This is a genomic window from Stenotrophomonas sp. YJH_SMC_14-1 (genome assembly GCF_059372275.1).
In genome coordinates this window covers 559737-617036 of record NZ_JCAFVK010000002.1, presented here as the reverse complement: position 1 = coordinate 617036, position 57300 = coordinate 559737, and the positions used below count along the sequence as shown (strand labels likewise).

Sequence of the window (57300 nt, the reverse complement as noted above, 5' to 3'; positions counted from 1 at the left end):
TCTCGGTGAACGTGCCGGAGGTCGACGTCGAGTTCCTGCGCGTGCGCGAGAAGGACCTGCCGACCTTCTTCAGCCAGTACCAGCGCGGTGGCCGCCGCGGCAGCTGGGAGCTGAGCAGCGACTACGAGCGCAGCCCGATCAACAAGCTGGCAGAGCCGGTCTACGTCAACCGCTTCATCCTGGGCGGCAAGAAGAACGAGCGGGTGCTGACCTACCTGCCGACCCAGGACATCAAGGAACTGCAGGAGCCGGGCCTGTACTTCGCCCTGCTCAAGCGCACCGGTGACTACGAAGGCGAGTTCGATACCGCGTTCTTCTCGGTCAGCGACATCGGCCTGCATACCCGCGCCTACAAGGACAAGCTGTTCGTCCATACCGCCGGCCTGAAGGACGGCGCGCCGCTGAAGGGCATCGACCTGCGCGTGCTCGATGCCAAGGGCGAGGTGGTGCTGAAGGGCAGCACCGACGGCAATGGCAATGCGCTGCTGAACTACACCCTGGATGCCACCCACGTGCTGGTCGCCAGCACCGGCAAGGACACCAGCTTCCTGCCGTTCAACCAGCCGGCGCTGGACCTGAGCGAATTCGCCGTGGCCGGCCGTGACAATGCCTGGTTCGACGTCTACGCCTGGTCCGGCCGCGACCTGTACCGCCCGGGCGAGACCGTGCGCCTGTCCGCCCTGCTGCGCGACAACGACGGCAAGCCGGTCAAGGCGCAACCGGTATTCCTGCGGCTGAAGCAGCCCGACGGCAAGACCTTCCGCGAGACCCGCCTGCAGCCGGGCGACCAGGGCTACATCAACTTCGAGCAGGTCATTCCCGCCGAGGCGCCGACCGGGCGCTGGCAGGTCGAGTTCCGCACCGACCCGGCCAGCAAGGAAGCGATCCAGGGCATGACCCTGCGCATCGAGGAATTCCTGCCGGAACGCATGAAGCTGGACTTGGACAGCGCGCAGAAGACGCTGAAGCCGGGTGAGGACCTGCGCCTGCAGGCCAATGGTGCCTATCTGTACGGGGCACCGGCCAATGGCAACCGCTTCACGGCACGTATGGCGGTGGCCGCCGAGCAGAAGCCGGTGGAGGGCCTGCCGGGCTATTTCTTCGGTGACCCGACCCTGCAGCTGCCGCGCGAGGCCAAGGACGTGATCGATACCACGCTGCCGGGCAACGGCCAGCTGCGTGAGGACGTCGCGTTGCCGGAAGAGGCAGCCAAGGCCAAGGCGCCGATTGCCGTAGTGCTGTCCGGCAGCCTGTATGAAACCGGTGGCCGCACGGTCACCCGTACCCTGAAGCGGGTGATGTGGCCGGCCAACGCCCTGGTCGGTGTACGCCCGCTGTTCAACCCGGAGGACGGTGCCGATTCCAACGGCAACGCGCGCTTCGAATTGATGCGCGTGGATGCTGCTGGTACGCCGCAGCCGGCCAAGGGCTTGAAGATCACTCTGGTGCGCGAGCTGCGCGACTACCACTGGACCTTCAACGACAACCGCTGGGACTACGATTTCACCCGCCGTTTCGAGAACAAGGAAACCCGCACCGTCGATGCCGGCAGCAGTGCGGTCGCCTTCGATTTCCCGGTGGAGTGGGGCGAGTACCGGGTGGACGTGTTCGACCCGTCCACCGGCCTGACCAGCCGTTACCCGTTCCGCGCCGGCTGGAGCTGGGGTGATGACAACCGCGGCCTGGACGCGCGCCCGGACAAGATCAAGCTGGGCCTGGACAAGACCGGCTACAAGGCAGGCGACACGCTTGAGGTGACGGTGACCCCGCCGCACGCCGGCAAGGGCATCCTGATGGTCGAGACCGACCGCATGCTGTACGTGCAGGACATCGACGCCAAGCCGGGTTCGACCTTCAAGATTCCGGTCACCGCTGACTGGGAGCGCCACGACGTCTACATCACCGCGCTGGTGTTCCGCGGCGGCAGTGCGCCGAGCAAGATCACCCCGGCCCGTGCGGTGGGCGTGGTGCACGTGCCGATGGACCGCAAGGGGCGCACCGTGGCCGTCGGCCTGGCAGCGCCCAAGCAGATGCGACCGGAACAGGACCTGCCGGTGACGGTCAGCGCACCGCAGCTGGCCGGCAAAATGGCGCACGTCACGGTCTCGGCGGTGGACGTGGGCATCCTCAACATCACCCGCTTCCCGGTGCCCGATGCCGGTGCGCACTTCTTCGCCCAGCGTCGCCTCGGCATCGATGCCTACGACATCTACAGCCGGGTGATCGAGAGCTTTGACGGCGGCGCCGGCAAGCTGAAGTTCGGTGGCGACATGGCGCTGCAGGCGTTGCCGCAGGCCAAGCGCCCGACCGCGCGCGTGCAGACCGTGGACCTGTTCTCTGGCCCGGTGCAGCTCGATGCCAAGGGCATCGCCCGCATCCGCCTGAAGGTGCCGGACTTCAACGGTACCCTGCGGGTGTCGGCACTGGTCTACAGCGATGACCAGTACGGCAAGCGCGACGTGGAAACCGTTGTGCGCGCGCCGATCCTGGCTGAAGCCAGCATGCCGCGCGTGCTCGCTCCGGGCGACCGCAGCACCGTGACCCTGGATGTGCAGAACTTCACCGGCAAGCCGGGCCAGTTCAACGTGAAGGTGGAAAGCGAGGGCCCGCTGAACCTGGGCGAAGGCAGCCGCAGCGTGCAGTTGAATGCCGACGCCAAGACCACGTTGAGCTTCCCGCTTTCGGCACGCGAGGGCCACAGCGTGGCCAAGGTGCGGGTGCGGGTGGACGGCAACGGCTTCAAGGCCGATCGCCGTTACGACCTGCCGGTGCGTGCGGCGTGGCCGCAGGTGCTGCGTTCGCAGGTGCGCACGCTTGATCCTTTGGCCGCGGTCAGCCTCGACAACAGCCTGACCGATGGCCTGATGGCCGAGTCGGTGAATGCCCGCCTGCTGGTCAGCCCGCTGCCGCCGATCCCGTTCGCCAGTGCGCTGCAGGGTGCATTGAACTACCCGTATGGCTGTGCCGAGCAGACCACCAGCAAGGGCTACGCCGCGCTGATCCTGGACCAGGCAACATCGTCGATGCTCGGTGCCGACGGGCTGGATGCCAAGACCCGCCGCGAGCGCATGGAAGGTGCGTTTGGCCGCCTGGCGTCGATGCAGGTGGCCAATGGCAACTTCTCGATGTGGGGTGACGACGGCTACGTGAACCCGTGGCTGACCCCGTACATCACCGAGTTCCTGCTCGATGCCAAGGACGCCGGCTTCGCCGTGCCCGACAACGTGCTGCAGAAGGCACTCAACCGCCTCAGCGAGGATCTGCTGTCCGGTGGCAACCAGTTCTATGGCCAGGACGACCGCGAGAAACTGAAGTTCGCCAACCAGGCGTACTCGGGCTACGTGCTGGCCAGGGTCAACCGTGCGCCGCTGGGTACCCTGCGCACGCTGTACGACAACGAGCGCAGCAAGGCGGTCGGCGGCCTGTCGCTGGTCCACCTGGGCGTGGCGCTGTCGTTGCAGGGCGATGCCAAGCGCGGCCAGGCCGCGCTGGCGGCGGCCTTCGCCAAGTCCAGCAGCGAACGCCCGTCGTACTTCGGCGACTACGGCAGTGCGATCCGTGATGACGCGCTGATGATCGCGCTGACCCACGAAAACAAGCTGGCCAAGCCGGCCTGGGATGCACGTGCGGTTGACCTCGGCCGCGGCCTGGATGCGCGCCGCAATGCCGGCTGGATGTGGCTGAGTACGCAGGAACAGGTGGCGATTGCCCGCCTTGGCAAGGCGCTTGCTGCCAACCAGAAGGCGCTGGTGGCCGGTGAACTGGTGATCGGTGGCAACACCGAAGCCATCGGCGAACGCAAGCTGTTCGGCCGCAACTTCAGTGCAAATGAACTCGCCAGCGGCGTGCGCTTCACCCCGCAGGGCCAGCCGCCGATGTTCGCCAGCATCGACGTGGCCGGTATCCCGCGCAGCGCGCCGGCACCGGATAACAGCGTGCTGGGCGTCGAGCGCAGCTACTACGGCACCGATGGCAAGCCGTGGTCGCCGCGGCCGCTGAAGGAAGGCGAAGCCCTGATCGTGCGCGTCACCGTCACCGCTGACACCACGATGCCCGATGCACTGCTGACCGACCTGCTGCCGGCCGGCCTGGAGATCGAGAACTTCAACCTGGGCGATGCCAAGCAGTGGGCCGACGTGGTGGTCGATGGCATCACCATCAGCGACCGGGGTGAAGCCGCCGATACCAAGCACGAGGAATTCCGCGACGACCGCTACGTGGCCGCGCTGAAGCTCTCGCGTGGCAGCAAGGCCAACGTGTTCTACCTGGTGCGCGCGGTGACCCCGGGTACCTACTCGGTGCCGCCGCCGCTGGTGGAGGACATGTACCGGCCGCAGCTGCGCGGCGTCGGCCGCAGCAACCCGACCACGATCACGGTGGTACAGCCGTGACCGCGCGGACGGGCCGCGACGGTGCGGCCCGTCCAGCTGGCAAGCTCCAATGCGGCACGCTGCAATGAAGAACACGATGACGACCCGGCTGGCGACCCTGCGCCGCCGGCTGCAGCCACTGTGGCCGTGGCTGCGCTGGGGTATGGCCGCCACGCTGGCACTGCTGCTGGTGCTGGATTTCGTCTTCCCGCCGCCTCTGCCGAAGCAACGCGATACCAGCACTCTGGTGGTGGCTGCCGATGGCACGCCGCTGCGTGCGTTCGCCGACGCCGAGGGCGTGTGGCGTTATCCGGCATCGACCGACAGCGTCTCGCCGCTGTACCTGCAGGCGCTGCTGACCTACGAAGACCGCTGGTTCTGGCGCCATCCGGGCATCAACCCGCTGGCGATCCTGCGTGCCAGTGGCCAGCTGCTGCGCGGTGGTCGCATCGTGTCCGGTGGCTCGACCTTGACCATGCAGGTCGCACGCATCCTCGATCCGCATACGCGCACGCCCTGGGGCAAGCTCAAGCAGATGCTGCGTGCGGTGCAGTTGGAAGTGCACCTGAGCAAGCAGCAGATCCTGGCCCTGTACCTGGAGCGCGCACCCTACGGCGGCACCATCGAGGGCGTGGAAGCGGCCAGCTGGGCCTACCTGGGCAAGCCGGCGGCGCAGCTGTCGCATGCCGAGGCGGCGTTGCTGGCGGTGCTGCCACAGGCGCCGAGCCGGCTGCGCCCGGACCGCCATCCGGAAGCGGCGCAGAAGGCACGCGACAAGGTGCTGTCACGCATGGCCGAGCTGGGCGCGTGGACAGCGGAAGAAGTGGAAGATGCGCGCATCGAGAACGTGGTCGCACGCTCGCTGCGGCCGCCGCTGCATGCCGCGTTGCTGGCACAGCGCCTGCACTCGGCGCATCCGGGCCAGGCACGCATTCAGAGCAGTATCGACATCGGCCTGCAGCGCACCCTGGAAGAACGCGTGGCCAGCTACTTCTCCACGCTGCCCGAGCGCACCTCGGCGGCCCTGCTGGTGGTCGACAACCAGACCCTGCAGGCGCGTGCCTATGTCGGCACGCTGGCGTTCGGTGACCGCCAGCGGCTCGGCCACGTGGACATGGTGCAGGCCTGGCGCTCGCCTGGGTCCACGCTCAAGCCGTTCCTGTATGCAATGGCGCTGGACGATGGCCTGATCCACTCGGAAAGCCTGCTGGTCGATGCGCCGCAGAGTTTCGGCAGCTACCGCCCCGGCAACTTCGACATGGCCTTCAATGGGCCGATCGGCGCCTCCAGCGCGCTGCGGCTGTCACTCAACGTGCCCTCGGTGGACCTGCTGCAGCGGGTCGGTCCGGCGCGCTTTGCTGCGCGCCTGTCGCACTCCGGCATCCAGCTGCGCTTCCCGCCGGGCAGCACGCCCAACCTGTCGCTGATCCTGGGCGGCACCGGTGCGCGGCTGGAAGATCTGGTCGGTGCGTTCGCCGCGCTCAACCGCAACGGCATCGCCGGGCGCGTGCGCTACACCGATGACGAACCGATGATCGAGCGGCGCCTGGCCTCGCCGGGCGCCAGCTGGATCGTGCGCGAGATGCTGGAATCGAATCCGCGGCCGGGGTATAGCGTCGGGACGTTCGATGTCGGTGGCCGCCCGCGCGTGGCGTGGAAGACCGGCACCAGTTACGGGTACCGCGATGCGTGGGCGATCGGCAGCACCCGCCACTACACCGTGGGCGTGTGGGTGGGTCGGCCGGACGGCACACCCCTACCGGGCCAGTACGGCGCGGTGACCGCGCTGCCGCTGATGTTCGAGGTGGTGGACAGCCTGCCGCGCCAGCGCGGTGACTCGGCCGCTGCGCCGATGCCGGCCAGCGTCAGCCAGGAAGACATCTGCTGGCCGACCGGTGAGCATGCCGAAGGCCTGCCTGCTGCGCTCTGCCAGCGGCTGATGCCAGCCTATCTGCTGGAAGGGGCAGCACCACCGACCTTCCCCGAACGCGAAGCACGGCGCTGGCAACCGGGTCGGCAGCGCTACCTTGCCGATGCGCGTACCGGTCTGCGTGTGTCAGCCGATTGCCGCTTGCCGCACGAAGAAGTCGCGCGCGAGATCGCGCGCTGGCCAGCGTTGCTGTCGCCGTGGCTGTCCAAGGCCACGCGCGAAGCCTCGCAGCTGCCGGCGCTGTCGCCGGACTGCCGTGATGATGGCCGCGAGGCCAGCGTTGCGCTGCACATCGATGGGCTCAACGATGGCGCCACGCTGGCGCGCGCGCCGAATTCGGAACATGGCGTACGCCTGCAGCTGCGCGCGCTGGGCAGCGAGCAGGCGGTGGACTGGTTGCTCGATGGACGCTGGATCGCACAGACGCACGGCGCGCAGCTGATGCAGCGCGAGTTCGCCGGGCCGGGCGCGCACACCTTGACCGCGCTGGCGGCAGATGGCGCGTGGACACAGGTAAGGTTCAACGTCCTGCGGTAGGTGCCAACCTTGGTTGGCACGTGATGAGTGCGCCCACCAGGGTGGGCATCTACCAAGGCGTATGCGGGGCCGCTATTCCCCGATCCACCCATCCAGCAGGTCGGCGAACTCGTCGGCGTGCTCTTCTTCCTGCGCCAGGATCTCTTCAAGGATGCGCTTGGTGGTGGTATCGCGGTCACCGATGAAGTTGATCATCTCGCGATAGCTGTCGATGGCGATGCGCTCGGCCACCAGGTTCTCGCGCACCATGTCGCGCAGGTCGCTGCCTTCCTTGTATTCGGCGTGCGAACGCGCGGTCAGCGTATCCGGGTTGAGATCCGGCTCGCCGCCCAGCTGGACGATGCGCTCGGCCAGCTTGCCGGCATGCGCCTGTTCCTGCTGTGCATGTTCCAGGAACTCGGCCTTGACCGCGTCGGCCAGCATGCCCTTGGCCATGAAGTAGTGCCGGTAGTAGCGCAGAACGCAGACGTACTCGGTGGCCAGTGCGTCGTTGAGCAGCTTGATCACCACCTCGCGGTCAGCGCTGTAGCTGTCTGTGATCGCGCCGTCTTCGAGGTTGCGGCGGGCGCGCTCGCGCAGGGTTGCGCGATCGCTGATGCCAGGAACGTTTGCGGCGGGCTTGCTGGCTTTGGCTGGCTTGCTGGACATGGCTGGCCGTTTCCTTCTGCGGTGGGGAATCAGGTGGGGAGATGCTCCAGCACGTACTCGGCCGAAGACACTTCGAACTGGCCGGGCTGTTCAACCCAGGCCTCTCGAACTACGCCGTCGTCGACGTACAGGGCAAAACGACGCGAGCGGATTCCCATGCCCGACGCGCTCGCATCAAGCTCCAGACCCAGGGCGCGGGTCAGCTCGGCGTTGCCGTCGGACAGCATCAGAAGGCCGTCGGGCACGCTCTGGTCGGCGGCCCAGGCCTTCATCACGAACGGGTCGTTGACGGCCATGCAGTAGACGTCGATGCCGCGCTGGCGGAAGGCCTCGAACTTTTCGACGTAGCCGGGAAGGTGACGTGCCGAGCACGTCGGGGTGAACGCGCCGGGCACGGCGAACAGCACCACCTTGCGCGCATCGAACAACGAATGCGTATCAAGCGTTTCAATGCCCTCGCGGATGCGCTTGAGGGTCACTTCCGGAATGCGGTCGCCGACATGGATGGTCATGGGAACTCCTTGCTGGGGCAGGCTAGTGGGCCGGATGGGACAGGGGCGTCAAGACATTGGAAACCCGGTGTGCAGGCCCCATCTTCCGGCGTTGTGGCAGGGGCTTCCAGCCACAGCGTGGCGCACGGGGATGGCAGCCGCATTGCGCAGGATCAGTCGGCCTCACCGGGGCCGCACGAGGGGCGGCGTAGCCTCGCAGGCGCGTAGAATGAACCCGGGGCGGCGCCACCGGCGCGGCCGAAGCGAATCGAGGTAGCTGGATGGAATTCAAGGATTACTACGCCACCCTGGGGGTGGAACCGAGCGCGGGCGAGGCGGAGATCAAGACCGCCTACCGCCGGCTGGCACGCAAGTACCACCCGGACGTCAGCAAGGAGGCTGGGGCCGAAGACAAGTTCAAGGCGGTCAACGAGGCCTACGAGGCGCTGCGTGATCCGGAAAAGCGCGCGGCCTACGACCAGCTGCGCGCGCAGGGCTATCGCCCGGGCGAGGAGTTCAACGTGCCGCCGAACTACGGCGGCGCCGGTGGTTTCAATTTCGAGGAAGTGTTCGGTGGCGGCGGCCCCAACGGCGGCTTCAGCGACTTCTTCGAAAGCCTGTTCGCGCGCCAGCGCGGTGGAGCGGGCGCGGGGGCCGGTCCGGGCTTCAGCAGCCAGGGCCATGCGCCCAACCGCGATACCCGCGCCAAGCTGTCGGTGCCACTGGAAGCGGCCTACAGCGGCGACAGCCTGCGCATCACCGTCAACGGCAAGCAGCTGGACGTGCGCGTGCCCAAGGGCATCCGCCCGGGCCAGGTGATCCGCCTGGCAGGGCAGGGCAACCATGGCGGCAACCTGCTGCTGGAAGTGGAATACGCCGCCCACCCGCAGTTCGAGGTCGATGGCCGCAACATCCTCTATACGCTGCCGCTCACGCCGTGGCAGGCCGCGCTGGGCACCAGCATCAGCGTGCCGACCCTGGGCGGCGCGGTGGAACTGAAGATTCCGGCCGATTCCGATGCCGGCCGCAAGCTGCGCCTGCGCGGGCGTGGCCTGCCGGGCAACCCGGATGGCGACCAGATCGTCGAGATCGAGATCGTGGCCCCGGCTGCGACCGACGAGGCGCAGAAGAAGGCGTACCGCAATCTGGCCAAGGCGTTCGGCGAGACCATTTGAAGGTACTGCCGGCCGCTGGCCGGCAACTTCATTGCCCTGGACGGTGATGCGTGGTTGCCGGCCAGCGGCCGGCACTACCGCGCGCGTCTCAGCCCTGGCCCGCGAACACGCGCTCCAGCACCTCGGACAGCTCGTCCTCCGAGAACGGCTTGGTGATGTAGGCCTTGGCGCCCTGGCGCATGCCCCACATGCGGTCGGTGTCCTGGTCCTTGGTGGTCACCAGGATCACCGGGATATGCCGGGTCGCCTCGTCGCGGGCGAGGGTACGGGTGGCTTGGAAGCCGTTGAGGTTGGGCATCACCACGTCCATCAGGACCAGGTCGGGCAGCTCGGCCTTGGCGGTTTCGACCCCGGCGGCGCCATCGGTGGCGGTCAGGATCTGGTGCCCGAGCTTCTCGACGATGCGCTGTATCCCCAACAGCTGCGACGGTGAGTCGTCGACGATCAGAATGCGTGCCATGTTGTTCCCCATGTAATGCCCGCAGTGTAGTGCGGGCCCATTACCGGCGGGAGGGCCGCGTCTGCCGTCCGTCGCCTGCCTGCGACGTTCAGTCGATCCGCACCACGGTGCGACCCAGCGAACCGCCCGCCAGCATCCGTTCGAACACGGCAGGAAGGCCATCGAGGCCGACTTCGGCGGTGCAGATGCGGTCCAGGTGCTGCGGCTTCCAGTCACTCCCCAGCCGCGACCACACTTCCTCACGCAGTCCGCGTGGCGCATTGGCCGAGGACACGCCCAGCAGCGAGACACCGCGCAGGATGAACGGCATCACCGTCATGTCCAGCGTCGGACTGGCTGCCAGGCCGGCACTGACCACGCTGCCGTAGGGCACGGTCTGCGCCAGCAGGCTGGCCAGCATGTCGCCTCCGGCATTATCGAGGCCACCCCCGAAGCGGGCCGACTGCAGCGCGCCGGTGTCGGCCAGCGCGTCGCGCGGCAGTACCTCGGTGGCGCCGATGCTGCGCAGGAATCCTGCCTGGTCCGGCTTGCCGCTGACCGCGTGCACGCTGTAGCCGGCACGGCTGAAGATGGACAGCGCCAGCGCACCGACACCGCCGCTGGCACCGGTGACCGCCAGCGGGCCGAGTTCCGGGGTCTGGCGGTTGTCCTGCATGCGCAGCAGGGCCAGCGCCGCAGTGAAGCCGGCGGTGCCCAGCACCATCGCCTCGCGTGGGGTCAGCCCGGCAGGCTGGGCGATCACCGCGCGCGATTCCAGCCGCACGTACTGGCTGTAGCCGCCGTCGCGGGTCTCGCTGAGGCCGCAGCCGGTGGCCAGCACCGCGTCGCCTTCACGCCAGTCCGGGTCGGTGCTGGCGACCACGGTGCCGGCCACATCGATGCCGCCCACCAGCGGGAAGCGGCGCAGGATCTTCCCTTTTCCAGTACCGGCCAGCGCGTCCTTGTAGTTGACCGAGGACCAGTGGGCGCGGATCAGCACCTGGCCGGGGTTGAGGTCGTCGACCCCAAGCCGGACCAGGCCGCTGCGGTAGCCGGCGTCGTCGTTTTCGATGCGGAAGGCGGTGAACGGGGTGGTGGGGGCCATCGGCGTTGCCTGACTTCGAGGAAAACACCACCTTACCCCGTTGCCCCCCTTTCGATCCTGCCGATCCGCCCCATCTTGTATGATCGGTGATGGTTTCACGGCTGGCGGTGCGGGAAGGGCCCGCGCCGCAGCCCAAATCTTGATGGAGCGTGCATGGCCTGGAATACACCCGGCGGCAACAAGGGCGGACAAGGCCCCGAGGACAATCGACGCAGGCCGTTCGGGTCACGCGGCGGTGGCAATGGTGGTGGCTGGGGCGGTTTGCCCGGGCCGCTGAAGGACCTGTTCGACGGCGGCATCGTGCGTTGGGTGGTGGCAGCCGTGGTGCTGCTGGTGCTGTTCTCCAGCTTCCAGCTGATCGGCGAACAGCAGCGTGGCGTGGTGCTGCGCTTCGGCCAGTTCTCGCGCATCCTGCAGCCCGGCCCGAACTTCAAGCTGCCGTGGCCGATCGAATCGGTCACCAAGGTCAACGCCACCGAGATCAAGACCTTCTCGATCCAGGTGCCGGTGCTGACCCGCGACGAGAACATCGTCAACGTCTCGCTGAACGTCCAGTACCGCATCGACGACCCGCAGCAGTACCTGTTCGGCACCGTCGATGCCAACCAGGTGCTGGAGCAGTCGGCGCAGAGCGCCGTACGCGAGGAAGTCGGCCGCGCCGATCTCAACGCCGTGCTGAACAACCGTGGCCCGCTGGCCGTGGCCGCCGAGGAGCGCCTGCAGGCGCTGCTGAAGGCGTTCAAGACCGGCCTGACCGTGACCGGCCTGACCCTGCAGGATGCCCGTCCGCCGGAAGAAGTGAAGCCGGCCTTCGACGAGGTCAACGGTGCCCAGCAGGTCAAGGAACGCCTGATCAACGAAGCCCAGGCCTACGCCGCCAAGGTCGTGCCGGAAGCCCGGGGCCAGGCCTCGCGCGCCCGTACCACCGCTGAAGGCTACAAGCAGGCCGTGGTGTCCAAGGCCGAGGGTGACGCGCAGCGCTTCAGCCTGTTGCAGGCCCAGTACAAGGACGCCCCGGAAGTGACCCGCAAGCGCCTGTGGCTGGAGACCGTGCAGCAGGTACTGAGCGAGAACCGCAAGGTGATCGGTGGCGATGGCCGCCAGCTGATCTACGTGCCGATGACCGGCGATACCCGTCCGAGCACGTCGGCTCCGGCCGCAGTGGCCAACCCGGACGTGGTGATGCCGTCGCTGCCGGGTGCAGCGGCGGAAGCTTCCCGTGATCCGGGCCGGCCGGTGGGCCGCCCGACCGGGCGACCGAGCGGCCGTGAGGAGGGCAGCCGATGAAGAGTCCTATCTGGATCGCCGTGATCGTGACGGTGGTGCTGGGCCTGCTCGGCTCGGTGTACGTGGTCCGTGAGGACCAGACCGCCATGGTGCTGAACCTGGGCAAGGTGGTGCGTTCGGACATCAAGCCGGGCCTGCACTTCAAGGTGCCGGTGGTGGAAACGGTGAAGGTCTTCGACCGCCGCTTCCAGGTGCTCGACACCGCGCCGGCGCGCTACTTCACCGCCGAGCAGAAGGACGTCAGCGTCGACTTCTTCGCCATCGGCTACATCTCCAACGTGGGTGACTACTTCCGTGCCACCGGCGGCGATCCACGCATCGCCAACGCCCGCCTGGCACCGATCATCACCGACTCTCTGCGCAACCAGATCAACTCGCGCACCCTGCAGCAGCTGGTCTCCGGCGACCGCAGCGAGCTGATCGCCGAGCAGCTGAAGGGGATCAACGAAGCGGTGGCCGGCCTGGGCATGCAGATGATCGACCTGCGCATCAAGCAGGTGGACCTGCCGACCGACAGCCAGGTGATCAACGACGTGTACGAGCGCATGCGTGCCCAGCGCAAGCAGGAAGCCGCAAAGCTGCGCGCGGAGGGCGAGGAGCAGTCGCTGACCATTCGCGCCCAGGCCGACCGTGACAGCACCGTGCTGATCGCCGAGGCCGAGCGTGATGCCCAGCGCCTGCGCGGTGAAGGCGATGCCGAGGCGGCCCGCATCTACGGCAAGGCCGGCTCGGCCGATCCGTCGTTCTATGCGTTCTACCGCAGCCTGGAGGCCTACCGTGGCTCCATGACCGACGGCAACGGTGTGATCGTGCTCGACAAGAACGACCCGTTCCTGCAGTACCTGAAGAACGACCGCTGAGGTCGCAGGGCAGTACCCCACGGGGCCCGGCCATATGCCGGGCCCCGTGCTTTTTCCGGAGTCCCCCATGAAAGATCTGTTTGCCGCTGTCTGCCTGGTCGCGGTGCTGGAAGGCCTGTTCCTGTTCGTCGCCCCGTTCGCCTGGAAGCGCATGGCCGAACGTCTGCTGGACCTGCCCAGCCCGGCCCTGCGCAGCTTCGGTGGGCTGGTGCTGCTGGCCGGCCTGAGCCTGCTGTGGTGGGCCCGCCACTGAAAGGGTAGTGCCGGCCGCTGGCCGGCAACCCGGGATTGCCGGCCAGCGGCCGGCACTACCGCCTGCGTTCACATGCATGGCCCGGCTCTGGTGGATGCCAACCTTGGTTGGCGTTGCCGGCCAGCGGCCGGCACTACCGGGCGGGGCGGCTGACCGACCTGCTCCTGCGTGGCCAGGCTCTGGTGGATGCCAACCTTGGTTGGCATTGCCGGCCAGTGGCCGGCACGACCGGGCGGGGCGGCTGACCGGCCGGTAAAGCCACCCGTCGGAAAGGTGGCACCCGACCCCGGAAACCCGGATAATGCACAAAAGCCGGACGGGCCTCCCCGTTCGGCTTTTTCCGTGTCTGGGCCTTCCATCGCCGGCCGCTCCCCGTTTGGAGCCGCCTTGCAGGTGCTGGCCAGCCCGCCACGGTTTACCCGTCCGCGGCCCCGATGGCCGCAACAAATCGAGGAGCCCGTCATGGGTCAGTCTGTCGTAGTGTTGGGTGCCCAGTGGGGCGATGAAGGCAAGGGCAAGATCGTCGATCTGCTCACTGAGGAAATCGGCGCCGTCGTGCGCTTCCAGGGCGGCCACAACGCCGGCCACACCCTGGTCATCAACGGCAAGAAGACCGTCCTGCACCTGATCCCGTCGGGCATCCTGCGTGACGACGCGCTGTGCCTGATCGGCAACGGCGTGGTGATCTCGCCGGCCGCGCTGCAGAAGGAAATCGCCGAGCTGGAAGCCTCCGGCGTGGAAGTGCGGTCGCGCCTGAAGATCTCCCCGGCCGCGCCGCTGATCATGCCGTACCACATCGCCCTGGACCAGGCGCGCGAGCGCGCTGCCGGTGGCAAGGCGATCGGCACCACCGGCCGTGGCATCGGCCCGGCCTACGAAGACAAGGTGGCGCGTCGCGGCATCCGCATCGCCGACCTGCATTACCCGAAGCAGCTGGAAGAACTGCTGCGCACCGCGCTGGATTACCACAACTTCGTGCTGACCAAGTATCTGAACACCGATGCGGTCGACTTCCAGAAGACCTTCGACGAAGCGCTGGCCTTCGGCGAATACGTGCAGCCGATGAAGTCCGACGTGGCCGGCATCCTGCACGACCTGCGCAAGCAGGGTAAGCGCGTGCTGTTCGAAGGCGCGCAGGGCGCGCTGCTGGACATCGACCACGGCACCTACCCGTATGTCACCAGCTCCAACACCACCGTCGGTGGCGCGCTGGCCGGTTCCGGCGTCGGCGCCGATTCGATCGACTACGTGCTGGGCATCGCCAAGGCCTACGCCACCCGCGTCGGCGGTGGACCTTTCCCGACCGAGCTGGACGACGAAGTCGGCCAAGGCATCCGTGACCGCGGCGCCGAGTACGGTGCCTCGACCGGCCGTCCGCGTCGTTGCGGCTGGATGGACATCGTCGCGCTGAAGCGTGCCGTGGCCATCAACGGCATCAGCGGCCTGTGCATCACCAAGCTGGACGTGCTGGACGGCATGGAAAAGCTGAAGGTCTGCATCGCCTACGAATACAACGGCAAGCGCACCGAGTACGCGCCGCTGGACGCGCAGGGCTGGGAAGAGTGCACGCCGGTGTACCTGGAGTTCCCGGGCTGGAGCGAGAACACCCACGGCATCACCAACTGGGACGACCTGCCGCCGGCTGCGCGCGCCTACCTGCGTTCGCTGGAAGAGCTGGCCGGCTGCCCGATCAGCATCGTCTCCACCGGCCCGGACCGCGACCACACCATGGTCCTGCAGGATCCGTTTGCCTGAGGTAACGCCGGGCGCTGCCCGGCGTAGGTGACAGGAAAAGCCCCGCGCAAGCGGGGCTTTTTCGTTACTGTGTCAGCGGGGTCGGCGAGGAAGCAAAGCGATGACCAGGATGTCAGCGTGAAGGGCGAAACGGTCGTGCGGATCACCCTGTGGGTGTTGTGGGGCCTGTGGGGCATCGCCTGCCTGGTACTGGTGCTGGGCGCGGCCGCCAATACCCTGGCTTCGCGCACGCAGACGGTGCCGTTGGTGCTGAGCCCTGGCGCAACCGCCCAGATCACCGTCTACCGCCTCATCGATGATCAACTGCGGCTGCGCCTGCGCTATGCCGCGGACGGTACGGAGGCTGACCCCGAGGTGCTGCTGCGCATCGAAACTCCGACCGATCATGGAGACTTCCGCGCAGGGGAGCGTTCGGGAGTGGCCGGGCAGGGCATCAATCGTGCGCTGGCTTCGGTTGAGTCCAGCGGCCTCATGGCGTCCTACTTCGGCTATGGCCGTGGCGACGCATTGCCACGCGGCCGCTCATGGGTGCGGGTAACCGTGCTGGAGGTGGACCCGGCGCTGGCCGATCGCGCGGCCACCGTCGAGCTGCAGCCGCCACTGGATCTGTTGAAGCTGACTGACCTGGATTATGTCTGGTTGTGGCCGTTCTTCTTCTGGAAAGTGGCGGCACTGCTCCTGTTGATTCCAGGGGCTGCCTTGGCGGTGTTCACGTTCACCTTGCGGCGCTGGCAGCACCGGGCTTCGAAGCAGGCGGATTCAGCAGTGGGTACGGATTGATCGATTCCCCCTTCCACCACTGCTTCTCCGGTCCCAGCACGTGCACCTCGAAATGCAGGTGCGGGGCCTCAGGGCTGGCGTTGCCGGTACTGCCCACGTAACCGATCACCTCCCCGCGTCTGATCACCTGCTTTTCGGTCAGGCCATCGGCATAGCGCTGCAGGTGCGCGTAGTAGTAGCACCAGCGTCCGCTGGGCTCGAACTGGTAGATCGTCAGGCCACCGCGCTCGCTGTCGAACAGTTTTTCCACCGTGCCATCGGCCACTGCCAGCACCGGCGTACCGGCATCGGCCATGATGTCGATGGCATCGTGCACGCGGCCTTCGCTGCGCGCATCGGTGAACGTGTCGCGCAGCTGGGAGGCCAGGACGCCCTGTACCGGCAGCAGCAGACCGGACGGCGCATCCGCAGCCCGCGCGGCTGACGGTGCGGTGGCGGCGGGGGCAGGGGCCGTGTCGAGCGGCGCTAGGGATCCCTTGGCCGGCGCCACAGCTGCTGCCGGTTGTGCTTCCGGCAGCGAGGCGGCTACCGGCTCGCCTGCATCGCGGCGCAGCCACCAGCCGGCCCCCAGTCCCAGCAGAACGCCCACTACGATCAGCTGCGAAAGACGCATCGGCTCACTCCTGCATCACCACGGGGACGGAGGTATCCACCGCATCGGCCACGCGCAGCGCATCCCAGTTGGTCATGCGCACGCAGCCATGTGACTCGGTCTTGCCGACATGGCCGGGCTCGGGCGTGCCATGCAGGCCGTAGTGTGGCTTCGACAGATCGATCCAGACCCGGCCGACTGGATTGTTCGGGCCCGGCGGCAGTGTCGCCTTCTTTTCGCCCTTGCGCGCATCCCAGAACAGCTTGGGGTTGTAGTGAAACGGCGGGTCGCGATACACGCCCAGGATCTTCCATTCGCCGATCGGCAGCGGATCGTGCTGGCTGCCGGAGGAAACCGGCACCTGAGCGATCACCTTGCCCTGCGCATCCAGCAACTGCAGGCTGGAATCGGACTTGTCGACGACCACCTTGGCCGCCTTCGGTAGCGGCGATGGTGCGATATTGGGCACCTGGATGCGGTTGCCCGCCTTGCTCAGATCCACGCCCGGATTGAGCAGCTTCAACAGCTCAGGGGATGCGTGGAAGCGTTCGCCCAGCGACTCTTCGACGTTGTTGAAGCCCAGCGATTTCAGTTTGGCCTGTGCGGCGGGGCCCTTCGGCACCGCCTGGAACGGCCCGGCGACATCCTCGCTGGTCAGCGTGTAGCTGGCCAAGGGGGTGACCGTATCAGCCTGCAGGGCCTGCCAGGTCGCGTCGTCCAGTTCACCGGTGACGGTCAGGCCGTGCGCCGCCTGGAAACCCGACACCGCGCGCCGCTGGTTGCTGCCCACTTCACCGTCGATCTGGCCGGGCGAGAAATTCGCACGGTCCAGCAGCACCTGGGCATGCAGGGCGGAACGTGCTGCGGTGTCCGGTCCGGCCTTCTCGGCGATGGGGGCGGGCAGTCCAGGGGGCGGTGCCTGCGCGAACGCCGGCGATGCCAGTAGCGAGAGAGCGAGCAGGGTGGATCGGTACACGGGTAATGGCATTGGGAACTCCAGCAGATGACGCCACCACCTTGCCTGCAGGCCGCGCCGAGCCACCGTGAAAGAGATCTGACGTCTGCATGAGCAGTCGGGTCGTTGCGCGACCGTCCCCGCGCGGGTGCCGCCGGCCAAGGGCTCACCAAGGTGAATGGTGCCCCACGCCATTGGCGGTTGGCGATCAAGATTGCCTGGCGGGCCGCCGATAACGCCACATCCCCCCGTTTTGGATGTACCGATGAACTACTTGAGGAATGTCAGGGTTGCCTGGCGTCTTGGGCTGGGCTTTGGCCTGTTGCTGCTGTTGGTTGCGGCCGTGGTGGCCACCGGCGCCACCGCCAGTGTCGTGCAGAAGCGCGCGATGCAGCAGGTGGTCGATGTCAGCGTGGCCAAGGTGCGCCTGCTCTCGCAGATGCTCGATGCCAACAACCAGATGATGGTCGTTCGCCGCGAGATGCTGATCCGCCAGGGCGATGACCGTGGCCATGATGAGCAGCGCATCGCCGATCTGGTCAAGCGCTATGAGGCCAGTTGGACGGCCTACCAGGCGCTGCCCAGCGACGCCGAGGGCAAGGCCATTGCCGAGACCATCGCCGCCAAGCGTGCCATCGCGCGTCCGCTCAACAAGCAGACCAGCGAACTGATGGAGCAGGGCGACTACCCGGGCGCCGTGGCGCTGACCCTGGGCCCGGTGCAGGAAGCCGCCAACGGCTGGAACAAGGCGCTGTCCGATGGCGTGGACTTCGAAGAGAAGGAAAGCCGTGAGGCGGCCGCCGAGGCGATCCGCTTGGGCGAGCGCAGCCTGCTGCAGTTGCTGGTGCTGGGCGGCGTTGCACTGCTGGTCGGCATCGCCGCCTCGGTGATGATCGGCCGCAGCCTGACCGGCCCGCTGGCCCGCGCGGTGAACCTGGCCGAGCGCCTGTCCAGGGGCCAGCTGGATCAGGAGTTCCGCCTCGGCGGCCGTGACGAACTGACCCAGTTGGGCGAGGCGATGGCCAGCGTGCGCCAGAGTGTGCAGGCGGCGATCGGCGCGCAGCTGCAGATGGCCGAACAGCACGAGGCGGGTGCGATCCGTTACCGCATGGACGCCAGCGCCTTCCCCGGTGATTTCGGCCGCATGGTGCAGGCCACCAACAGCCTGGTCGAATCGCACGTGCAGGTGGAACTGCTGATGGCCGAAGTGATGCAGCGCTACGCCATCGGTGACCTCAGCCGCGACCTGCCGGACTACCCGGGCGAGAAGGGTACGCTGACCCGCACCCTGGCCGCAGTGAAGCAGAGCCTGATGGCGATCAACGCGCAGATCGATGCACTGGCCCGGGCCGCGCGCGCCGGTGATTTCAGCATGCGTGGCGATGCCGCTGCGTTCCAGTTCCAGTTCAAGGCGATGGTCGAGCATCTCAACGGCATGATGGCCAGTTCGCAGGCCAGCATTGCTGATGTCTCCGATGTGCTGCGTGCGATCTCGCACGGCGACCTGACTGCACGCATGGACGGCGAGTACGACGGTGTGTTCGCCCGCATGCGTGACGACGCCAACACCACCACCGCGCAGCTGACCGGCATCGTGCGTGGCATCCAGGTGGCCGCCGACAGCATCAACAACGCGGCGCAGGAACTGGCTGCCGGCAACAACGACCTGTCGCGCCGCACCGAGCAGCAGGCCGCCAACCTGGAAGAAGCCGCCGCATCGATGGAGGAACTGACCTCGACTGTGCGCCAGAATGCCGAGCTCGCTCGTCAGGCCGACAGTGAAGCGCACGCCGCCGGTGCCGCCGTACGCGAGACCGAGCAGGCGATGGCGCAGATGGCGTCGGTGATGGGTGAGATCGATCAGTCCTCGGCACGCATCTCGGAAATCTCCACCGTGATCGACGGCATCGCGTTCCAGACCAACATCCTGGCGCTGAATGCTGCGGTTGAAGCCGCGCGTGCAGGTGAGCAGGGCCGTGGTTTTGCCGTGGTCGCCAGCGAGGTACGCACGCTCGCACAGCGTGCCGGTGTCGCCGCCAAGGAGATCAAGGAGCTGATCGAAGACGCTGCTGCCAAGGTGAAGAGCGGCCTGGCGGTGACCGTTGAATCGGAAGCCGCGATCGCCCGCGTGGCCCAGGCCAGCTCGCGCACCACGCAGCTGATGAGCGACATCGCAGCGGCCAGCAAGGAACAGGCCGCCGGTATCGAGCAGGTCAACCAGGTGGTGGTGCAGATGGACCAGGTGACCCAGCAGAACGCTGCGCTGGTGGAAGAAGCCACTGCCGCCAGCCGCGCGCTGGAGGAACAGGCGCATGCGCTGACCACGTCGGTGGCGGTGTTCAAGGTGGAGCAGGGCGCGCGCATGCCCATCGTGCCTGCGCAGGCGGCGTAAGCAACCTGCGACTGGATGTTGGATGACGCCCTGCATGCGATGCCCCGCATGCAGGGCACCGCATGCACGCAACCGGTCGGTGCCGCTGGCTAGCGGCCGCGCGCGGCGCGTTCGATCAGCCAGCCGGCTGCGTACAGCAACAGCAGTGTTGGCGGAACCAGTACTGCATACGCGGTCGACCAGGGTTTGCCGTACAGCAGGCTGCCTGCGCCGATGGCATCGAGTGCAGCAGACTGCAGGGTGATGGGGAGCGACATCAGGATATAGGCCCCCTTCGGGTCCGCATCCGACTGCGCGCCGTGAACCAGCCATGCGGTCAACAGCAGGTAGACCACGCAAAGCGCAAGACCGGTCCAGCTCAGTAATCGCCGCATCTTCATCCGCACGCCTCCGTTCAACGGACGTCGAAGTGAGCCTGCAGAGGCAGGCTCACATTCCGCAGCAGATCCCTGACCACCACCTGCGCAGTCCACGTACCTTTCGGATCACTGGCCTCGGCCACGAACTTCAGGTCCAGGTTGGTCATGTACAACAGGGTTGGCGGGCCGGGCAGGGCAGCGGTGAAACAGGGAACATCGCGTTCGTCGATGCTGGTACTGCCGTCCGGGCGCAGCATGCGCAGATCGCAGTGCACCTTGGGCACGCGGTTCTCATCCAGTTGCGGGTTGGACAGGAATGTCAGCAGGAACAATTCACCGCCCGGGTGGACTTCGTCGGCCTGGGTAAAACCGGGAGTGGACTCTGGTGGGGTTTCCCACTTGGCCCGCCAGTCGGCATCGGAGGTGACCAGCAGCGATGCCGCAAAGCCACCGCTGGATTTCATGGCATCGGTCTCCGGCATCGCCTTGCCTGCCCCGTTTATCCAGCCATCGTTGGCGGAACTGTTCAGTGGCAGCATCATGACCATCATGGCCAGCGCGTAGGTCCATCGCATCAGAGGCTCTCCTTGGCAGCCGCGTCCCGCGGCAGAGCGGGCAGTATCGCTCAACCTTGACTGGCAAAGCAGCAGGAGAGCCGGAGCGAAAGTTCCGCTGCCTGCCGATGTGGGCGATGCTTGCCAGCAAAGGAGGTGACATGAGAATCGGGCGCGAGGAAAAGCCGGGCTGTGATTCAGCATCACCCACGCCGCAGCACGTGCTGATGCTGCCCGGGCTGGATGGCTCCGGCAGACTGTCGATCCCGTTTCTGTCAGCACTCCAGGCTCATGGGCTGACGACGCAGGCGATTACGCTGCCTGCGCAGGGAGGGCAGGATCACGCCACGCTGGCCCAACGGCTGTGGTCGCAGCTGCCCGGCCATCCCTTCATCCTGCTTGCCGAGTCCTTCTCGGGCCCGTTGGCGGTTGAACTGGCCACGCGACAGCCCGCCGGGCTGCGCGGACTGGTGCTTGCCGCGACCTTTGCGCGTCGGCCGTTGCCATTGCCGGCAGCCAGCGCAGCCCTGTTGACGCCGGCCTGGCCTTTGCCTCCCGTGGCGTTGCTGGCGCGCCTGCTGCTGGGGCGGTGGCGCACCCGCGACCACGTATCGATGCTGCGCGATGCGCTGGCCCGGATTCCGGCGGCCACATTGCGGCGACGCGCCGCAGCGACCCTGCGCGTCGACGTACGCGCATTGCTGCCGGCAATCGACGTGCCGACGCTGTGCCTGCACGCGTGCCATGACCGCCTGCTGTGGCCGCCCAGCGTGGCAGAACTTCAGGCCTTTTTGCCGGATGCCCGGCATGTTTCGCTGGAAGGGCCGCATCTGCTGCTGCAGGCACGCGCTGACGCATCCGCGGCCGAAGTTGCAGCGTGGATGAGGACGCTGTCGCCCTGATCGAAGGACTCAGCCGCGCGCGCGGGTACGCGCGGCCTTCTTCGCCGCCACCTTGCGCACGGTCTTCTTCGCCGCCTTCTTCGCTGCAGCACTGCGCGAGGCGGCTGTACCGGCCTTCTTGGCCGCTGTCTTCTTTGCGGTTTTCTTTGTGGCTGTCTTGCGAGCCGGTGCCTTCTTTGCCGCCGCTTTCCTGGCTGTCGTCTTCTTCGCAGGGGCCTTCTTCGCCGCCGTCGTCTTGGTCGTGGCCTTCTTTGTGCCCGACTTTCTGGCAGGCGCCTTCTTGGCAGCCTTCTTGGTGGTCGCCTTCTTCGTACCCTTGCGCGCGCTGCCGCTACGCTTGCCACCACCATCCTGCTTGTTCACGGTCGCCCAGGCAATGCGCTCGGCCGTGCCTTCGCTGGCACCGCGCTCGCGCTCGCTTTCCTCGATGTGCTCGGCCTGGCGCTTCTGTTTATCGGAGTATGCGGATTTGTCACCACGGGGCATGACAGTTCTCCTGTTGCTGTAGTCAGGCCAGCAGGCGCAGCTTGGGTTCGCGCGCCCACTGGCGGGTGGCGGCCGCCGCCAGGAATGCCTTGGCGTCTTCCGCTTCGACGATGCCGGCGTCGTTGCCGACCCTTGCCGCCTTCAGCAGCGTCTGGCCGCCCGCATCGCTGGCGATGGCCTTCAGGTGCGCCCACGCCTGGCTGACGAATTCGATGGCTGCACTCTCTTTCGACAAGGCCTTCGCCGCTTCCGGGCTGAGCACCACGGCTACTGCATCGAACACGGCCGACGGGGTGCCCGCCAGTTGCCCATCCGCCGCCTGCAGCGCGCCATCGCTGAGCGTGGCGCCACCCACTCTGGGGGCGACCAGCTTCACATCCGCACCTGCTTTCCTGGCTGCCTTGCTCAGGCTGGCAATGATCCGGGCATCAGAACCCTCATCGAACAGGATGCCGATGCAGCGCCCTTGCAGGGTGGGTTTGTTGCGACCGATCACCCGTACTTCGGGGGCGGGGGGCATGTCCCGCACTGGAGTAGCGGTCGGCGCCGGGTCGGGCAGTGCAGGCAACGCCAGACCATCGGCCACGCGCTGCGCCAGTGAGTCATCGATGTTGCGCAGGTGACTGACGGTGCGTACCCGCACCTTCAGCGTTTCCACCTTGGACAACTCGAACACCAGCGCCGATGCCAGGTGCGCCTGCTCCGGCTTTTCGAGGCTGCGGAAAAACATGCGGGCCTGGCTGTAGTGGTCGGCGAAACTCTCCGCGCGGGTGCGACCCTTGCGGCCATCGTCGGCGCTGGCATGGCTGCGGAATCCGGCAGGCGTCTCGCGCGGGGTGTCCTCCTGCAGCGAACTGGGATCGTAGGCCACCCGGCCCTTGGGAACCTGCATCTGCATGTGGCCGTCGCGCTGATGATTGGCAAACGGGCACTTGGGCGCATTCACCGGGATCTGGTGGAAGTTCGGGCCGCCCAGGCGCAGCAGCTGGGTGTCCAGGTAGGAGAACAGGCGCCCCTGCAGCAGCGGGTCGTTGCTGAAGTCGATGCCCGGTGGCACGTTGGCCGGGCAGAAAGCCACCTGCTCGGTCTCGGCGAAGAAGTTGTCCGGCCAGCGGTCCAGCACCATGCGCCCGATGACCTGCAACGGCACCAGCGATTCGGGAATGATCTTGGTCGGGTCCAGATGATCGAACGGGAATGCGTCGGCGTCTTCTTCGGTGAACAACTGCACCGCCAGTTCCCATTCCGGGAAGTCGCCGCGCTGGATGGCCTCGAACAGGTCACGGCGATGGAAGTCATTGTCGGCCGACTGCAGCTTCAGCGCTTCGTCCCAGACCGTGGACTGGATACCCAGCTTGGGCCGCCAGTGGAACTTGACGAACGTTGACTCGCCGGCCTCGTTCAGCAGGCGGAAGCTGTGCACACCGAAGCCTTCGATCATCCGCAGCGAACGCGGTATGGCGCGGTCGCTCATCGCCCACATGATCATGTGCATCGATTCGGGCATCAGCGAAATGAAGTCCCAGAACGTGTCATGGGCCGACGCGGCCTGCGGGAAGGCACGGTCCGGTTCCATCTTCACCGCGTGCACCAGGTCCGGGAATTTCATGGCGTCCTGGATGAAGAACACCGGCATGTTGTTGCCGACCAGGTCCCAGTTGCCCTCCCTGGTATAGAACTTCACCGCGAAGCCGCGCACGTCGCGCGGGGTGTCCACTGAACCTGCGCCACCGGCCACGGTCGAGAAGCGGGTGAACACGGGTGTCTTCACGCCAACCTCGGTCAGGATGCGCGCGCGGGTATGCGCCTTCAGTGATCGGGTCAACTCGAAGTAGCCATGCGCAGCGCTGCCGCGGGCGTGCACGATGCGCTCGGGAATGCGCTCATGGTCGAAGTGGGTGATCTTCTCGCGCAGGATGAAGTCCTCCAGCAGCGTAGGCCCCCGAGGTCCCTGCCGCAGGGAGTTCTGGTTGTCTGCCACCGGGATGCCCTGATCGGTGGTCATCGCCGGATGACTGCCCCCGGCCTGCTGGTGCAGTTCATCGCCGCTGCCGCGGTGGTGGTTCTCGGCGTGGGTGGTTGCGCGCTTGCCGGTCGGCTTGCTGGCGGCCATTGACGTTGGCTCCGGATGCTCAAAGAGAACCACGACACTGGAACCGGGCCCGTTAAACCGAGGTCCGGCAAAGGTGAACGTACAGGCAAAAGCAGGCTCGGGTATGCTTGCTCCATGCGAGTCGAGCCCGCCGACATCGAAGCCCTGTTCGACGCCATCCCGGATGTGCTGTTCTTCATCAAGGACCTTCAGGGGCGTTACACCCACGTCAACCAGACCATGCTGCGGCGGCTGGGCCTGCGCGCCCGCAAGGACGTGATCGGGCGTACCGCGGCGGAGATCTACCCGACCGGGCTGAGCGCCGACTACGTGGACCAGGACGCCCGCGTGCTGGCCGGTGAGGTGATCGAGAACCTGATGGAGCTGCACCTGTTCGCCAACCGCGAACCGGGCTGGTGCCTGACCTGCAAGCGTCCGCTGGTGGTCGATGGGGCCATCGAGGGCCTGATCGGCATTTCCCGCGACCTTGGCCAGAAGGACAGTCTGGGTACCCAGTACGAGCAGCTGCGGCTGGCGCTGGCCCACCTCAACGCGCACTACGCCGAGAACGTGCGCATGCAGACCCTGCTGGACATCACCGGTTTTTCGCTGTCCAAGCTGGAGCGCAGCTTCCGCAAGGTGTTCCAGATGACCCCGCAGCAGGTGCTGACCCGGCTGCGGATCCAGATGGCCATGCACCTGCTGCACGGTGACGAGAGCATCGCCAGCATCGGCCAGGCCTGCGGTTTCAGCGACCAGAGCGCCTTTACCCGCAAGTTCAAGGCTGAAACCGGTTTCTCGCCGCGTGCCTACCGCGCCCGTATTGGTGGCAGTGTCGGAGAGCCGGCACTGGCCTGAGCCGCCTGCTGCGCTGTGCCTATCCCCGCGGGCATGGGACAGGGTAAGGTGTCGCCCCTGTAGCCCGCCGCCAGCCCTGCCGATGCCCAACTCGATTCCGACCGCTTCACCGTCCCGCCTCGGACATTCGCTCAAGCCCCGCCAGCTGATCATGATGGGCCTGGGCAGCGCCATCGGCGCCGGCCTGTTCCTCGGCTCGGGCGTGGGTGTGCAGGCGGCCGGTCCGGCGGTCCTGGTGTCGTATCTGGTCGCCGGCGCGCTGGTGATCATCGTGATGAACGCTCTGGGCGAAATGGCGGCGGCCAAACCGACCAGCGGCGCGTTCTCGGTCTATGCCGCCGATGCCATGGGCGCCACCGCCGGTGCCACCGTCGGCTGGTTGTGGTGGGTGCAGCTTGTGATCGTGATCGCCGCCGAGGCGGTGGGAGCGGCCGGTCTGCTGGCCACCGTCTGGCCAGCAGTACCTGTACCGATGGCGGCGCTGGCCTTCATGCTGTTCTTCACCGCGATCAACCTGCTCGGGGTGAAGAACTTCGGCGAGTTCGAATTCTGGTTCGCCATCCTCAAGGTGGCGGCGATCCTGGCCTTCATCGCCATCGGCGTGGCGCTGCTGATGGGCTGGCTGCCGCAGGTGACCTCGCCGGGCCTGAGCAACTTCACCGAGCATGGTGGCTTCGCGCCGAAGGGCCTGGCCGGTATTGGCGCTGCACTGCTGGTTGTCGTTTTTGCCTTCGGTGGCACCGAGATCGTGGCCGTTGCGGCGGCGGAGACCGAAGATCCGGAACGCAGCATCGCCCGTGCCATCCGCACCGTGGCGTGGCGCATCCTGGTGTTCTATATCGGCTCGCTGAGCGTGATCATCGCCGTCGTACCGTGGACCAGCGAAGCGCTGAAGTCGCCGTTTGCCGCCGTGCTGGATATCGCCCGCATCCCGGGCGCGGGCACCGCCATCACCCTGATCGCGGTGATCGCGCTGCTGTCGGCGCTCAATGCCAACCTCTACGGCGCCTCGCGCATGATGTATTCGCTGGCGCAGCGTCGTGAAGCGCCGGCCGTGCTGGGCTGGACCGATCCGCGCCAGGTGCCGGTGATTGCCGTGCTGGCCAGCGTGCTGTTCGGTTTCGCCGCCACGGTGATGGAGCTGCTGTTCCCGGACCGGGTGCTGCCGGTGCTGCTGAACATCGTCGGTTCCACCTGCCTGCTGGTGTGGACGCTGTCGCTGGTGTCGCAGCTGGTGCTGCGCCGCCGCGCGGATCGCCTGGGTACCCGGCTGCCGTTCCGCATGGCCGGCTTCCCGTGGCTGACCTGCTGCGCGCTGGCGATCCTGGCACTGATCTTCGGCCTGCTGCTGAGCGAGTCGCACACCCGCCTGCAGTTCCTGTCGATGGTGGCGCTGACCGCCACCATCGCCGCCGGCAGCGCCATCGCGCGGCGCATGCGCGAGGCGTGACTGAAGCTGCCGGCCAGCGGCCGGCACTACCACGGAGGCTGCACATCCGCCGTGCCATCCTCATCGTGTGGGCCGTCATCGGCCCGTCGACCGGGAGTACCGCATGCTGCGCAGTCGCCCCTTCCTGATGTTTACCGGCCAGGCCGAGGCCGCCCTGGCCCTGTACGCCGAGGCCTTCGCCGATTTCCGCCTGCTGGCAATGCAGCGCCATCCGGACGGCGCCGGTGCCGGCGTGCCCGGGCAGGTCCGACAGGCCATCTTCCTGCTCGGTGGCACCCACTACCTGTGCTTTGACAGCCTGGACGTGCACGATTTCACCTTCAGCCCGTCGATCTCGCTGTTCGTCGAGTGCTCCGGCGCCGAGCAGTTCGAGCGCGCCGCGCGCGTGCTGGGCGAGGGCGGCCACTGGCTGATGCCGGTGGGCGACTATGACTTCAGCAACCGCTACGGCTGGGTGCAGGATCGCTTCGGCGTGTCGTGGCAGTTGAGCCTGGGGCAGATGCCGGACCCGTGATCGGGATTACCGTGGGTGTGGACCCTGGTCTACCCGCCCTCATGAAAACGGCCCGCTTGCGCGGGCCGTTCTCTTTACCGATGCCGCGAGGAATCAAGCCTCGACTTCATCATCCTTGTAGGCATCGACCGGGATGCAGGCGCACATCACGTTCTTGTCGCCGTACACGTTGTCGACGCGCGCCACCGGCGGCCAGTACTTGCTCTGCTTCAGGCTGGCCAGCGGGAAGGCAGCCAGTTCGCGCGGGTAGGCGTGGGTCCACTCGCTGGCGGTCACCGCGGTGGCGGTGTGCGGCGCGTTCTTCAGCGGGTTGTCCTCGCGGTCCAGGCGGCCGTCTTCGATCGCGGTGATCTCCTCGCGGATCTGGATCATCGCGTCGATGAAGCGGTCCAGCTCGTGCAGCGATTCGCTCTCGGTCGGTTCGACCATCAGCGTGCCGGCCACCGGGAAGCTCAGGGTCGGGGCGTGGAAGCCGAAGTCGATCAGGCGCTTGGCGACGTCCTCGGCGCCGATGCCGCTGGTCTTCTCCAGCGGGCGTACGTCGAGGATGCACTCGTGTGCCACCAGGCCGTTGCGGCCGGTGTACAGGGTCTTGAAGTGCGGGGCCAGGCGCTTGGCGATGTAGTTGGCGTTGAGCTGCGCGACCTGGGTGGCCTTGCGCAGGCCTTCGCGGCCCATCATCGCGATGTACATCCAGCTGATCGGCAGGATCGAGGCGCTGCCGAAGCTGGCGGCGCTGACCATGCCGACCGGGCCGTTGTCACCCAGCTTGCCCGGCAGGAACGGGGCCAGGTGTTCCTTGACCGCGCACGGGCCGACGCCCGGGCCGCCGCCGCCGTGCGGGATGCAGAAGGTCTTGTGCAGGTTCAGGTGCGAAACGTCCGAACCCCACTTGCCGGGCTTGGCCACGCCGACCAGGGCGTTCATGTTGGCGCCGTCGGTGTACACCTGGCCGCCGTGCTGGTGGATGATCTCGCAGATCTCGACCACCTCTTCCTCGAACACGCCGTGCGTGGACGGGTAGGTCATCATGATCGCGGCCAGGCGGTCGCTGTACTTCTCGGCGTTGAGGCGGATGTCTTCCACATCGACGTTGCCGTTGGCATCGGTCTTGGTGACCACCACCTTCATGCCGCACATCTGCGCCGAGGCCGGGTTGGTGCCGTGCGCCGAATCCGGGATCAGGCAGATGTCGCGGTGGCCTTCGCCGCGCGAGCGGTGGTATGCCCGGATCGCCAGCAGGCCGGCGTACTCGCCCTGTGCGCCGGAGTTCGGCTGCAGGCTGACCGCGTCGTAGCCGGTGCATTCGACCAGCATCGCTTCCAGCGTGTCGATCAGTTCCTTGTAGCCCAGCGCCTGGTCGGCCGGCACCAGCGGGTGGATCTGCGAGAACTCCGGCCAGGTCACCGGGATCATCTCGGCGGTGGCGTTGAGCTTCATGGTGCACGAACCCAGCGGGATCATCGTGCGGTCCATCGCCAGGTCCTTGTCGGCCAGCGAACGCAGGTAGCGCAGCAGTTCGTGTTCGCTGTGGTGGGTGTTGAACACCGGGTGGGTCAGGAACGCGGACTGGCGCAGCAGGCCGGCCGGCAGCGCGTCGGCGGTGCTGGCATCCAGTGCGTCGACGTCCAGCGAGGCACCGAACACCGCAGCCACGGCGACGATGTCGGCGCGGGTGGTGGTCTCGTCCAGGCTGATGCCGACCGAGTCGCTGTCGATCGCGCGCAGGTTGTAACCGGCGGCGCGTGCCTTGGCATGGATTTCATCGGCATGCACGCCGGTGACGTGCAGGGTGTCGAAGAAGTCGCCACCGACCTGCACGCCGGCATTGCGCAGCGCTGCGGCCAGGATCGAGGCCAGTCGATGGGTGCGGCGGGCAATGCGGGTCAGGCCTTCCGGGCCGTGGTAAACGGCGTACATCGAGGCCATCACCGCCAGCAGCACCTGCGCGGTACAGATGTTGGAGGTGGCCTTCTCGCGGCGGATGTGCTGTTCGCGGGTCTGCAGGGTCAGGCGGTAGGCCGGGTTGCCCTGGGCATCGATCGAAACGCCGATCAGGCGGCCCGGCATCGAGCGCTTGTAGGCGTCACGGCAGGCCATGAAGGCGGCGTGCGGGCCACCGAAGCCGAACGGCACGCCGAAACGCTGGCTGTTGCCGACAACGATGTCCGCGCCCCATTCGCCCGGGGCAGCCAGCAGGGTCAGGGCCAGCAGGTCGGTGGCCACGGCCACCAGGCCGCCGCGTGCGTGCACGGCATCGACCAGCGCCTTGTAGTCGCCGACCTGGCCAAAGGTGTCCGGATACTGCAGCAGCAGGCCGAAGGCTTCTGCTTCCAGCGCTTCGGCCGGGGCGCCGACGCGCAGCACGATGCCCATGGGCTCGGCGCGGGTACGCAGCAGTTCCAGGGTCTGCGGGTGCACGGCGTCGTGCACGAAGAAGGTGTCCGACTTCGACTTGGCCGAACGCTTGGCCAGGGTCATCGCTTCGGCGGCGGCGGTGGCTTCGTCCAGCAGCGAGGCGTTGGCGATTTCCATGCCGGTCAGGTCGGCGCACAGGGTCTGGAAGTTGATCAGCGCTTCCATGCGGCCCTGCGAGATTTCCGCCTGGTACGGGGTGTAGGCGGTGTACCACGCCGGGTTTTCCAGGATGTTGCGCAGGATCACGTTCGGCGTGTGGGTACCGTAGTAACCCTGGCCGATGAAGCTGCGCAGCACGGTGTTCTTGTCGGCGATCGCACGGATCTTCGCCAGTGCCTGCACTTCGGTCATCGACTCCGGCAGTGCCAGCGGTGCCGGCGACTTGATCTTGGCCGGCACGATGGCGTCGGTCATCGCATCCAGCGACGCGTGGCCGACGACGTCGAGCATCTGCGCGATCTCGGCGTCGTTGGGGCCGATGTGGCGCTCGACGAACGCGTTGTGGTGCTCGAGCTCACGCAGGGAAGGGGTGTTCTGGGACATGGCGAAGGATCCGTCAGGAAAGGGCACACGCACGGGCACAAGCCGCCGGTCGGCGGTCTGCGGGGCGCCCCTCTGTCCTTTTGCCTGAGAGTTTAAAAGCGCGGCGGACCGCAGCTTCGTGCCCCTTCGGCGCCGGATCGAACCGGTCTCTCCAGAGTTGTGTTACGGGTGGTATCGGGCCTGAGCGATTACGGGCGTTGCGCCTTCGGCAGCGGTGTTCCGCTTCTCCCACCGTGTTGCCCGCCGATTATAGCCCGTTGCGGGCGCGGCGGCCGCCTTCGGTCCTGGAGGCCGCGCCTGAATGGCCGATGGCCCGTCCGTGCGTTTTGTGCACTGCTGCATGGCATCAGGTGCAATCCCCACCTATGATGGGCGGATACCCGAATTCATCTGGCGCCGTCCCTGCTGCAGGGGACCGGCGCCCGCCGTGCGTGCCGCGCATGGCCCTGCCGGACGCCTTTCCCATGACCGCCGCTGTTGCTCCCTCCACCCGCCGCATGGCCCTGCTGCTCGCCGGCCTGGCCATGTTCGGTCCGTTCTCGATCGACACCATCTTCCCGGCGTTCCCGCAGCTGGCCCAGCGCCTGGCGGTGGACGAGGTGGCGGTGCAGCAGACCATCAGCGTGTATCTGCTGTTCTACGGCCTGATGAGCCTTGCGCACGGCCCGCTGTCCGATGCCTGGGGCCGCAAGCGGGTGATCCTCGGTGGCCTGGTGGTGTTCGTCGGCGCTTCGGTCGGCTGCGCGCTGTCCACCGACCTGACCACGCTGCTGGCGTTCCGTGCGCTGCAGGGCCTGTCAGCAGGCGTCGGCATGATCGTCGGCCGCGCGGTGATCCGCGACCTGTACCACGGACACGACGCGCAGCGTCTGATGAGCCAGGTATCGATGCTGTTCGGCATCGCTCCGGCCATCGCACCGATCATTGGCGGCTGGATCCTGCTCAGTGGCGCCGGCTGGCCACTGATTTTCTGGTTCCTGGTGGTGTTTGCGCTGCTCCTGCTGGCGGCCACTGCACGCTACCTGCCGGAAACCCATCCGGTGGAGGCACGGGTGCCGTTGTCGCCGCGCGTGCTGCTGCGTGATTACGTGCGCATCGGTTTCAACCCGCGGTTTCTGCGCCTGGCGCTGGCCGGCAGCATCGGTTTCGGCGGCATTTTCCTGTACATCTCCTCGGCGCCGGTGTTCGTGATGCAGCACCTGCATCTGGGCGAGGGTGGTTTTGCCTGGCTGTTCATCCCCACCATCGGCGGCATGACCACCGGCTCGTTCCTGTCCGGGCGCATGGCCGGGCACACCACGCCCACCCGCCAGGTGTCCATTGGTTTCGGCCTGTGTGCGCTGTCGGTGCTGCTGAATGTCGGCTACGTGGCGCTGTCGCCACAGTTCGTGCTGCCATGGGCGGTACTGCCGATCTTCCTGGGCGGCATGGGCATGGCATTGATCTTCCCGATCCTGGCGCTGGCGGTGCTGGACATGTACCCGCACCAGCGCGGCCTGGCCTCGTCGCTGCAGGCCTTCGTGCAGCTGATGATCAGCACGGTGGTGGCCGGCGTGGTGTCGCCGCTGCTCAGTGCCAGCCCGCTGCACCTGGCGCTGGGGCAGGCCGCGTTCTTCGCCGCCGGCTTCGTGTTCTGGTACTGGGAACACCAGCGTGAACGCGCGGCACAGGCGGCCTGCACGGGCCATTGAGCAGCGCGCAGGGGTAGGGCCGGCCGCTTTGCCCGCAACGCTTGCGAAGAGGAACGACCGGACTAGGCTGGGCACTCCAGCCAGCCGGTGCGTGGATGCACGACAGCCAGCCAATCCGATGTCGTTGCATGAGGTTCCCCATGGCTGCGCAGCAGACCTACCGCCTGTTCGAGGTGGCGCTGAAGGAGCGCCGCGTTCTTTCCCCTTCCCTTGACCGCATGGTGTTCACCGGTGCCGACGTGGCGCGGATGAAGACCGAAGGCCCTGACCAGCGCATCAAGGTGTTCTTCCCCTTGCCCGGCCAGGAGGTGCCGCAGGTCCCCAGCGGTGAAGACTGGTACCCACGCTACCGGGCCCTGCCGGACGACAAGCGCCCGCCGATGCGTACCTACACCATCCGCCAGTTGCGCGCCGAGCAGGGCGAGGTCGACGTCGATTTCGTCATCCATGGCGAAACCGGCCCCGCCTCGCGCTGGGCCATGCACGCCCGCCCAGGCGACCGTGTAGTGCTGCTGGCCCCGGACGCCGACTGTGCCGAGAGCAGCGAGGGCTGGGAGTGGAAGCCACCGGCCGGTGTCGGCCAGGTGCTGCTGGTGGCCGATGAAACCGCGTTGCCTGCGGTGGCCGGCATCCTCGAGGAACTGGCGGCCATGGTCGACCCACCGCGCACGCTGGCGCTGCTGGAGGTGGCGCAGGCCGGTGATGCGGTGCACCTGAAGGCGCCCTCCAGCGCCGAGCTGGTCTGGCTGCCGCGCGGGCAGGCCGCCTACGGACAGCGGTTGCTGCAGGCGGTCCAGGCGCGGTTGGCAGCGACCTCGGGCGTGACTGCCGGCGATGCGCTGGAGGAGATCGACGTCGATACGCAGATCCTCTGGGAGCAGGCCGATACCCGGGTGGCCGGGCCGCTGTACGCCTGGGTGGCGGGCGAGGCGGGGGCCGTGATGGCGATCCGTCGCCATCTGGTGCGCGATTGCGGGCTGGACCGCCGCGCGATCACCTTCATGGGCTACTGGCGGCACGGCAAAGTGCTGGACTGAGGGGTGTGAAGCGGTGCTGCGGGCGGGGTGCGCTATCCTTGCGCCCCCCTTCGCAGCGGTACCGCACCATGTCCACCAGCTCCAAGACCCGCCGCGACCAGCGCCGTCGCCAGGAAAAGCAGGCCGCCAACAAGGCCGCCGCGCAGGCCTCGCCGGTGGAGCCGCATGCGGAACTGCGCGATGCACAGCGCACCCTGCTGGCCGGTGTCGTGCGCCGCGACGGCGAATGGGTGCTGGGCATGGATGGCCGCATTGCCGGCCACAGCGAAAGCGCCGCACAGGTGCTGGCGCTGATCATGCAGGCCGGTGAGCTGCACGAACGCAACGGCACGCCGGTGCGCCTGATGTACTCCGATGCACTGCGCGATGCCGCACAGGCCGAAGCCAGGGAGAAGGGCCAGACCTTCGAGGAATTCAAGGCCGAGCTGGCCGCAGCGATGGCCGCGAAGAAGAACAGCTGACTGCTGTTTCGGTAGAGCCGGCCGCTGGCCGGCTGCCCGTTGGGTCTTCATCGCGTAGTTGCCGGCCAGCGGCCGGCACTACCGGAAAGGGACGGATCCTCGCGGACCCGCCCCTTTTTTCATTTTGCCGCCGGGGCCGCGTTGGCCTGCCAGCCGCACATCTGGCCTTCGTTCTGCTGCTTCAGCCACTCGTTGACCGGGGTGAAGTACTCGATCATCGGGCCGGCATCGAGCTTGTCGGTACCGGTCAGCTCCTTCAGCGTGGCCTGCCACGGCTGGCTGGCACCCTTGCTCAGCATCGCCCAGTACTTCTGGCCGGCTTCCTTGTTGCCGTAGAAGGTGCACTCATGCAGCGGGCCCTTGTAGCCGGCCGCATCGCACAGGCCCTTGTAGAACTGGAACTGCAGGATGCGCGCCAGGAAGTAGCGGGTGTACGGGGTGTTGCCCGGCACGTGGTACTTCGCGCCCGGATCGAAGAACTCTTCGCCACGGGTGCTGGCCGGCGCCACGCCCTGGTACTTGGCCTTCAGGTCCCACCACGCCTTGTTGTAGTTGTCGGCAGTAATCGAGCCATCGAACACGCCCCAGCGCCAGCGGTCGATCATCAGCCCGAACGGCAGGAACGACACGCCTGACAGCGCCATGCGCATCTGGTTGTTGATGACCGCCTCGCGGCTTTCGGTCGGCGCATCGACCAGGCCGATCGAGCTGAGGTACTTGGGCGTCATCGCCAGCACGATGGTGTCGCCGATCGCTTCATGGAAGCCGTCGTTGGCACCGCCCTGGAACAGCGGTGGCAGCGGGTTGTAGGCCAGGTCGTAATAGATGTGGCCCAGCTCGTGGTAGATGGTGGTGAAGTTCTCTTCGTTCGGCTTGATGCACATCTTGGTGCGCACGTCGCCTTCCATGTTCATGTCCCAGGCACTGGCGTGGCAGACCACGTCGCGGTCGTCAGGCTTGATGAACTGGGTCTTTTCCCAGTAGGACTGCGGCAGCGACGGCATGCCCAGCGACACGTAGAAGTCCTGCGCGCGCTCGGTCATCTGCTTGGCGGTACGCAGTTCGGCCTCGCGCTGCGCCTTGTACTGCGCGGCCACGTTGGCATCCTTGCCGGCCTTGGCCAGCGCCGCGCTCAGGTTGGTCTGGTACTGCTTTTCCAGCGCCGCGGTGATGTCCAGGCTGCCGGCGCCCGGGTACGGTTCCAGCTGGTCCCACAGGTTCGACCAGTCCTGCTGCCACATGTTGCCCAGCAGGTGCGCGGCGATCAGGCCATTGCCTACTTCGGCCTTGTCCTTGCCATAGGTCTTGTCCAGCTTGCCGCGCGCGTAGCAGTGCAGCTGCTCGTACATCGGCTTGACCTGTTCCCACAGGCGGTCGGTTTCCGGGCCGATCTGCTCCGGCGGCATGTCATAGCCGCTGCGCCACATCTGGCCGGCATCGGTGAAGCCCATGCCCTTGGCGCCTTCGTTCACCAGGCCGACGAACTTCTGGTAGTCGCCGCGCATGCTCTTGGTGGTGCTGTGCCAGCCCTGCCAGGCGTCAAGCTGCTTGTCGTAGTCGCGGCTGCGCGCCAGTACCTGTTCCAGCTCGCCCAGCTGGCGGCAGGAGTTCGGATCGTTGGCGTCGGTGCAGTACTTGCCGGCACCGTAGCTGCCTTCCATGCGGGTGGCGATCTGGGTCAGCTCGGCCAGCTTGGCCGGATCGCGCGGCGCCGGCATCGAGGACATCAGTTTCAGCAGGTGGATCGCACGCTTGCTGTCCTCGCTCATCGGCTTGCCGTCGAACTTGGCGGCCTGCTCGATCCAGCTGTTGAGCTGGGTCAGCGAGCGCTCGTTGGCCTTGGCCGCGATGCGTTCGGAATCACTGTTGATGTAGGTGGAAGACAGCCACTGCGCCGAGGTCATCTCCGGGTAGGCGGCCTTGAATTCGGCATTGATGCGGGCCACGAACTGGTCGGCGGTTTCGCCGGCCGGGGCGCTGCTGCTGGCGGTATCGGTGCCTGGGGCAGCTTCCTTTTTGCAGGCGGCCAGGGCCAGCGTGGCGGCGGCGATTGCCGAGGCCAGCAGGAGATGACGGTGTTTCACGGGCGGTCCTTGGGTGGTGAACGACGGCCGAAGGCTAGTGGGCCGTCGCTGCCACCGCAAGTGGCGGAAGTCGGCCGGGCGGCGCCCGGCACCCGCAGAGGCCTTCAAGCAACGGCAAAGGCCGAAGCAACAGCAACAGCGGACTGTCCGTGGTTTGGCGGGGCGGTGTTGGAGTGCGGGGACGCCGCAAGTACGTCCTTGTAGGCTTGGCAGCCGCATCCATGCGGCTGACACCCCGCACTCCGACACCGCCCCACCTCCGACAGATTCCATGTGCTGTCGGTAGGTGTCGACCTTGGTCGACACATCTGTCAGATATCGAATGAGTCATCCACGCATGGCGTGGATCTACTGTGTCGACCAAGGTCGACACCCACCAGGGCAATGCGTCGTTCCAACAGATCGCGGAAATCTGTCGAAGGCGGGGTGGGTCCGGTTGCGGGGGCGTGAGCCGCATGGATGCGGCGACCGAGCTTACATGGACGTACTTGCAGCGTCCCCCGCAACCGGACCCACCCCGCCAATCCACGGAATGCCAGCTTTTGCTTTTGCTTTTGCTGTTGCTGTTGCTGTTGCTGTCGAGGCTGCCGGCCAGCGGCCGGCACTACCGCGGGTGCAGGGCTGCAAGCCCTGCCGAACAACCCTCAACCTTCGCAGTTGGCGAACAGGTCGCGATCGCGCTCATACAGCGAGGTCTTCACCTGCATCAGGCCCAGCACCGACGGGAACAGGTTGTCGTGGTCGGTATAGGCCGCCGAACGCTTGCGCACGCACTGCAGGTCCAACCCACGGCTGCTGGCAAAGCCCGGCGAGAACCACATCGTCATCGGTACGCGGGTCTGCTCGGCCGGAGCGATCGCATACGGCACGCCATGCAGGAACAGGCCCTTCTCGCCCAGCGATTCACCATGGTCGGACAGGTAGATCATCGCCGTGTCGTAATCCTGCATGCCCTGCAGGGTGCCGATGGTCTTGCTCAGGAAATGATCGGTGTACAACACCGCGTTGTCATAGCTGTTGGTGATCTCTTCGCGAGAGCAACGGCCGATGTCACGGGTGTCGCAGGTTGGCTTGAAGCGCGCGAAGGCTGCCGGGTAACGCTCGAAGTAGGCCGGGCCGTGGTTGCCCAGCTGGTGCAGCACCACCACGCGGTCGCCGGGCTTGGCACGCACCTGGGTGGCCAGGTCCTGCAGCAGGATCTCGTCCATGCAGCGGCCATCGGCGCACAGCCCCGGCGTGGTCGCATCGGACAGCGACTGGAACTCCAGCCCTTCGCAGACGCCCTTGCAGCCGGACTGGTTGTCACGCCACAACGGTGCGATGCCGGCGCGGTTCAGCACGTGCAGCAGCGACTGGTGTGCACGGATCTTCTTTTCATCGTAGTCGTGACGTCCCCACGGCGAGAACAGGCACGGCAGCGACACTTCGGTGCTGGTGCCGCAGGAGTGCATGTCGGGGAAGTTGATCACCGGTGCCTGGGCCAACTCCGGGGTGGTGTTGCGGCCACCGTTGAGCCCCCAGTTCTGCGCGCGCACGGTTTCGCCCATGACGATCACCAGCAGGCGCGGCTTGCTGGCCGGGGCGCGTGGCGTGGCCTTGGCGTCGGTGCCGATCGGCAGCTTCGGCGCGCGCTGCACCGGGTTGTCGCCACGCAGCGCGCGCGGCATACCGAGCAGCACGTTGGCCGGGGTGGCGAGATAGCGTACTTCGCGCTGGTTGCGCATCAGCGCCGAGATATCCTGGAACGAGATCAGCGCACCGCCAACTGCGGTCGCCGCCGCCACGACCAGGAAGCCGAGTCGCCACAGCAGGCTGCGGCCCCAACTGCGTCGGCGCAGCTGCACGCGCCACAGCACCACCATCGGCAGCACGGCCAGCAGCAGCACCGGCCACAGCAGCGATACGGTCATCAGCTCGCGGCTCTCCTTGGGGTCGGTCGCCAGCACGTTGCGCAGCATGTCCGCATCCAGATAGATGTGGTAGCGGCTCATGTAGTGCGCAGCGAACGCCGTCACCAGCAGCAACAGGCTGATTACCACTTTGGCATTCCAGCGCCAGACCAGGATGCCCAGCAGCACGCCGTGTGCACCCAGCAGCAACAGCAGCAGCGAAAGCGCGTAACGCAGGCTGCCTGGATGGCTGGCCATCGCGCTGTGCCAGAACAGGCCGTTGCCGGCCACCGCGAAGAACAGGCTGGTCAGCGCGATCAGTGCTTCCGTGGAGAGCTGCGGCCGCCAGTTGCGAAGACCCGCAAGGGCGGGGAGGCGGGCGGGGCGTTGGACCGATGCACTCATGCGTTTGCCTCCTGGCGGTGGGGACGGTCCAGCTGACGGTGGATCAGAACATACAGGCCCAACGAAAGCAGCCAACATATCAACGCGGTGGCAATGTCATGCGAAAGGAAATGGGCGCCCCGCAACTGCTGGCTGATCCCGAACACCAGGCCGGTGCCGAGGCCGATCCAGAGCCCGGTCCAGCGCCAGGACGGCCGCCACAGCAACGCGAAGAAGTACAGGCAGAGCCACGCATAGCCTGCGCTGGCGTGGCCTGCCGGGAAGCAGGCCTGTGCCGGCATGCCTTCCGGGCGCAGGGTGAACAGACCGATGAAAGGCTGGTGGCCACCGTAGCGCAGCAGGTCCCACGGGCATTCCATCGGCACCAGCGACTTCAGCAGGGAGATCACGCCGGTGCCCAGTGCCATGGCAATTACGACATAAAGCAGCGCCCATTGCAGGGTGCGATCGCGACCCTTACGCCAGTGGTGGAAGCACAGCAGGATCACGACCAGCGCCGCCGCCGTGCTCAACCATTTGCCCGCCTTGTGCACGACGCTGCGGGTGATCCAGGCGTCCTGCAGCGCCCAGTGGCTGCCTTCAAGACGGAACAGGTGATCGGCCACCCATTGATCGCCGCCGAAGCCCATCAGCAGCGTAAACAACGGCAGACCGATTGCGACAGGCAGCCAGAGGTGAGTTACGGCAAATCGAGACGCCAGTGGTGATGTCGCAAGCGGCGCTACCGAATCAAGGGGACGGACGGGCATGCTGGGAAGGGGCGGTTCGGGAATCCGCAGTCATGCTCGTCACCTGGATGTCGGAGAAGGGTCGGATGCTCGTTCGTGCCGGGTTAATGTTCGTCCGGCACGTGTCAACGTTCAGTCTTCTTCGGCGGTCGATCCTGTCCGCTCGGCGTGGCACTCCGGGTTCCATGCGGTACCGGGAAGCAGTTGCCAACGATTCCTGTTGGCAACACCGATGTCGATCACTTTGGCCGGGTCCACGCAGGGGCTCATCGCATCGTCCAGCACCAGCAGCCAGCGCTTGTCCGGCGCCTCAGCGAGCCAAGGGCCGGCGTCATGCCATTGCTCTGCCCAGGGCCGCTTGAAGCCGAATTCGCGTACCGGGCGGTCGGCCTGCAGGAGGTTCTGCTCGCGCCAGGCCACCAGCGCCAGTTCGGCATCCGGTCCGATCCGCGCGCCGACCCGGCGCATCAGCGCTGACGCCGATGCATAGGGATCCAGCGCAGGGATCAGTACCAGGCCGTAGAGCATCCACAGCATGCCGTGGGTCAGCAGCACCAGCGTCGCCGCGCGGCGCACCCGCAACCACACGATCAGCGTGGCCAGCGCGATGGCGAAGGTCAGCAGGCCATCGCCCAGCACCGGCAGCAGGGTATCGGGCATGGCGCGGCGTTCCAGCTGGGCCACCGCCCAAGCGTGTTCGGTCAGCAGCATCACGCCCAGCGTGCCAGTGGCCAGCATCAGCACCACGCTGTAGCCGAACAGGTAGCGGCGAACGCACAGGCGGCGCAGCAGGCCGGGCAGCAGCGGGGCTACGGCCAGCGCCATCGCCGGCAACATCGGCAGCAGGTACACCTCGCGCTTGCCCGGGCTGGCGCTGAAGAACACCAGTACCAGCACGGCCCAGCCCAGCAGCAGCCACTGGCGGCGGTCGCCACGGCGGATACGGCGCCACCAGGGCTTGAACAGCATCGGCAGCAGCAGGCTGCCCGGCAGCCACAGGGTAAGGATCACCTGCAGGTAATACCAGGCGGGCTGCCGGTGGTGCCACGCATTGGCATAACGGGTGCCGGTCTGCTTGAACAGCAGCTCGTGCGCATAAGCCTGCAGTTCGGCACTGGGCGTGTGCAGCAGGGCCCAGCCCAGCGGCGCCAGCCACACCCCCACACCCAGCAGGAAGGCCGGGATCAGCCAGAGCAGGGTTGCCGGATGCGGACCCTCCACCGTGCGTCCGCGGCGGCGCTGGTACAGCCACCAGCCGAACCAGGGCAGCACCATTAGCAGCGGCAGGAAACCCACGCCCTTGGTCACCGTGCCGACGCCTGCGGCGAAGCCGGCCAGCCACAGGGCAGGCAGGTTGCGGCGTTCACACAGATGACGCATCAGGCCCCAGAGGGCCACGGTGGTCATGCCCACCAGCACCATGTCGATCTGCGCGCGCTTGGCCATCAGCCCGAACTGCAGGGTGCAGAACAGCGCAGCGACGGCGTAGATGGAATGTCGTGGCGACCATAGCCGCCGCGCCAGGTCCGACACCAGCCACAGGCTGAGCAGGGCGCCCAGCAACGACGGCAGCAGGAAGGACCACTGCCAGCTGCCGACGATCTCGTAGGCGGCGGCCTGCAGCCACATGAAGACGGGTGGCTTCTCCGCATACAGTTCCACGCCGCGGTGCGGCAGCAGCCATTGCCCGCTCTCGACCATGGTCCGGGCCGCCAGCACGAAGCGCGGCTCGTCCGGCGGCTGCGGCTGCCGAAGGCCGATCCCCGCTGCCAGCGCAGCAATGATCAGCAGCCACAACAGGGGCAGGCGCCAACGGCGGGGCAGGGCTACGGGCACGGCAGGCTCCGGGAGCAAAACGGCCATTCTGAGGTGGCGGGGGTGGGAAAAGCGTCAGAGCGGCGCCGGGGCGACCGCATTCCGACATGTGCGGCGCTACCATGGTACGAACTTCCGTGGATGTTTCGTGCATGCGTCTGTTGGTGATCGAGGACAACCGCCAGCTGGTGGCCAACCTGTTCGACTATTTCGAGTCGCGCGGGCATGTGCTCGACGTGGCGCCGGATGGCATCACCGGACTGCACCTGGCCGGGAGCCATCCGTATGACGCCGTCATCCTGGACTGGATGCTGCCGCGCATGGAGGGCCCGGAGGTGCTGCGCCGGCTGCGCGCCGAGCATGCATCGGAAGTGCCGGTGATCATGCTGACCGCGCGTGACGAGCTGCCGGACAAGATTGCCGGCTTCCGCGCCGGCGCCGACGACTACCTGACCAAGCCGTTCGCACTCCCGGAGCTGGAGGTGCGGCTGGAAGCGCTGCTGCTGCGTGCGCAGGGACGCAACCCGCGCAAGCGCCTGCAGGTGGGCGATCTGGTCCTGGATCTGGCCACCCTGGAAGCCCAGCGCGGCACCCAGGTGCTGCACCTGTACCCGGCCTGCCGCAAGCTGCTGGAAGTGCTCATGCGCGCCAGCCCCGGCGCGGTGACCCGCCAGCAGCTGGAATTCGCTCTGTGGGGCGACGAACCGCCGGATGGCGACCTGCTGCGTTCGCATGTCTACGAGCTGCGCCGCAGTGTGGACGGACCGTTCGCCGAGAAACTGATCCATACCCTGCCGCGGGTGGGTTACCGCTTGGCCGTGACCACGCCCAGCGATGCCGGCAAGGATGATGATGAAGGCGAGTAAGCCGGGGCCGTTGTACCGGCGCGTGGTGTGGTGGTTGCTGGGCTATCTGGCGCTGCTGTCGATCGCGGTGTTCAGCGTCGGCAACTACGTGCATGAACATGCAGAGCACGCTGCCTGGCGCGCGCTGCTCAATTCCGAACTGGACAGCATCGTCGAGCACACCGAGCACGAGCCGCACTATCGCTGGCAGGACTCTGACACGCTCAGCCTGTTCCGCTTCGATGAAGGCAACATGCCGGAAAGCGTGCGCATGCTGCACCCGGGGCTGCATGACGGGGTGCCGATCAAGGGGCGGCAGACTGCGGTGATGGTGCGTGACACCGGCTCGATGGGGCGGGTGGCGCTGGCGCTGGACATTTCCGACTTCCATGACCTGGAACAGTTCGCCACGCGCTGGGTGATGCTGGCCGGGGTGATCATGATCTTCGTCACCGTGCTGATGGCGTCGTTCGGCATGGAACGCATGGTGCGCCCGTTGAGCCTGCTGGCGCAGCACATCGCCGCGCTGCGGCCGGGGGTCCAGGGCCAGCGCATCGAGGTCGACCCGCGCGGCAGTTCCGAGCTGCACACCATTGCCGATGCACTGAACGACTATCTGGACCGCAACGAGCAGTTTGTGGAACGCGAGCGGGTGTTCATCAGCACCGCCAGCCACGAGCTGCGCACGCCGATTGCGGTGATGACCGGTGCCGCAGAGCTGGCACTGGAACAGCCGGGCCTGCCCGAGCGCGCGCGCCAGCAGATGCAACGCGTGCTGCGCACCGCGCAGAGCGTGGAGCAGCTGATCGAACTGCTGCTGGTGCTGGCGCGTGACCCGGCGCGCCTGGCCGCACGCGCCGAGCGCATCGCCCTGGACCAGCTGCTGCCGGAAATCGTCGACGACCATCGTCACCTGCTCGGTGACAAGGACCTGAGCATCGGCATCCAGGCGGCCCCGGTGGATATTGTCGCGCCGCTGGCCGTCGTGCAGGCCGCGATCGGCAACCTGCTGCGCAATGCCATCGAGAACAGTGGGCGTGGCCACATTGAGTTGCGCCTGAGCTCGTCGGCGGTGCTGACCCTGCAGGATCCGGGACATGGCATGAGCCCGGAGGAGATTGCGGCGATCCACGCGCGGATGGCCCGTGGCGAGCGCGCCGACCGTGGCGGCGGCATCGGCCTGGACCTGATCGCCCGGCTCTGCGAGCACCTTGGCTGGACCCTGCAGCTGCAGCCCTGCGAGCCGCGTGGCACGCGCGCCACGCTCGATTTCAGCGCTTCACGTCCGGCCTGAACCGGCCGTCCTGGTAGATGCCAACCTTGGTTGGCATGCTGCCCGTCGACCAAGGTCGACGCCTGCCCACGCAATGTCCGTTCGCATTACCGGCCGTTCGGCCGCGCCACATGCTGGTCGATCAGGATCACATTGCCGTCGGGATCGGCCAACTGCAGGTAGCCGGTGCCCCGGCCATGAGGGTCGGTACGCACCGCCAGTTCAATGCCCTTCGCATCCAGTTCCGCCTGCAGTTCACGTACATCCTGGAAGTGGGGCAGTTCCTGCTTGTGCTGGTCCCAGCCCGGGTTGAAGGTGAGCAGGTTGCCCTCGAACATGCCCTGGAACAGGCCGATGACAACGCCGTTGTTGCGCATCACCAGCCAGTTCTGCGCCGGCTCGCCACCGGTCACCGAGAAGCCCAGTGCTTCGTAGAAGCTGCGGGAGGCCGGCAGGTCCCTGACCGAGAGGCTGACGGAGAAGGCGCCGAGCTGCATGGGAGTGGCTCCGGGAGAGGGCAGCCGGCAGTGCAGCATGACCCGGCGTGAAGACAATGTTAATCTCGGGGTGCGCCGCTTCATGCGGCGCTTTTTTTTCCCGCTCTTTCGATCGACAGAGGATCCCATGCCGACCGAACCCGCTACTGCCCTGATCAGCAACGACATCGTTGGCCTGGGCCTGATTGCCGCCACCCTGGCCCTGATCTTCTGGGCTGCAAGTGGCCCGACCCCGTTGTTGAAGAAGATCTTCGCCTGGGTGCCGGCGCTGCTGCTGTGCTACTTCGTCCCCGCCATCTACAACACCGCCGGTGTCATCGACGGCCACAACACCTCGCTGTACAACCCGGTCGCGCGTGACGTGCTGCTGCCGGCCGCGCTGGTCCTGCTGACCTTGTCGATCGACCTCAAGGGTATTGCCAAGCTCGGCCCGAAACTGCTGATCGTGTTCTGCGCCGGTACCGCCGGCATCATGCTCGGCGCCATCGTCTCGTTCCAGCTGATGAAGCTGATCCACCCCGAAACCGTGGCCGGTGATACCTGGGCCGGCATGGCGGCGCTGGCCGGCAGCTGGATCGGCGGCGGCGCCAACATGGTGGCCATGCGCGAAGTGTTCGGCACCGATGCCACCACCTTCGGCCAGTTCGCGGTGGTCGACGTGGCCTGCGCCAGCCTGTGGATGGCCATCCTGCTGTTCCTGGCCAACCGCGCGCAGCAGATCGATACCCGCAACGGTGCCGATACCCGTGCCATCGATGAGATGAAGGCGCGCATCAGTGCCTACGAGGCGCAGAACGCCCGCATTCCCAGCATGACCGACCTGATGGTGATCGTCGGCGTGGCACTGGGCGGCGTCGGCCTGGCCCATGCCATCGCCGCGCCGCTGGCGGGCTGGTTCAAGGCCAATGTCAGCTGGGCCAGCCAGTTCAGCCTGGACAGCCAGTTCGTGTGGGTGATCCTGCTGTCGACAGCGATGGGCCTGGGCCTGAGCTTCACCCGTGCGCGCCGGCTGGAAGCTGCGGGCGCTTCGCGGCTGGGCACGGTGTTCCTGTACTTCCTGATCGCCTGCATCGGCATGCAGATGAACCTGCTGTCGCTGCTGGACCGGCCGTGGCTGTTCCTGCTCGGCGCGATCTGGATGGCCACGCATGTGCTGGTGCTGTGGGTGGTGGCCAAGCTGCTGCGCGCGCCGCTGTTCTTCTTCGCGATCGGTTCGCAGGGCAACATCGGCGCAGCCGCTTCGGCCCCCGTGGTGGCTGCGGCGTTCCATCCGACGCTGGCTCCGGTGGGCGTGCTGCTGGGCACGGTGGGCTACGCCACCGGCACCGGGCTGGCCTATGTCACTGGCCTGATCCTGAAGTGGATGGCCAACGGTTGAGTCCGGGCCGCCCCGGCGTCATGCCTGCGTAGATCCACGCCATGCGCGGATGCATTTCATGGGCCTCCATGAACATGGAAGGGGTCAGATCCGTTTCCCGGAGGAAACGGATCTGACCCCTGATGCATCTCGCCGCCACCGGAAATCTGTCGAAGGTGGGGTGGTGTCGGATGGCGGGGTGTCCGCGGCATGGATGCCGCGGCCAAGCCCCCAGGGATGGGTTTACGGCGTCCCCGCCATCCGACACCACCTCGCCAAGCACACAGAAACCCAGAGCCGACGCCTCAGCTGTTGCCGTTGCTCCGGCCTCTGCGGGCGCCGGGCTGCAAGCCCGGCACCCACCCTGGAACCTCAACAGCAGCGACCACCGTTGCGTCCGCCGTAGCGCGCTTCCTGGCGCTCGCGGAAGAACGTCTTGTAATCCATCGGCTCCTGGTCCGGATGCTTTTCCAGCATGTGCCGGACGTAGTTGTCGTAATCAGGAATGCCACAGCACAGTCGGGCGGTCTGCACCAGGCGCCGCCAGATGCGGCGGTGTGCCTGGTACTGGCCGGCGGGAACCAGTTGCGTGCTCATCACAGATCCACCATTTCATGCGGCTTCAGCGCCACGTACGGGGTCTCGCGGTCGCTGCGCTGAGGATTGCGGCGGGCCGCCAGGATGGTCTTGATCGAATACACCAGCACTGCGCCCACCACCAGCAGGAACAGCGCGGTCAGGCCGGTGTTGACGTAGGCGTTGACCACGATCTGCTTCATCTGCGCCACCGATTTGGCCGGTGCCGTGATGGTGTCGCTGGCGAGGGCGGCCTGGAACTTGTGTGCCTGGGCCAAGAAGCCCTGCGCCGGATTGCTGTCGAAGATCTTGATGAAGCCGGCGTAGGTGGTGCAGATCAGCAGCCAGATGGCCGGCACGGCCGTCACCCACGCATAGCGGTCACGCTTCATCTTGAACAGCACCACCGTGCCCAGCATCAGCGCGATACCCGCCAGCATCTGGTTGGAGATGCCGAACAGCGGCCACAGCGTCTGGATGCCACCGAACGGATCGACCACGCCGGTGTAGAGCAGGTAGCCCCACAGCGCCACGCAGCCGGCGGTGCCGATGATGTTGGCGGTCCACGATTCGGTCTTCTTCAGGGCCGGCACGAAGTTGCCCAGCAGGTCCTGCAGCATGAAGCGACCGGCACGGGTGCCAGCGTCGACTGCCGTGAGGATGAACAACGCTTCGAACAGGATCGCGAAGTGGTACCAGAACGCCATCATCGCGTCGCTGCCACTGGGAATCGCTTCGTGCAGGATCTGCGCGATGCCCACCGCCAGTGTCGGTGCGCCACCTGCGCGATGCAGGATGGTCGGTTCACCAATGGCCGCCGCGGTCGCGGTCAGCTGCTCGGGCGTGATGGTGAAGCCCCAGGTGTTGGTGATGTAGTGCGCCGCCGAGGCCGCATCGGCACCGATCACCGCCGCCGGGCTGTTCATCGCGAAGTAGATGCCCGGATCGATGATCGAGGCCGCCACCAGCGCCATCACCGCCACGAACGATTCCATCAGCATGCCGCCGTAGCCGATGTAGCGCATGTGCGCTTCATTGGCCAGCAGCTTCGGCGTGGTGCCGGAGGAAATCAACGCGTGGAAGCCGGAGACCGCACCGCAGGCGATGGTGATGAACAGGAACGGGAACATGCCGCCCTTCCATACGGGGCCATCACCACTGGCAGCGAACTGGGTCAGCGCCGGCATCTTCAGTTCCGGCATCACAATCAGGATGCCGACGGCCAGTGCGATGATGGTGCCGATCTTGAGGAAGGTCGACAGGTAATCGCGGGGGGCCAGCAGCAGCCACACCGGCAGCACCGAGGCGACGAAGCCGTAACCGATCAGCATCCAGGTGATCTGGGTGCCGGTGAAGGTGAAGGCCGGGCCCCAGACCGGATCGGCGGCGACCTTGCCGCCGTACCAGATCGCGGCCAGCAGCAGGATCAGGCCGACCACCGAAATCTCGCCGATCCTGCCGGGGCGGATGTAGCGCATGTACACGCCCATCAGGATTGCGATGGGCATCGTCGCGATCACCGTGAACATGCCCCACGGGCTTTCGGCCAGCGCCTTGACCACCACCATCGCCAGCACCGCCAGGATGATGATCATGATCAGGAACGCACCGAACAGCGCGATGGTGCCGGGCACCTGGCCCATCTCTTCCCGCACAAGATCGCCCAGGGAGCGGCCGTTGCGGCGGCTGGACAGGAACAGGACCATGAAGTCCTGCACCGCGCCGGCCAGCACCACGCCCACCACCAGCCACAGCAGGCCGGGCAGGTAGCCCATCTGTGCGGCCAGCACCGGTCCCACCAGCGGGCCGGCACCGGCAATGGCGGCGAAATGGTGACCGAACAGCACGTGCTTGTTGGTTGGCACGTAGTCCAGGCCATCGTTGTTGATCACCGCCGGGGTGGCCCGGGTCGGATCGAGCTGCATCACCTTGTTGGCGATGAACAGGCTGTAGAAGCGGTAGGCCACCAGGTACAGCGAAACGGCGGCGACGACGATCCACAGGGCATTGATGTGTTCGCCGCGGCGCAGGGCCACGGTGCCCAGACAGAAGGCGCCGAGCAGGGCGAGTACCGCCCAGCCTATTTTGGAAAACCCTTTCATGAGGTGCTCTCTCCCGGAAAGACAGTCAAAGAGTCCCGCGTGCCCTCGGCAGGGTCAATTGGCACAGGACGAATCGGCGGTAGTACTTTGGTCGTACGCTTGTTGTGCTGGCATGCAGCGAACATCAGGGATGGAACAATCGGTTGCGGCGCCGTCCATTGGCGTGCGGCCATGTGGCGTCCATCTTCAGTGGCATCCATCCAACAGGAGTCGCCATGAGCTTTCCCGAACCGGTCCGCGTACTGCGGACCATCCGTGGCATGCCCACCTCCGACGGTGCCGGCGTGCGCCTGACCCGCGTCATCGGCGGCCCGACGCTGCCTGACCTGGACCCGTTCCTGCTGCTCGATGAATTCGGCACCGACCGTGCCGAGGACTACATCGCTGGCTTCCCGGAGCATCCGCATCGCGGTTTCGAGACCGTCACCTACATGCTCGACGGGCGCATGCGGCATCGCGACAACCACGGCAACGAGGGCCTGCTTACCCCGGGCAGCGTGCAGTGGATGACCGCAGGCCGTGGCCTGGTGCATTCGGAAATGCCCGAGCAGGAAAGCGGTCAGATGCGCGGCTTCCAGCTGTGGGTGAACCTGCCGGCGAAAGAGAAGATGACCGAGCCGAAGTACCAGGAGTTCGCGCCCGAGCGCATTCCCGTGGTGCGGCCGGACGCCGGCGTGGAAGTGAAGGTGATCGCCGGCAACGTGGATGGCACGCAGGGCCCGATCGTGCAGCCGGCCACCGATCCGCTGTACCTGGACATCACGCTGGCCCCGGATCGCGCCTGGACCTATGCCTTGCCGGAAGGGCACAACGCCTTCGCGTATGTGTTCGAAGGTGCGGTGACGGTGGGTGAGCAGGACGCGGCGCGCGACGTCGCCCGCCAGGAACTGGCGGTGCTGGGCGGTGGCGAGCAGCTGCATCTGTCGGCCGGCAGCGAGGGTGCGCGGCTGATCCTGGTGGCTGGTCGTCCGTTGCGGGAACCGGTGATGCGCCATGGCCCGTTCGTGATGAACACGCGGCAGGAACTGATGCAGGCCTTCGTCGATTTCCAGGAAGGCAAGTTCTGAGGCGGTGCCGGCCGTTGGCCGGCAACTGCCTGCGGTCACGGCGGATCGAGGTGCCGGCCAGCGGCCGGCACTACCGTCAGGTCGGCTCGCATTGCGGGGATGCTGCAAGGCAGTCATCCCCGCCATCGTCAGTTGCCGGCAGCCACGGCCGACGGGGTCAGGCTCATCCCCTGCGCCAGCTGTTGCAGCGAACCCAGTTCCTGCGCGCTGTCCGGATACAGCGAAATCTGCGCGTAACGCCCTTTGTCGAGCTTGACCACGCTGATGCGGCGCTCGGCATAACCGGGCGGCTGCTGGCCTCCCAGATCGGGCTGGTACCAGTACAGTGATTCACCGCCGAAGCTGCCCTTTTCGTGGCGCAGCGAGCGGTTCAATGGAAGGTTGGGATCGCGTGCACTGAGCATCAGGCTCAGTACCTCGCGGCCATCGCTGGTGCTGGCGCGGCAGACCAGGAAATCGGCCTGTGCCTGCTGTTGCCACTGCAGGCCGCTGTTGGCCGGCAATGAAGGACATTCGGTGGGAGCCTGCGCGGCGGCCTGGGCCGCAGCGAACAGCAGGCTCGACAACACTACAGGCGCGAACTTCATGCATCCCCCAAGGTGGTGTGTCGTGGCTCCGTCGGATGGACCGGCGGCCTTGGCATCCCATCCCCGGATGCCCCGCCGGCCGGCATGTGCACGGACGGTCAACTCAACCTTAACGGAACGTGAGCGATCGCACAAATTGCGGTTACAAGCGTAACCATTGCGGCCGAAGGTCAGCCGCAATGGTCCGCACAGGCCTCAGCGGTCGTTGCCGAGCCACTTGTAGATGATGCCGCCGATCGCACCGCCCAGCAGCGGGGCGACCCAGAACAGCCACAGCTGGCTGACCGCCCCGCTGCCGGCGAAGAAGGCCACGGCGGTGGAGCGGGCCGGATTCACCGAGGTGTTGGTGACCGGGATGCTGATCAGATGGATCAGGGTCAGCGACAGGCCGATCGCCAGCGGCGCGAAGCCAGCCGGTGCCTTGCCGTGGGTGGCGCCCATGATCACGATCAGGAACACGGCGGTCAGCACCACTTCGCACAGGAAGGCCGCCGCCACGCTGTAACCGCCGGGCGACAGCGCACCATAGCCATTGCTGGCGAACGCACCGGCCTGGCTGCCGTCGATGGCGAAGCCGCTGGCCCCCGAGGCGATCTGCAGCAGGATGAAGCCGGCCAGCAGGCCACCAGCCACCTGGGCGATGATGTACGGCACCAGGTCCTTGGTCGGGAAGCGGCCACCGGCCCACAGGCCGACGCTGACCGCCGGATTGAAGTGCGCGCCGGAGATATGGCCGAACGCATAGGCGCCGGTCACCACGGTCAGGCCGAAGGCGAGCGCCACGCCGAGGAACCCGATGCCCAGCGGATTGCTGTCACCGCCGAACTTGGCGGCCAGCACCGCACTGCCGCAGCCACCCAGAACCAGCCAGAACGTGCCGAGGAATTCGGCGGACAAGCGTTTACCCATGCTCATGTGTTGCACTCCTTTGACGGTCGAAAGTGTGATTTATGTCACATTTCAATGATCAGCGGGTGACTGTAGCGTCAACGCCGGGGGCAGGCATACACCTTCGGATGTGTGCAACACGCGATGTTCAGTACTGCGGCAGCGGGATGAATTCCTTGTCGTCGCCTGGAATGGTCCCGAAGCGGCCGGCCTCCCAATCGTGCTTGGCCTGCTCGATGCGTTCCTTCGAGCTGGACACGAAGTTCCACCACAGGTGACGCGGGCCATCCAGCGGCTCGCCACCGAACAGCATCGCCTTCACCGGCGTCTTCGCGCGCAGGCGGCCGCGTGCGCCGGCCTCGGGAATCACCAGATGCTGTGCAGGGATGTCCACGCCATCCAGCTGTGCGTCGCCTTCGAGGATGTACAGCGCGCGCTCGCGGTGGCCGTCGTCGATATCGATCTCCGCATCCGGGTCGAGATCGATTGCCACGTTGAGGGTGTCGGCGAACACCTTCACCGGCGATTCCTCGCCATAGGCGCGGCCGGCGATGACGCGCAGCCAGGCACCGTTGCGGCGCTGCTCGGGCAACGTAGCCGCGGCGTGGTGGTAGAACGCCGGTTCGATTTCCTCGTGCGATTTCGGCAGCGCCACCCAGGTCTGCATGCCGTGGATCGGGTTGTCGTGATCGCGGTCCGGTTGCGGCGTACGTTCGGAATGGGCGATGCCGCGGCCAGCGGTCATCCAGTTGACGTCTCCGGGGCGGATCACCTGGTCCGAACCGAGTGTGTCGCGATGGCCGATGGCGCCCGACCACAGATAGGTGACGGTGGCCAGGCCGATATGCGGATGCGGGCGCACGTCGATGGCCGTGCCGGGATGCATGAGCGCCGGGCCCATCTGGTCGACGAACACGAACGAGCCGATGCTGCGCGCCTGCAGGGTGGGGACGGCGCGACGGACTTCGAGTCCGCCGATGTCGTGCACGCGCGGGGCGATGATGGTGGTCATGCGGGCGTTCTCGCTGGCAGGGATCAGGTGATCAGCATCGCATGCGGCTGTGACGGGCACATGCCCCGTATGGGTAACAGGGTGTTCCAGCCAACGGCGCAGCCCCTCGTGGCTGTGGGGTTGGTCGCGTAAAGCAAAAGCCGCGCTTGGCCGGGCGGGGTGGGTTCGCGGGGGACGCCGTGAATCCGTCCGTGGAGGCTTGGCCGCGGCATCCATGCCGCGGACACCCCCGCGAATCCACCCCGCCCGACCTCTGACAGTTTCCGTGTGCGTCCAGCCACGGAGAAGAAAAAAGAAAATCAAAGTCAAAATCAAACGCTGGTTGCTTCGCTCCTGGTGGCGGCCCAGGTAGCCACCCACCCGTTCGTAGTGATCCACACCGGAATCGAGATTCACCGACCGTCACCGGGAAACTGTCAGGGGTGGGGCGGTGTGGGCAGGCAGGACCGTTGGCGCCATGGATGGCGCCATCGAGCCCCCATGGATGGGTTTACGGCGTGTCCTGCCTGCCCACACCGCCCCGCCCAACAAACAGAAAAGCCAGAACCGGCTGTTGCTCTGGCTCTGGCTCTGGCTTCGGCGGTTGCCTCTGCGGGCGCTGGGCCGCAGGCCCGGCCGATGAACTCAAATCACCGGTTCGCGCAGGGCGGGGTTGTCCCAGCCCGGGCGCGGGGCAAAGCGGTCGCCGTGACGCTGCTGCAGTGCCTTCAGCCGCTCGACGATCGCATCGGCACCGACCGCACGGATGTGCTGGATCGGACCACCGCGGAACGGGGCAAAGCCGGTACCGAAGATCACGCCGGCATCCAGCAGGTCCGCATCGGCCACAACGCCTTCGTGCAGGCACGCCACCGCCTCGTTCAACAGCGGCAGGATCAGGCGGTCCTCCAGATCGGCCGGGGCCTGGTAATCGCTGGCCACGTCCGGCTTCTTCGGCTTGCCGTTTTCCCAGGTGTAGATGCCCTGGCCGTCCTTCTTGCCGCGCTTGTCCGGCTCCACCGTCTGCAAGGCCGCTGGAATCTGCAGGCCCAGGAACGGCGCCAGTTCGCGGCCGACGCCGGCGGCCACGTCCAGGCCGACGGTGTCGATCAGTTCGATCGGGCCCATCGGCATGCCGAACTTCACAGCGGCCCTGTCGATCACCGGGCCCGGAATGCCTTCGGCATACGCGGTGGCGGCTTCCAACATGTACGGGAACAGCACGCGGTTGACCAGGAAGCCCGGGCTGCCGGCCACCGGTACCGGGAACTTGCCCAGCGCCTTGCAGAACGCGGCCAGGCGGCGCTCGGTCTCCGGCGCCATGCCGTCGTGGTGGATGATCTCCACCAGTGGCATCTGCGCCACCGGGTTGAAGTAGTGCAGGCCAGCGAACTGCGCCGGGCGCTGGATGTGGTCGCGCAGTTCCACCAGCGGAATCGACGAGGTGTTGGTGGTCAGCAGCGCGTCCAGCTTCATCTTCGGTTCCAGCGTCTGGTACAGCGCACGCTTGGCTTCCGGGTTCTCGATGATCGCTTCGATCACCAGGTCGGCCTCGGCCACGCCGTTGCCTTCCAGGTCGGCACGCAGGCGCGCGGCCACGGCGGGGCGCTTGCTCTCGTCGCGCACCTTCTTGGCGAACAGCGCCTGCGCGCGCTCCATGGCGGGGTCGATGAAGCGCTGCTCGCGGTCCTGGAGAGTCACTTCAAAGCCCTTGTAGGCGGCCCAGGCGGCGATGTCACCGCCCATCACGCCGGCGCCGACCACGTGCACGTGGCGGATGCCGGAATCACCACCACCGAGGCCCTTCAGGCGTTCGGTCAGGAAGAAAATGCGGATCAGGTTGCGCGCGGTCGGGGTGCTGGCCAGCTTCACCACGGCGCGGCGTTCTGCATCCAGGCGTGCCTGGATCGGCTTGCCGCCACTGCGCTGCCAGGTGCTGATCAGCGCGTAGGGCGCCGGATACTGGTCCTTCTTGGCCTTGCGCGCGACCTGCTTGACCATCTGCGGTGCCAGCAGCGTGCGTGCCAGCCAGGTGTTGGTGGCCCAGGCCGTTGCGCGCTGCTTGAACGGGCGCGTGGTGCCGGACAGCGCCAGCGCCACGGCGGTGTCGAGCACCACGGCCGGTGCCACCACCTTGTCGACCAGCCCGATGCCACGCGCGGCCGAGGCCGACAGCGTACGGCCGGTCAGCATCATGTCCATTGCCGCGGGCGCGCCGACCAGCTGCGGCAGGCGCGCGCTGCCGCCCCAGCCCGGGAAGATGCCCAGCTGGGTTTCCGGCAGGCCGATTCGGGTGCTGCTGTCATTGGAGGCCACGCGATAGCGGCAGGCCAGCGCCAGCTCGGTGCCGCCGCCCAGGCAATGGCCGTGGATGGCCGCCACGGTGGGGCAGGGCAGCTCGGCCAGCTTCTGGTAGGTAGCCTGGCCGCGGCGGATGGCATCGTTGACGGTGCCGCGACGGTCGAACTCCTGGAACTCCTTCAGGTCCGCCCCGGCAATGAAGCCGGCTTTCTTCAGCGACTGGATCACCACGCCCTTGGGCGGGTCCAGTGCAATGCGCTCAAGCAGGTCACCCAGCTCCAGCAGCACATCCTGCGACATGGCATTGACGCTGCTGTCCTGGCGATCCAGGGAGAGGACCACCACGCCGTCGTCGCGGATCTCGGGGTGCCAGTGGCTGAAGCGGAGACCATCGAAGCCTGAGAGCATGGACGTTCCATCCGGTTGTGTATGGAGAAGCGGCTATGATCCAGAGGTTGTTTCCCCCGCGTCAAATCCCAATAGCAGGGGAGTGGCGACCCCGGATCCATGGCCGTGGACCGGAACGCTAACGGAACGGTGGTTAAAAGCTGGTGCGGCGCCGGGTGATCGGCGACTGAACTTTTCCCGGGATTGGCAGTCTCATTGCCCGACGTCGGTTGGGCTGACAGGAGTGCGGCCCCTCATGGCCGAGGTTGATACACCACAGGAGCTGGATCTGGAACTGGTCCGGCGCGTGCAGCACGGCGAGAGCGCCGCGTTCGATGTCCTGGTGCGCAAGTACCAGCATCGCGTGGTGGCCCTTGTCGGCCGCTACATCGCCGACTGGAGCGAATGTCAGGACGTCGCCCAGGACACTTTCATCCGCGCCTATCGCGCGATCGGAAGTTTCCGTGGCGACGCCCAGTTCTCAACCTGGTTGCATCGAATCGCCGTGAATACTGCCAAAAACTACCTGGCTTCACACAATCGACGGCCACCGACCGATGACATCGACATCGGCGACGCCGAACAGTTCGACAGTGGTACGCGCCTGCGCGACACCGACACGCCCGAACGCGAGTTGATGCGCCAGGAGCTGGAACAGACGGTGATGAAGGCCGTCAACGCGCTGCCGGAAGAGCTCCGGTCGGCGATCACCCTGCGCGAGGTGGAAGGCCTGAGCTACGAGGAAATCGCGCAGAAAATGGGGTGCCCGATCGGCACCGTGCGTTCACGGATCTTCCGGGCGCGCGAGGCGATCGACACCGAACTCCGGCCGCTGTTGGACATCGGCAGCGCCACCCGTGAGAAGAGCCGCGTATGACCAGTAATCCGTTCAACGAATCGCAGAACCATCAATCGCCCGCCGGGCAGCGCCTGGACCAGCGCCATCGCGAGCAGCTGTCGGCCCTGGTCGATGGCGAGCTGGGCGCCGATGAAGCGCGCTTCCTGCTGCGGCGGATGGAGCATGACCCCGAACTGGCCGGCTGCCAGGAGCGCTGGCAGCTGCTGGGCGACGTGATGCGTGGGCAGGCGTCGGCACTGGCCCCGGCGGGGTTCAGTTCCGCCGTGGCTGCTGCCATCGCCGCCGAGCCTGCGCCGCAGGCCGAGCCGCGCCGTCAGGTGCGTCGCAGTGGCTGGCGGGCCTGGGGCGGTGGTGCCGCACTGGCCGCTTCAGTGGCAGCGGTGGCGCTGTTCATGGGCGGTGAGAAGCTGAAGGAAGCCACCCCGGGCGAGCCGTTGGCACCTCAGGTGATCGCCAGCCAGGCGGAGCTGCCGACCGTGCCGACCGATCCTGCCCCGGTTACCGAAGCCTCTGCAGACACGGCCGCGATGGCTGTGGCGGCGGCTCCCGCCCTGGCGATGGCCACTGCCGGTCGCCGCCAGGACACCCGCCGCGCCAGTGCCACCCGCAGCCAGCAGGCCGCGCGTGCCGCCCAGCGTGAGGACGTGCCGCAACGCGCGGTGGCTGCTGCGCAGGCGCCGCTGACCCCGACCATACCGGCCAATGGCAGCCGCAACATGCCGTTTGGCGAGGTCGGTGGGCTGCAGGCGCGACCGTGGCCGCGTTCCAGCCTGGCGCCTGCCGCCGGCGGCGCGCTCAATGCCAGCTTCCCGGCCCATACCGGTGGCGCCGCCTTCTACCCGTTCGAGCCGCGCCTGCAGGACGACCTGCCGGTGCCGCCGCGCCCGCGCGACTGAGCCGGGCGCTTTCACGCCCCGCCTTCAGCGGGGCCCGTATTCCTCTTTCCATCCGATCCGGAGGTTGCCGTCCGATGACTCCCCGACTCCGCACGCAGGCCATGGGCCTGTTGGCCCTGACCCTGCCGCTGGTGGCCTGCGCGCAGGCACCGGCTCCGGCCGCCCCGACCCAGGCTGCTCCAGCCACCGCGCCAAGGGCACCGGCACAGCCGCTGGTTACCGGCCTGCCCGATTTCACCAACCTTGTTGAACAGGTCGGGCCGGGTGTGGTCAACGTCGACACCACCATTGTCCGCACCAACCGCCAGGCTTCGCGGGGCCCGATGGGCGGTGACGACGACATGCCGGAGTTCTTCCGTCGCTTCTTCGGCCCGGACTTCCCGATGCCGGGGCAGGGCCCGGGCGGCCCGGACGGTGGCCCCAGCATCAAGGGCCGCGGCATGGGCTCGGGCTTCATCATTTCGCCCGATGGCTATGTGCTGACCAACTACCACGTGGTGGCCGATGCCAGCGACGTGAAGGTCAAGCTGGGCGACAGCCGTGAGTTCAATGCCAAGGTGGTGGGCAGCGACCAGCAGTACGACGTGGCGCTGCTGAAGATCGATGGCAAGAACCTGCCGACCGTGCGCGTGGGTGATTCCAATACGCTGAAGCCCGGCCAGTGGGTTGTCGCGATCGGCTCGCCGTTCGGTCTCGACCATTCGGTCACCGCCGGTATCGTCAGTGCACTGGGGCGTAGCACGGGTGGCGCCGACCAGCGCTACGTGCCGTTCATCCAGACCGACGTGGCGATCAACCAGGGCAACTCCGGCGGTCCGTTGCTGAACACCCGCGGCGAAGTGGTCGGCATCAACTCGCAGATCTTCTCCGCCTCCGGCGGCTACATGGGCATCAGCTTCGCGATCCCGATCGACCTGGCGATGAGCGCGGTCGAGCAGATCAAGAAGAGTGGCAAGGTCACCCGTGGCCAGCTGGGTGCGGTGGTCGAGCCGATCGATGCGCTGAAGGCGCAGGGCCTGGGCCTGCCCGACAGCCGTGGCGCGCTGGTCAACCAGATCGTCGCCGGCAGTGCCGCAGAGAAGGCCGGTGTGCAGATCGGCGACGTAGTGCGTTCGGTCAACGGCAGCCCGGTCAACAGCTGGTCCGACCTGCCGCCGCTGATCGGTGCGATGGCACCGGGCAGCCGGGTCACGCTGGGGGTGATCCGCGACGGCAAGCCGCGCGACCTCAGCGCCACGCTCACGGCGCTGAGCGAAGACGGTCAGGGCAATGCCCGTGCGGCGTCTGCCGCCAGGCCCGATGCGGCACCGCAGACCGGCGCCAATGCCCTGCTGGGCCTGGACGTGAGCGACCTGACCGCACCGCAGCGCAAGCAGTTCGGCCTGGATGGCAACGAAGGCGTGCGCATCACCGGAGTCAAGGGCCAGGCGGCGCGTGATGCCGGCCTGTCCCCGGGCATGGTGATCCTGCAGGTCGGCCGCACCCCGGTCGGCAGCGTGGAGAGCCTGAACCGGGCGCTGTCCAGCTACAAGAAGGACGACGTGGTGATGCTGCTGGTGCGCACCGGCAACGGCAACAGCGCCTTCGTGGCGGTCAAGGCCGGCCAGTAAGGCCTGCCGGGGCCGCTTCGGCGGCCCCTGTGTCTCCCCTGAAGCCCCGCCCTGGCGGGGCTTCGGCCTTTCCGGGCGGGGCCCGAGCAGTCCGCTTTCGCGGTGGGGCGCCGGGCATGCGATAATCGACCGTTACCCTGACGACGCCGCGCGCCGCCGCCACCTATGTCTTCTGATTCGATGCGGAACATCCGCAACTTCTCCATCATCGCCCATGTCGACCACGGCAAGTCCACGCTGGCCGACCGCATCATCCAGCTCTGTGGTGGCCTGCAGGCCCGCGAGATGGAAGCGCAGGTGCTCGACTCCAACCCGATCGAGCGCGAGCGCGGCATCACGATCAAGGCGCAGTCGGTGTCGTTGCCGTACCTGGCCAAGGACGGGCAGACCTACCATCTGAACTTCATCGACACCCCCGGCCACGTCGACTTCTCCTATGAAGTCAGCCGCTCGCTGGCCGCCTGCGAAGGCGCGCTGCTGGTGGTCGATGCGGCCCAGGGCGTGGAAGCGCAGTCGGTGGCCAACTGCTACACCGCGGTGGAGCAGGGCCTGGAAGTGGTGCCGGTGATCAACAAGATCGACCTGCCGACCGCCGACATCGAGCGCGCCAAGGCCGAGATCGAGGCCGTGATCGGCATCGACGCCTCCGATGCCGTGCCGGTCAGTGCCAAGACCGGCCTGAACGTGCAGGACGTGCTGGAAGCGATCGTGCATCGCATCCCGCCGCCGACACCGCGCGACACCGAGAAGCTGCAGGCGCTGATCATCGACTCCTGGTTCGACAACTACCTGGGCGTGGTCTCGCTGGTACGCGTGATGCAGGGCGAGATCAAGGCCGGTGACAAGCTGCAGGTGATGTCCACCGGCCGCAACCACCAGGTCGACAACGTCGGCGTGTTCACGCCGAAGCGGAAAGTGCTGCCAGCGCTGCGTGCCGGTGAAGTGGGCTGGGTCACCGCCAGCATCAAGGACGTGCACGGTGCGCCGGTCGGCGACACCCTGACCCTGGCCGGCGACCCGGCTCCGAAGCCGCTGCCGGGCTTCCAGGAAATGCAGCCGCGCGTGTTCGCCGGTCTGTTCCCGGTCGATGCCGAAGATTACCCGGACCTGCGCGAAGCGCTGGACAAGCTGCGCCTGAACGATGCCGCGCTGCGTTTCGAGCCGGAAAGCTCCGAGGCGATGGGCTTCGGCTTCCGCTGCGGCTTCCTG

At 66.9% G+C, this 57300-nt stretch carries 46 protein-coding genes and 1 riboswitch (2 of these 47 running past the window's edge); of the genes, 24 read left to right on the top strand and 22 right to left on the bottom strand.

The genetic code is table 11. From position 1 onward, the window contains the following. Together AC5P9P_RS07825 and pbpC are read left to right on the top strand one after the other, a co-directional pair. A protein-coding gene (locus AC5P9P_RS07825; protein ID WP_049404546.1) for an alpha-2-macroglobulin family protein crosses the window boundary here: on the top strand, nt 1-4391 show its 3' portion. 517 nt of this gene lie to the left of the window's left edge; 4391 of the gene's 4908 nt are visible here — the last part of the coding sequence; the start codon falls outside the window, past its left edge; it ends in the stop codon at nt 4389-4391. 64 nt (nt 4392-4455) lie between these two features. Further along, a complete protein-coding gene (pbpC, locus tag AC5P9P_RS07820; protein WP_049431662.1) occupies nt 4456-6837 on the top strand; it encodes a penicillin-binding protein 1C in 2382 nt (793 codons plus the stop codon). 72 nt (nt 6838-6909) lie between these two features. Here pbpC and AC5P9P_RS07815 read toward each other — a convergent pair whose 3' ends face one another. Then, nucleotides 6910-7485: a ferritin-like domain-containing protein gene (locus AC5P9P_RS07815; protein WP_005410647.1), complete on the bottom strand. Its 576-nt coding sequence runs from the start codon at nt 7483-7485 to the stop codon at nt 6910-6912. A 29-nt stretch (nt 7486-7514) separates the two neighbouring features. After that, nucleotides 7515-7997 carry a peroxiredoxin gene (locus AC5P9P_RS07810; protein WP_005410646.1) on the bottom strand — a complete coding sequence of 161 codons (483 nt, stop codon included), beginning with the start codon at nt 7995-7997 and terminating at the stop codon, nt 7515-7517. Nucleotides 7998-8257: 260 nt separating this feature from the next. On the opposite strand from AC5P9P_RS07810, the gene AC5P9P_RS07805 reads away from it, so the two are divergent. Further along, nucleotides 8258-9151 carry a DnaJ C-terminal domain-containing protein gene (locus tag AC5P9P_RS07805; protein ID WP_005410645.1) on the top strand — a complete coding sequence of 298 codons (894 nt, stop codon included), beginning with the start codon at nt 8258-8260 and terminating at the stop codon, nt 9149-9151. Nucleotides 9152-9239: 88 nt separating this feature from the next. Here AC5P9P_RS07805 and pilH read toward each other — a convergent pair whose 3' ends face one another. Together pilH and AC5P9P_RS07795 are read right to left on the bottom strand one after the other, a co-directional pair. Beyond that, nucleotides 9240-9611, bottom strand: a complete 372-nt coding sequence (gene pilH, locus AC5P9P_RS07800) for a twitching motility response regulator PilH (RefSeq protein ID WP_005410644.1) — start codon at nt 9609-9611, stop codon at nt 9240-9242. A gap of 88 nt (nt 9612-9699) precedes the next feature. Next, the gene (locus AC5P9P_RS07795) at nt 9700-10695 is read right to left on the bottom strand and encodes a YhdH/YhfP family quinone oxidoreductase (protein ID WP_005410643.1); all 996 of its coding nucleotides are present in this window, start codon (nt 10693-10695) and stop codon (nt 9700-9702) included. Nucleotides 10696-10848: 153 nt separating this feature from the next. On the opposite strand from AC5P9P_RS07795, the gene hflK reads away from it, so the two are divergent. The 5 genes from hflK (at nt 10849) to AC5P9P_RS07770 (ending at nt 15630) form a co-directional block, all read left to right on the top strand. Beyond that, on the top strand, nt 10849-11982 hold the full coding sequence (gene hflK, locus AC5P9P_RS07790) for an FtsH protease activity modulator HflK (RefSeq protein WP_049431656.1): 1134 nt from the start codon (nt 10849-10851) through the stop codon (nt 11980-11982). Continuing rightward, nucleotides 11979-12842 carry a protease modulator HflC gene (gene hflC / locus AC5P9P_RS07785; protein WP_495232677.1) on the top strand — a complete coding sequence of 288 codons (864 nt, stop codon included), beginning with the start codon at nt 11979-11981 and terminating at the stop codon, nt 12840-12842. The genes hflK and hflC overlap by 4 nt, the downstream gene beginning before the upstream one ends. Nucleotides 12843-12909: 67 nt before the next feature. Further along, nucleotides 12910-13095 carry a DUF2065 domain-containing protein gene (locus AC5P9P_RS07780; RefSeq protein ID WP_005410640.1) on the top strand — a complete coding sequence of 62 codons (186 nt, stop codon included), beginning with the start codon at nt 12910-12912 and terminating at the stop codon, nt 13093-13095. Nucleotides 13096-13557: 462 nt separating this feature from the next. Further along, entirely contained in the window at nt 13558-14850 is a 1293-nt protein-coding gene (locus AC5P9P_RS07775) for an adenylosuccinate synthase (protein WP_005410639.1), read from the top strand. A gap of 117 nt (nt 14851-14967) precedes the next feature. Further along, entirely contained in the window at nt 14968-15630 is a 663-nt protein-coding gene (locus tag AC5P9P_RS07770) for a hypothetical protein (RefSeq protein ID WP_049404549.1), read from the top strand. Here the strand turns inward: AC5P9P_RS07770 and AC5P9P_RS07765 are convergent. Together AC5P9P_RS07765 and AC5P9P_RS07760 are read right to left on the bottom strand one after the other, a co-directional pair. Then, nucleotides 15566-16243 carry a M23 family metallopeptidase gene (locus AC5P9P_RS07765; protein WP_049404551.1) on the bottom strand — a complete coding sequence of 226 codons (678 nt, stop codon included), beginning with the start codon at nt 16241-16243 and terminating at the stop codon, nt 15566-15568. The two genes, AC5P9P_RS07770 and AC5P9P_RS07765, sit on opposite strands and share 65 nt — an antisense overlap. Before the next feature lie 4 nt (nt 16244-16247). Continuing rightward, nucleotides 16248-17210, bottom strand: a complete 963-nt coding sequence (locus AC5P9P_RS07760) for a L,D-transpeptidase family protein (protein ID WP_005410636.1) — start codon at nt 17208-17210, stop codon at nt 16248-16250. Between the two features lie 232 nt (nt 17211-17442). Here AC5P9P_RS07760 and AC5P9P_RS07755 point away from each other — a divergent pair, with 232 nt between their 5' ends. Further along, nucleotides 17443-19569 (top strand): methyl-accepting chemotaxis protein, encoded by a 2127-nt coding sequence (locus tag AC5P9P_RS07755; protein WP_005410635.1) that lies wholly within the window; start codon nt 17443-17445, stop codon nt 19567-19569. A gap of 89 nt (nt 19570-19658) precedes the next feature. Here AC5P9P_RS07755 and AC5P9P_RS07750 read toward each other — a convergent pair whose 3' ends face one another. Both AC5P9P_RS07750 and AC5P9P_RS07745 read right to left on the bottom strand, forming a co-directional pair. Beyond that, the gene (locus tag AC5P9P_RS07750; protein ID WP_005410634.1) at nt 19659-19949 is read right to left on the bottom strand and encodes a hypothetical protein; all 291 of its coding nucleotides are present in this window, start codon (nt 19947-19949) and stop codon (nt 19659-19661) included. Between the two features lie 14 nt (nt 19950-19963). After that, nucleotides 19964-20503 (bottom strand): hypothetical protein, encoded by a 540-nt coding sequence (locus tag AC5P9P_RS07745; protein ID WP_049430607.1) that lies wholly within the window; start codon nt 20501-20503, stop codon nt 19964-19966. A gap of 140 nt (nt 20504-20643) precedes the next feature. Between AC5P9P_RS07745 and AC5P9P_RS07740 the strand changes: the two genes are divergently transcribed. After that, on the top strand, nt 20644-21384 hold the full coding sequence (locus AC5P9P_RS07740) for an alpha/beta fold hydrolase (protein ID WP_495232676.1): 741 nt from the start codon (nt 20644-20646) through the stop codon (nt 21382-21384). 9 nt (nt 21385-21393) lie between these two features. Here the strand turns inward: AC5P9P_RS07740 and AC5P9P_RS07735 are convergent, their stop codons facing one another. Beyond that, nucleotides 21394-21870: a hypothetical protein gene (locus AC5P9P_RS07735; protein WP_495232675.1), complete on the bottom strand. Its 477-nt coding sequence runs from the start codon at nt 21868-21870 to the stop codon at nt 21394-21396. Nucleotides 21871-21892: 22 nt separating this feature from the next. Continuing rightward, nucleotides 21893-23983, bottom strand: coding sequence for a catalase (locus AC5P9P_RS07730; protein WP_049404557.1), 2091 nt, complete (start codon nt 23981-23983; stop codon nt 21893-21895). 114 nt (nt 23984-24097) lie between these two features. On the opposite strand from AC5P9P_RS07730, the gene AC5P9P_RS07725 reads away from it, so the two are divergent. The 3 genes from AC5P9P_RS07725 (at nt 24098) to AC5P9P_RS07715 (ending at nt 26784) form a co-directional block, all read left to right on the top strand. After that, nucleotides 24098-24820 (top strand): helix-turn-helix transcriptional regulator, encoded by a 723-nt coding sequence (locus AC5P9P_RS07725; protein WP_005410629.1) that lies wholly within the window; start codon nt 24098-24100, stop codon nt 24818-24820. 82 nt (nt 24821-24902) lie between these two features. Next, nucleotides 24903-26270, top strand: a complete 1368-nt coding sequence (locus AC5P9P_RS07720; protein ID WP_005410628.1) for an amino acid permease — start codon at nt 24903-24905, stop codon at nt 26268-26270. A gap of 103 nt (nt 26271-26373) precedes the next feature. Further along, nucleotides 26374-26784, top strand: a complete 411-nt coding sequence (locus tag AC5P9P_RS07715; protein WP_005410627.1) for a VOC family protein — start codon at nt 26374-26376, stop codon at nt 26782-26784. A gap of 93 nt (nt 26785-26877) precedes the next feature. Here AC5P9P_RS07715 and gcvP read toward each other — a convergent pair whose 3' ends face one another. Continuing rightward, nucleotides 26878-29745, bottom strand: a complete 2868-nt coding sequence (gene gcvP, locus AC5P9P_RS07710) for an aminomethyl-transferring glycine dehydrogenase (RefSeq protein WP_495232674.1) — start codon at nt 29743-29745, stop codon at nt 26878-26880. Between the two features lie 62 nt (nt 29746-29807). Then, nucleotides 29808-29910: riboswitch (glycine riboswitch) on the bottom strand. Between the two features lie 299 nt (nt 29911-30209). Between gcvP and AC5P9P_RS07705 the strand changes: the two genes are divergently transcribed. The 3 genes from AC5P9P_RS07705 (at nt 30210) to AC5P9P_RS07695 (ending at nt 32934) form a co-directional block, all read left to right on the top strand. Next, nucleotides 30210-31436, top strand: coding sequence for a multidrug effflux MFS transporter (locus AC5P9P_RS07705; RefSeq protein WP_032966071.1), 1227 nt, complete (start codon nt 30210-30212; stop codon nt 31434-31436). Nucleotides 31437-31576: 140 nt separating this feature from the next. Next, nucleotides 31577-32473 carry a siderophore-interacting protein gene (locus AC5P9P_RS07700; RefSeq protein ID WP_049459388.1) on the top strand — a complete coding sequence of 299 codons (897 nt, stop codon included), beginning with the start codon at nt 31577-31579 and terminating at the stop codon, nt 32471-32473. 68 nt (nt 32474-32541) lie between these two features. Continuing rightward, nucleotides 32542-32934 carry a hypothetical protein gene (locus AC5P9P_RS07695; protein WP_005410623.1) on the top strand — a complete coding sequence of 131 codons (393 nt, stop codon included), beginning with the start codon at nt 32542-32544 and terminating at the stop codon, nt 32932-32934. A 119-nt stretch (nt 32935-33053) separates the two neighbouring features. Here the strand turns inward: AC5P9P_RS07695 and AC5P9P_RS07690 are convergent, their stop codons facing one another. From AC5P9P_RS07690 to AC5P9P_RS07675, 4 genes are all read right to left on the bottom strand, one after another. Beyond that, a complete protein-coding gene (locus AC5P9P_RS07690; RefSeq protein ID WP_033835369.1) occupies nt 33054-35018 on the bottom strand; it encodes a M2 family metallopeptidase in 1965 nt (654 codons plus the stop codon). 644 nt (nt 35019-35662) lie between these two features. Then, a complete protein-coding gene (locus tag AC5P9P_RS07685; RefSeq protein WP_049431416.1) occupies nt 35663-37312 on the bottom strand; it encodes a phosphoethanolamine transferase in 1650 nt (549 codons plus the stop codon). Beyond that, nucleotides 37309-38061 carry a phosphatase PAP2 family protein gene (locus AC5P9P_RS07680; protein ID WP_012480985.1) on the bottom strand — a complete coding sequence of 251 codons (753 nt, stop codon included), beginning with the start codon at nt 38059-38061 and terminating at the stop codon, nt 37309-37311. The genes AC5P9P_RS07685 and AC5P9P_RS07680 overlap by 4 nt, the downstream gene beginning before the upstream one ends. Nucleotides 38062-38172: 111 nt before the next feature. After that, the gene (locus AC5P9P_RS07675; protein WP_049431415.1) at nt 38173-39876 is read right to left on the bottom strand and encodes an ArnT family glycosyltransferase; all 1704 of its coding nucleotides are present in this window, start codon (nt 39874-39876) and stop codon (nt 38173-38175) included. 131 nt (nt 39877-40007) lie between these two features. On the opposite strand from AC5P9P_RS07675, the gene AC5P9P_RS07670 reads away from it, so the two are divergent. Beyond that, nucleotides 40008-40721, top strand: coding sequence for a response regulator transcription factor (locus AC5P9P_RS07670; protein WP_005410617.1), 714 nt, complete (start codon nt 40008-40010; stop codon nt 40719-40721). Next, nucleotides 40708-41994, top strand: a complete 1287-nt coding sequence (locus AC5P9P_RS07665) for a sensor histidine kinase (protein WP_033834363.1) — start codon at nt 40708-40710, stop codon at nt 41992-41994. Before AC5P9P_RS07670 ends, AC5P9P_RS07665 begins: the two co-directional genes overlap by 14 nt. 86 nt (nt 41995-42080) lie before the next feature. Here AC5P9P_RS07665 and AC5P9P_RS07660 read toward each other — a convergent pair whose 3' ends face one another. After that, a complete protein-coding gene (locus AC5P9P_RS07660) occupies nt 42081-42470 on the bottom strand; it encodes a VOC family protein (protein WP_049431409.1) in 390 nt (129 codons plus the stop codon). Between the two features lie 127 nt (nt 42471-42597). Between AC5P9P_RS07660 and AC5P9P_RS07655 the strand changes: the two genes are divergently transcribed. Further along, a complete protein-coding gene (locus AC5P9P_RS07655; protein ID WP_005410614.1) occupies nt 42598-43848 on the top strand; it encodes a DUF819 family protein in 1251 nt (416 codons plus the stop codon). A gap of 351 nt (nt 43849-44199) precedes the next feature. Here the strand turns inward: AC5P9P_RS07655 and AC5P9P_RS07650 are convergent, their stop codons facing one another. Together AC5P9P_RS07650 and AC5P9P_RS07645 are read right to left on the bottom strand one after the other, a co-directional pair. Continuing rightward, nucleotides 44200-44424: a YbdD/YjiX family protein gene (locus AC5P9P_RS07650; RefSeq protein WP_005410613.1), complete on the bottom strand. Its 225-nt coding sequence runs from the start codon at nt 44422-44424 to the stop codon at nt 44200-44202. Further along, nucleotides 44424-46505 carry a carbon starvation CstA family protein gene (locus AC5P9P_RS07645; RefSeq protein ID WP_005410612.1) on the bottom strand — a complete coding sequence of 694 codons (2082 nt, stop codon included), beginning with the start codon at nt 46503-46505 and terminating at the stop codon, nt 44424-44426. Before AC5P9P_RS07645 ends, AC5P9P_RS07650 begins: the two co-directional genes overlap by 1 nt. 215 nt (nt 46506-46720) lie before the next feature. On the opposite strand from AC5P9P_RS07645, the gene AC5P9P_RS07640 reads away from it, so the two are divergent. Next, nucleotides 46721-47572 (top strand): pirin family protein, encoded by an 852-nt coding sequence (locus AC5P9P_RS07640; protein WP_033834360.1) that lies wholly within the window; start codon nt 46721-46723, stop codon nt 47570-47572. A 128-nt stretch (nt 47573-47700) separates the two neighbouring features. Here AC5P9P_RS07640 and AC5P9P_RS07635 read toward each other — a convergent pair whose 3' ends face one another. From AC5P9P_RS07635 to AC5P9P_RS07620, 4 genes are all read right to left on the bottom strand, one after another. Then, nucleotides 47701-48159 (bottom strand): hypothetical protein, encoded by a 459-nt coding sequence (locus AC5P9P_RS07635; RefSeq protein ID WP_005410610.1) that lies wholly within the window; start codon nt 48157-48159, stop codon nt 47701-47703. A 195-nt stretch (nt 48160-48354) separates the two neighbouring features. After that, nucleotides 48355-49074, bottom strand: a complete 720-nt coding sequence (aqpZ, locus tag AC5P9P_RS07630; protein WP_005414195.1) for an aquaporin Z — start codon at nt 49072-49074, stop codon at nt 48355-48357. Between the two features lie 121 nt (nt 49075-49195). Then, nucleotides 49196-50059 (bottom strand): pirin family protein, encoded by an 864-nt coding sequence (locus tag AC5P9P_RS07625; protein ID WP_005410608.1) that lies wholly within the window; start codon nt 50057-50059, stop codon nt 49196-49198. A 624-nt stretch (nt 50060-50683) separates the two neighbouring features. Continuing rightward, on the bottom strand, nt 50684-52747 hold the full coding sequence (locus tag AC5P9P_RS07620; protein ID WP_033834357.1) for a 3-hydroxyacyl-CoA dehydrogenase NAD-binding domain-containing protein: 2064 nt from the start codon (nt 52745-52747) through the stop codon (nt 50684-50686). Nucleotides 52748-52982: 235 nt separating this feature from the next. Between AC5P9P_RS07620 and rpoE the strand changes: the two genes are divergently transcribed. The 4 genes from rpoE to lepA form a co-directional block, all read left to right on the top strand. Further along, entirely contained in the window at nt 52983-53603 is a 621-nt protein-coding gene (gene rpoE / locus AC5P9P_RS07615) for an RNA polymerase sigma factor RpoE (RefSeq protein WP_005414197.1), read from the top strand. Beyond that, a complete protein-coding gene (locus AC5P9P_RS07610) occupies nt 53600-54481 on the top strand; it encodes a sigma-E factor negative regulatory protein (RefSeq protein WP_049402273.1) in 882 nt (293 codons plus the stop codon). The genes rpoE and AC5P9P_RS07610 overlap by 4 nt, the downstream gene beginning before the upstream one ends. A gap of 74 nt (nt 54482-54555) precedes the next feature. After that, complete coding sequence (locus tag AC5P9P_RS07605; protein ID WP_033834355.1) at nt 54556-56091, top strand: DegQ family serine endoprotease; 1536 nt, start codon at nt 54556-54558, stop codon at nt 56089-56091. A 180-nt stretch (nt 56092-56271) separates the two neighbouring features. Next, nucleotides 56272-57300 carry the 5' portion of a translation elongation factor 4 gene (lepA, locus tag AC5P9P_RS07600; RefSeq protein ID WP_005410603.1) on the top strand. It continues 765 nt past the right edge of the window, so 1029 of the gene's 1794 nt are visible here — the first part of the coding sequence; the start codon lies at nt 56272-56274; its stop codon lies off the right edge, out of view.

Coding starts and splice junctions, on each gene's coding strand:
- AC5P9P_RS07695 (WP_005410623.1), top strand. CDS start 32,542: ATGTCCACCAGCTCCAAGACCCGCCGCGACCAGCGCCGTCGCCAGGAA.
- gcvP (WP_495232674.1), bottom strand. CDS start 29,745: ATGTCCCAGAACACCCCTTCCCTGCGTGAGCTCGAGCACCACAACGCG.
- AC5P9P_RS07755 (WP_005410635.1), top strand. CDS start 17,443: ATGAACTACTTGAGGAATGTCAGGGTTGCCTGGCGTCTTGGGCTGGGC.
- AC5P9P_RS07655 (WP_005410614.1), top strand. CDS start 42,598: ATGCCGACCGAACCCGCTACTGCCCTGATCAGCAACGACATCGTTGGC.
- AC5P9P_RS07605 (WP_033834355.1), top strand. CDS start 54,556: ATGACTCCCCGACTCCGCACGCAGGCCATGGGCCTGTTGGCCCTGACC.
- AC5P9P_RS07810 (WP_005410646.1), bottom strand. CDS start 7,997: ATGACCATCCATGTCGGCGACCGCATTCCGGAAGTGACCCTCAAGCGC.
- aqpZ (WP_005414195.1), bottom strand. CDS start 49,074: ATGAGCATGGGTAAACGCTTGTCCGCCGAATTCCTCGGCACGTTCTGG.
- AC5P9P_RS07620 (WP_033834357.1), bottom strand. CDS start 52,747: ATGCTCTCAGGCTTCGATGGTCTCCGCTTCAGCCACTGGCACCCCGAG.
- AC5P9P_RS07730 (WP_049404557.1), bottom strand. CDS start 23,983: ATGGCCGCCAGCAAGCCGACCGGCAAGCGCGCAACCACCCACGCCGAG.
- AC5P9P_RS07780 (WP_005410640.1), top strand. CDS start 12,910: ATGAAAGATCTGTTTGCCGCTGTCTGCCTGGTCGCGGTGCTGGAAGGC.
- hflC (WP_495232677.1), top strand. CDS start 11,979: ATGAAGAGTCCTATCTGGATCGCCGTGATCGTGACGGTGGTGCTGGGC.
- AC5P9P_RS07645 (WP_005410612.1), bottom strand. CDS start 46,505: ATGAAAGGGTTTTCCAAAATAGGCTGGGCGGTACTCGCCCTGCTCGGC.
- AC5P9P_RS07700 (WP_049459388.1), top strand. CDS start 31,577: ATGGCTGCGCAGCAGACCTACCGCCTGTTCGAGGTGGCGCTGAAGGAG.
- AC5P9P_RS07765 (WP_049404551.1), bottom strand. CDS start 16,243: ATGCGTCTTTCGCAGCTGATCGTAGTGGGCGTTCTGCTGGGACTGGGG.
- AC5P9P_RS07745 (WP_049430607.1), bottom strand. CDS start 20,503: ATGCGATGGACCTACGCGCTGGCCATGATGGTCATGATGCTGCCACTG.
- AC5P9P_RS07680 (WP_012480985.1), bottom strand. CDS start 38,061: ATGCCCGTCCGTCCCCTTGATTCGGTAGCGCCGCTTGCGACATCACCA.
- AC5P9P_RS07610 (WP_049402273.1), top strand. CDS start 53,600: ATGACCAGTAATCCGTTCAACGAATCGCAGAACCATCAATCGCCCGCC.
- AC5P9P_RS07715 (WP_005410627.1), top strand. CDS start 26,374: ATGCTGCGCAGTCGCCCCTTCCTGATGTTTACCGGCCAGGCCGAGGCC.
- AC5P9P_RS07760 (WP_005410636.1), bottom strand. CDS start 17,210: ATGCCATTACCCGTGTACCGATCCACCCTGCTCGCTCTCTCGCTACTG.
- AC5P9P_RS07705 (WP_032966071.1), top strand. CDS start 30,210: ATGACCGCCGCTGTTGCTCCCTCCACCCGCCGCATGGCCCTGCTGCTC.
- AC5P9P_RS07670 (WP_005410617.1), top strand. CDS start 40,008: ATGCGTCTGTTGGTGATCGAGGACAACCGCCAGCTGGTGGCCAACCTG.
- rpoE (WP_005414197.1), top strand. CDS start 52,983: ATGGCCGAGGTTGATACACCACAGGAGCTGGATCTGGAACTGGTCCGG.
- AC5P9P_RS07625 (WP_005410608.1), bottom strand. CDS start 50,059: ATGACCACCATCATCGCCCCGCGCGTGCACGACATCGGCGGACTCGAA.
- AC5P9P_RS07725 (WP_005410629.1), top strand. CDS start 24,098: ATGCGAGTCGAGCCCGCCGACATCGAAGCCCTGTTCGACGCCATCCCG.
- pbpC (WP_049431662.1), top strand. CDS start 4,456: ATGAAGAACACGATGACGACCCGGCTGGCGACCCTGCGCCGCCGGCTG.
- AC5P9P_RS07665 (WP_033834363.1), top strand. CDS start 40,708: ATGAAGGCGAGTAAGCCGGGGCCGTTGTACCGGCGCGTGGTGTGGTGG.
- pilH (WP_005410644.1), bottom strand. CDS start 9,611: ATGGCACGCATTCTGATCGTCGACGACTCACCGTCGCAGCTGTTGGGG.
- AC5P9P_RS07815 (WP_005410647.1), bottom strand. CDS start 7,485: ATGTCCAGCAAGCCAGCCAAAGCCAGCAAGCCCGCCGCAAACGTTCCT.
- AC5P9P_RS07795 (WP_005410643.1), bottom strand. CDS start 10,695: ATGGCCCCCACCACCCCGTTCACCGCCTTCCGCATCGAAAACGACGAC.
- AC5P9P_RS07775 (WP_005410639.1), top strand. CDS start 13,558: ATGGGTCAGTCTGTCGTAGTGTTGGGTGCCCAGTGGGGCGATGAAGGC.
- AC5P9P_RS07720 (WP_005410628.1), top strand. CDS start 24,903: ATGCCCAACTCGATTCCGACCGCTTCACCGTCCCGCCTCGGACATTCG.
- AC5P9P_RS07650 (WP_005410613.1), bottom strand. CDS start 44,424: ATGAGCACGCAACTGGTTCCCGCCGGCCAGTACCAGGCACACCGCCGC.
- AC5P9P_RS07750 (WP_005410634.1), bottom strand. CDS start 19,949: ATGAAGATGCGGCGATTACTGAGCTGGACCGGTCTTGCGCTTTGCGTG.
- AC5P9P_RS07660 (WP_049431409.1), bottom strand. CDS start 42,470: ATGCAGCTCGGCGCCTTCTCCGTCAGCCTCTCGGTCAGGGACCTGCCG.
- AC5P9P_RS07740 (WP_495232676.1), top strand. CDS start 20,644: ATGAGAATCGGGCGCGAGGAAAAGCCGGGCTGTGATTCAGCATCACCC.
- hflK (WP_049431656.1), top strand. CDS start 10,849: ATGGCCTGGAATACACCCGGCGGCAACAAGGGCGGACAAGGCCCCGAG.
- AC5P9P_RS07685 (WP_049431416.1), bottom strand. CDS start 37,312: ATGAGTGCATCGGTCCAACGCCCCGCCCGCCTCCCCGCCCTTGCGGGT.
- AC5P9P_RS07640 (WP_033834360.1), top strand. CDS start 46,721: ATGAGCTTTCCCGAACCGGTCCGCGTACTGCGGACCATCCGTGGCATG.
- AC5P9P_RS07635 (WP_005410610.1), bottom strand. CDS start 48,159: ATGAAGTTCGCGCCTGTAGTGTTGTCGAGCCTGCTGTTCGCTGCGGCC.
- AC5P9P_RS07735 (WP_495232675.1), bottom strand. CDS start 21,870: ATGCCCCGTGGTGACAAATCCGCATACTCCGATAAACAGAAGCGCCAG.
- AC5P9P_RS07805 (WP_005410645.1), top strand. CDS start 8,258: ATGGAATTCAAGGATTACTACGCCACCCTGGGGGTGGAACCGAGCGCG.